59 protein-coding genes and 1 riboswitch (2 of these 60 running past the window's edge) are annotated in these 57,671 nt (G+C 48.2%); of the genes, 9 read left to right on the top strand and 50 right to left on the bottom strand.

Going from position 1 to position 57,671, the window contains the following annotated elements; genetic code table 11:
* The 5 genes from thiE to AM231_RS01220 form a co-directional block, all read right to left on the bottom strand.
* A protein-coding gene (gene thiE, locus AM231_RS01240; RefSeq protein ID WP_054400954.1) for a thiamine phosphate synthase crosses the window boundary here: on the bottom strand, window positions 1–233 show its 5' end (the start). 451 nt of this gene lie to the left of the window's left edge; the window shows 233 of its 684 coding nt (coding positions 1–233); its start codon is at window positions 231–233; its stop codon lies off the left edge, out of view.
* A complete protein-coding gene (gene thiD / locus AM231_RS01235; protein ID WP_054400953.1) occupies window positions 230–1,231 on the bottom strand; it encodes a bifunctional hydroxymethylpyrimidine kinase/phosphomethylpyrimidine kinase in 1,002 nt (333 codons plus the stop codon). Before thiD ends, thiE begins: the two co-directional genes overlap by 4 nt.
* On the bottom strand, window positions 1,228–2,070 hold the full coding sequence (thiM, locus tag AM231_RS01230) for a hydroxyethylthiazole kinase (RefSeq protein ID WP_054400952.1): 843 nt from the start codon (window positions 2,068–2,070) through the stop codon (window positions 1,228–1,230). The genes thiD and thiM overlap by 4 nt, the downstream gene beginning before the upstream one ends.
* A gap of 52 nt (window positions 2,071–2,122) precedes the next feature.
* Window positions 2,123–2,809 (bottom strand): thiaminase II, encoded by a 687-nt coding sequence (tenA, locus tag AM231_RS01225; RefSeq protein ID WP_054400951.1) that lies wholly within the window; start codon window positions 2,807–2,809, stop codon window positions 2,123–2,125.
* A gap of 145 nt (window positions 2,810–2,954) precedes the next feature.
* A riboswitch (TPP riboswitch) is annotated at window positions 2,955–3,058 on the bottom strand.
* 216 nt (window positions 3,059–3,274) lie between these two features.
* The gene (locus AM231_RS01220; RefSeq protein WP_054400950.1) at window positions 3,275–4,297 is read right to left on the bottom strand and encodes an ABC transporter substrate-binding protein; all 1,023 of its coding nucleotides are present in this window, start codon (window positions 4,295–4,297) and stop codon (window positions 3,275–3,277) included.
* A gap of 196 nt (window positions 4,298–4,493) precedes the next feature.
* Between AM231_RS01220 and AM231_RS01215 the strand changes: the two genes are divergently transcribed.
* Genes AM231_RS01215 through AM231_RS01205 form a run of 3 tightly spaced genes read left to right on the top strand, consistent with a single transcriptional unit; the run spans window position 4,494 to window position 7,412 of the window.
* The gene (locus tag AM231_RS01215) at window positions 4,494–5,477 is read left to right on the top strand and encodes a FecCD family ABC transporter permease (protein ID WP_054400949.1); all 984 of its coding nucleotides are present in this window, start codon (window positions 4,494–4,496) and stop codon (window positions 5,475–5,477) included.
* Window positions 5,474–6,520 (top strand): FecCD family ABC transporter permease, encoded by a 1,047-nt coding sequence (locus tag AM231_RS01210; protein ID WP_054400948.1) that lies wholly within the window; start codon window positions 5,474–5,476, stop codon window positions 6,518–6,520. The genes AM231_RS01215 and AM231_RS01210 overlap by 4 nt, the downstream gene beginning before the upstream one ends.
* Before the next feature lie 22 nt (window positions 6,521–6,542).
* Window positions 6,543–7,412, top strand: coding sequence for an ABC transporter ATP-binding protein (locus tag AM231_RS01205; protein WP_054400947.1), 870 nt, complete (start codon window positions 6,543–6,545; stop codon window positions 7,410–7,412).
* A gap of 324 nt (window positions 7,413–7,736) precedes the next feature.
* Here the strand turns inward: AM231_RS01205 and AM231_RS01200 are convergent, their stop codons facing one another.
* The 14 genes from AM231_RS01200 to AM231_RS01135 form a co-directional block, all read right to left on the bottom strand.
* A complete protein-coding gene (locus tag AM231_RS01200) occupies window positions 7,737–7,919 on the bottom strand; it encodes a hypothetical protein (RefSeq protein ID WP_054400946.1) in 183 nt (60 codons plus the stop codon).
* Window positions 7,920–8,239: 320 nt separating this feature from the next.
* Window positions 8,240–8,818 (bottom strand): YecA family protein, encoded by a 579-nt coding sequence (locus tag AM231_RS01195; protein WP_053489739.1) that lies wholly within the window; start codon window positions 8,816–8,818, stop codon window positions 8,240–8,242.
* Between the two features lie 419 nt (window positions 8,819–9,237).
* Window positions 9,238–12,525 carry an RCC1 domain-containing protein gene (locus tag AM231_RS01190; protein WP_242615040.1) on the bottom strand — a complete coding sequence of 1,096 codons (3,288 nt, stop codon included), beginning with the start codon at window positions 12,523–12,525 and terminating at the stop codon, window positions 9,238–9,240.
* A 250-nt stretch (window positions 12,526–12,775) separates the two neighbouring features.
* Complete coding sequence (locus AM231_RS01185; RefSeq protein WP_054400945.1) at window positions 12,776–15,373, bottom strand: winged helix-turn-helix domain-containing protein; 2,598 nt, start codon at window positions 15,371–15,373, stop codon at window positions 12,776–12,778.
* Between the two features lie 156 nt (window positions 15,374–15,529).
* Complete coding sequence (locus AM231_RS01180) at window positions 15,530–15,889, bottom strand: carbohydrate binding domain-containing protein (RefSeq protein ID WP_082341524.1); 360 nt, start codon at window positions 15,887–15,889, stop codon at window positions 15,530–15,532.
* Window positions 15,890–16,371: 482 nt separating this feature from the next.
* Window positions 16,372–17,502 carry an SGNH/GDSL hydrolase family protein gene (locus tag AM231_RS01175; protein ID WP_054400943.1) on the bottom strand — a complete coding sequence of 377 codons (1,131 nt, stop codon included), beginning with the start codon at window positions 17,500–17,502 and terminating at the stop codon, window positions 16,372–16,374.
* Window positions 17,503–17,624: 122 nt separating this feature from the next.
* A complete protein-coding gene (locus tag AM231_RS01170) occupies window positions 17,625–19,040 on the bottom strand; it encodes a radical SAM protein (RefSeq protein ID WP_054400942.1) in 1,416 nt (471 codons plus the stop codon).
* Window positions 19,041–19,057: 17 nt separating this feature from the next.
* Window positions 19,058–19,846 (bottom strand): prolipoprotein diacylglyceryl transferase, encoded by a 789-nt coding sequence (locus AM231_RS01165; protein WP_054400941.1) that lies wholly within the window; start codon window positions 19,844–19,846, stop codon window positions 19,058–19,060.
* Window positions 19,847–19,906: 60 nt separating this feature from the next.
* On the bottom strand, window positions 19,907–20,155 hold the full coding sequence (locus AM231_RS01160) for a hypothetical protein (protein ID WP_242615039.1): 249 nt from the start codon (window positions 20,153–20,155) through the stop codon (window positions 19,907–19,909).
* Window positions 20,156–20,385: 230 nt separating this feature from the next.
* Window positions 20,386–21,075, bottom strand: coding sequence for a DUF2087 domain-containing protein (locus AM231_RS01155; protein WP_082341523.1), 690 nt, complete (start codon window positions 21,073–21,075; stop codon window positions 20,386–20,388).
* A gap of 237 nt (window positions 21,076–21,312) precedes the next feature.
* On the bottom strand, window positions 21,313–21,501 hold the full coding sequence (locus tag AM231_RS01150) for a hypothetical protein (RefSeq protein ID WP_053489748.1): 189 nt from the start codon (window positions 21,499–21,501) through the stop codon (window positions 21,313–21,315).
* A gap of 264 nt (window positions 21,502–21,765) precedes the next feature.
* Window positions 21,766–22,212 (bottom strand): NUDIX hydrolase, encoded by a 447-nt coding sequence (locus tag AM231_RS01145; RefSeq protein ID WP_054400939.1) that lies wholly within the window; start codon window positions 22,210–22,212, stop codon window positions 21,766–21,768.
* A gap of 43 nt (window positions 22,213–22,255) precedes the next feature.
* Window positions 22,256–22,687, bottom strand: a complete 432-nt coding sequence (locus AM231_RS01140) for an NUDIX hydrolase (RefSeq protein ID WP_054400938.1) — start codon at window positions 22,685–22,687, stop codon at window positions 22,256–22,258.
* A gap of 152 nt (window positions 22,688–22,839) precedes the next feature.
* On the bottom strand, window positions 22,840–23,085 hold the full coding sequence (locus AM231_RS01135; protein WP_053489752.1) for a PepSY domain-containing protein: 246 nt from the start codon (window positions 23,083–23,085) through the stop codon (window positions 22,840–22,842).
* Between the two features lie 217 nt (window positions 23,086–23,302).
* Here AM231_RS01135 and AM231_RS01130 point away from each other — a divergent pair, with 217 nt between their 5' ends.
* On the top strand, window positions 23,303–24,034 hold the full coding sequence (locus AM231_RS01130; RefSeq protein ID WP_054400937.1) for a class I SAM-dependent DNA methyltransferase: 732 nt from the start codon (window positions 23,303–23,305) through the stop codon (window positions 24,032–24,034).
* A gap of 145 nt (window positions 24,035–24,179) precedes the next feature.
* On the opposite strand, the gene AM231_RS01125 is transcribed toward AM231_RS01130, so the two are convergent.
* From AM231_RS01125 to AM231_RS01100, 6 genes are all read right to left on the bottom strand, one after another.
* Window positions 24,180–25,151: an NAD-dependent epimerase/dehydratase family protein gene (locus AM231_RS01125; protein WP_054400936.1), complete on the bottom strand. Its 972-nt coding sequence runs from the start codon at window positions 25,149–25,151 to the stop codon at window positions 24,180–24,182.
* Window positions 25,152–25,365: 214 nt separating this feature from the next.
* Complete coding sequence (locus tag AM231_RS01120; RefSeq protein WP_054400935.1) at window positions 25,366–26,724, bottom strand: DEAD/DEAH box helicase; 1,359 nt, start codon at window positions 26,722–26,724, stop codon at window positions 25,366–25,368.
* Window positions 26,725–26,914: 190 nt separating this feature from the next.
* Window positions 26,915–27,901 carry a hypothetical protein gene (locus tag AM231_RS01115; RefSeq protein WP_054400934.1) on the bottom strand — a complete coding sequence of 329 codons (987 nt, stop codon included), beginning with the start codon at window positions 27,899–27,901 and terminating at the stop codon, window positions 26,915–26,917.
* 281 nt (window positions 27,902–28,182) lie between these two features.
* Complete coding sequence (locus AM231_RS01110) at window positions 28,183–29,058, bottom strand: radical SAM/SPASM domain-containing protein (protein WP_054400933.1); 876 nt, start codon at window positions 29,056–29,058, stop codon at window positions 28,183–28,185.
* Window positions 29,059–29,345: 287 nt separating this feature from the next.
* On the bottom strand, window positions 29,346–29,573 hold the full coding sequence (locus tag AM231_RS01105; RefSeq protein WP_054400932.1) for a hypothetical protein: 228 nt from the start codon (window positions 29,571–29,573) through the stop codon (window positions 29,346–29,348).
* Between the two features lie 107 nt (window positions 29,574–29,680).
* Entirely contained in the window at window positions 29,681–30,190 is a 510-nt protein-coding gene (locus AM231_RS01100; RefSeq protein WP_054400931.1) for a DUF4241 domain-containing protein, read from the bottom strand.
* Between the two features lie 221 nt (window positions 30,191–30,411).
* Here AM231_RS01100 and AM231_RS01095 point away from each other — a divergent pair, with 221 nt between their 5' ends.
* Both AM231_RS01095 and AM231_RS01090 read left to right on the top strand, forming a co-directional pair.
* Window positions 30,412–31,785, top strand: coding sequence for a helix-turn-helix domain-containing protein (locus AM231_RS01095; RefSeq protein ID WP_054400930.1), 1,374 nt, complete (start codon window positions 30,412–30,414; stop codon window positions 31,783–31,785).
* Between the two features lie 43 nt (window positions 31,786–31,828).
* Window positions 31,829–32,560: a hypothetical protein gene (locus tag AM231_RS01090; RefSeq protein ID WP_054400929.1), complete on the top strand. Its 732-nt coding sequence runs from the start codon at window positions 31,829–31,831 to the stop codon at window positions 32,558–32,560.
* A gap of 162 nt (window positions 32,561–32,722) precedes the next feature.
* On the opposite strand, the gene AM231_RS01085 is transcribed toward AM231_RS01090, so the two are convergent.
* The 23 genes from AM231_RS01085 to AM231_RS28510 form a co-directional block, all read right to left on the bottom strand.
* Window positions 32,723–33,382 carry a response regulator transcription factor gene (locus AM231_RS01085; protein ID WP_054400928.1) on the bottom strand — a complete coding sequence of 220 codons (660 nt, stop codon included), beginning with the start codon at window positions 33,380–33,382 and terminating at the stop codon, window positions 32,723–32,725.
* Complete coding sequence (locus AM231_RS01080) at window positions 33,357–35,738, bottom strand: sensor histidine kinase (protein ID WP_054400927.1); 2,382 nt, start codon at window positions 35,736–35,738, stop codon at window positions 33,357–33,359. The genes AM231_RS01085 and AM231_RS01080 overlap by 26 nt, the downstream gene beginning before the upstream one ends.
* Window positions 35,739–35,791: 53 nt before the next feature.
* Window positions 35,792–35,968 carry a competence pheromone ComX gene (gene comX / locus AM231_RS28940; RefSeq protein ID WP_165593362.1) on the bottom strand — a complete coding sequence of 59 codons (177 nt, stop codon included), beginning with the start codon at window positions 35,966–35,968 and terminating at the stop codon, window positions 35,792–35,794.
* A 179-nt stretch (window positions 35,969–36,147) separates the two neighbouring features.
* Window positions 36,148–37,068, bottom strand: a complete 921-nt coding sequence (locus AM231_RS01075; protein WP_165593361.1) for a polyprenyl synthetase family protein — start codon at window positions 37,066–37,068, stop codon at window positions 36,148–36,150.
* A 132-nt stretch (window positions 37,069–37,200) separates the two neighbouring features.
* The gene (locus tag AM231_RS01070; protein WP_082341522.1) at window positions 37,201–37,590 is read right to left on the bottom strand and encodes a GntR family transcriptional regulator; all 390 of its coding nucleotides are present in this window, start codon (window positions 37,588–37,590) and stop codon (window positions 37,201–37,203) included.
* 3 nt (window positions 37,591–37,593) lie between these two features.
* Window positions 37,594–37,788, bottom strand: a complete 195-nt coding sequence (locus tag AM231_RS01065) for a DUF4177 domain-containing protein (RefSeq protein WP_053489769.1) — start codon at window positions 37,786–37,788, stop codon at window positions 37,594–37,596.
* A complete protein-coding gene (locus AM231_RS01060) occupies window positions 37,767–38,534 on the bottom strand; it encodes a nitroreductase family protein (protein ID WP_054400925.1) in 768 nt (255 codons plus the stop codon). Before AM231_RS01060 ends, AM231_RS01065 begins: the two co-directional genes overlap by 22 nt.
* Window positions 38,535–38,574: 40 nt before the next feature.
* Window positions 38,575–39,987, bottom strand: coding sequence for a YcaO-like family protein (locus AM231_RS01055; RefSeq protein WP_165593360.1), 1,413 nt, complete (start codon window positions 39,985–39,987; stop codon window positions 38,575–38,577).
* A complete protein-coding gene (locus AM231_RS01050; RefSeq protein ID WP_054400923.1) occupies window positions 39,954–40,556 on the bottom strand; it encodes a TOMM precursor leader peptide-binding protein in 603 nt (200 codons plus the stop codon). The genes AM231_RS01055 and AM231_RS01050 overlap by 34 nt, the downstream gene beginning before the upstream one ends.
* Window positions 40,553–41,377, bottom strand: coding sequence for a daptide-type RiPP biosynthesis methyltransferase (gene mpaM, locus AM231_RS01045; protein ID WP_054400922.1), 825 nt, complete (start codon window positions 41,375–41,377; stop codon window positions 40,553–40,555). Before mpaM ends, AM231_RS01050 begins: the two co-directional genes overlap by 4 nt.
* 18 nt (window positions 41,378–41,395) lie before the next feature.
* Entirely contained in the window at window positions 41,396–42,238 is an 843-nt protein-coding gene (locus AM231_RS01040) for an SDR family NAD(P)-dependent oxidoreductase (RefSeq protein ID WP_054400921.1), read from the bottom strand.
* 16 nt (window positions 42,239–42,254) lie between these two features.
* Complete coding sequence (locus AM231_RS01035; RefSeq protein WP_054400920.1) at window positions 42,255–43,493, bottom strand: ABC transporter permease; 1,239 nt, start codon at window positions 43,491–43,493, stop codon at window positions 42,255–42,257.
* On the bottom strand, window positions 43,490–44,389 hold the full coding sequence (locus tag AM231_RS01030; protein ID WP_054400919.1) for an ABC transporter ATP-binding protein: 900 nt from the start codon (window positions 44,387–44,389) through the stop codon (window positions 43,490–43,492). Before AM231_RS01030 ends, AM231_RS01035 begins: the two co-directional genes overlap by 4 nt.
* A gap of 3 nt (window positions 44,390–44,392) precedes the next feature.
* Window positions 44,393–45,550, bottom strand: a complete 1,158-nt coding sequence (mpaP, locus tag AM231_RS01025) for a daptide biosynthesis intramembrane metalloprotease (protein WP_054400918.1) — start codon at window positions 45,548–45,550, stop codon at window positions 44,393–44,395.
* Between the two features lie 96 nt (window positions 45,551–45,646).
* A complete protein-coding gene (locus tag AM231_RS28745) occupies window positions 45,647–45,784 on the bottom strand; it encodes a daptide-type RiPP (RefSeq protein ID WP_165593355.1) in 138 nt (45 codons plus the stop codon).
* An 81-nt stretch (window positions 45,785–45,865) separates the two neighbouring features.
* Window positions 45,866–46,000 (bottom strand): daptide-type RiPP, encoded by a 135-nt coding sequence (locus tag AM231_RS30155; protein WP_278044598.1) that lies wholly within the window; start codon window positions 45,998–46,000, stop codon window positions 45,866–45,868.
* Window positions 46,001–46,073: 73 nt separating this feature from the next.
* On the bottom strand, window positions 46,074–46,190 hold the full coding sequence (locus tag AM231_RS30325) for a daptide-type RiPP (RefSeq protein WP_321178258.1): 117 nt from the start codon (window positions 46,188–46,190) through the stop codon (window positions 46,074–46,076).
* A gap of 214 nt (window positions 46,191–46,404) precedes the next feature.
* On the bottom strand, window positions 46,405–46,521 hold the full coding sequence (locus AM231_RS30320) for a daptide-type RiPP (protein WP_321178258.1): 117 nt from the start codon (window positions 46,519–46,521) through the stop codon (window positions 46,405–46,407).
* Between the two features lie 213 nt (window positions 46,522–46,734).
* Window positions 46,735–46,851, bottom strand: a complete 117-nt coding sequence (locus AM231_RS30315) for a daptide-type RiPP (RefSeq protein WP_321178258.1) — start codon at window positions 46,849–46,851, stop codon at window positions 46,735–46,737.
* A 715-nt stretch (window positions 46,852–47,566) separates the two neighbouring features.
* The gene (gene mpaD, locus AM231_RS01020; RefSeq protein WP_054400917.1) at window positions 47,567–48,898 is read right to left on the bottom strand and encodes a daptide-type RiPP biosynthesis aminotransferase; all 1,332 of its coding nucleotides are present in this window, start codon (window positions 48,896–48,898) and stop codon (window positions 47,567–47,569) included.
* A 17-nt stretch (window positions 48,899–48,915) separates the two neighbouring features.
* Window positions 48,916–51,375: a hypothetical protein gene (locus AM231_RS01015; RefSeq protein ID WP_054400916.1), complete on the bottom strand. Its 2,460-nt coding sequence runs from the start codon at window positions 51,373–51,375 to the stop codon at window positions 48,916–48,918.
* A gap of 301 nt (window positions 51,376–51,676) precedes the next feature.
* Window positions 51,677–52,021, bottom strand: coding sequence for a cell wall hydrolase (locus AM231_RS01010; RefSeq protein ID WP_207383522.1), 345 nt, complete (start codon window positions 52,019–52,021; stop codon window positions 51,677–51,679).
* A gap of 222 nt (window positions 52,022–52,243) precedes the next feature.
* Window positions 52,244–52,483, bottom strand: coding sequence for a hypothetical protein (locus AM231_RS28510; protein WP_207383521.1), 240 nt, complete (start codon window positions 52,481–52,483; stop codon window positions 52,244–52,246).
* 285 nt (window positions 52,484–52,768) lie between these two features.
* Here AM231_RS28510 and AM231_RS01000 point away from each other — a divergent pair, with 285 nt between their 5' ends.
* The 3 genes from AM231_RS01000 to AM231_RS00990 all read left to right on the top strand — a co-directional run bounded on the left by AM231_RS01000 (window position 52,769) and on the right by AM231_RS00990 (window position 56,753).
* The gene (locus tag AM231_RS01000) at window positions 52,769–53,785 is read left to right on the top strand and encodes an LCP family protein (RefSeq protein ID WP_054400913.1); all 1,017 of its coding nucleotides are present in this window, start codon (window positions 52,769–52,771) and stop codon (window positions 53,783–53,785) included.
* 210 nt (window positions 53,786–53,995) lie between these two features.
* Complete coding sequence (gene guaD / locus AM231_RS00995; RefSeq protein ID WP_054400912.1) at window positions 53,996–55,360, top strand: guanine deaminase; 1,365 nt, start codon at window positions 53,996–53,998, stop codon at window positions 55,358–55,360.
* 40 nt (window positions 55,361–55,400) lie between these two features.
* A complete protein-coding gene (locus tag AM231_RS00990) occupies window positions 55,401–56,753 on the top strand; it encodes a uracil-xanthine permease family protein (protein ID WP_054400911.1) in 1,353 nt (450 codons plus the stop codon).
* 346 nt (window positions 56,754–57,099) lie between these two features.
* On the opposite strand, the gene AM231_RS00985 is transcribed toward AM231_RS00990, so the two are convergent.
* Together AM231_RS00985 and AM231_RS00980 are read right to left on the bottom strand one after the other, a co-directional pair.
* Window positions 57,100–57,645, bottom strand: coding sequence for a GerMN domain-containing protein (locus AM231_RS00985; protein WP_054400910.1), 546 nt, complete (start codon window positions 57,643–57,645; stop codon window positions 57,100–57,102).
* 19 nt (window positions 57,646–57,664) lie between these two features.
* Window positions 57,665–57,671, bottom strand: the 3' end of a protein-coding gene (locus tag AM231_RS00980) for an N-acetylmuramoyl-L-alanine amidase family protein (RefSeq protein WP_054400909.1). Its footprint extends 1,397 nt past the window's final position; only the last 7 of its 1,404 coding nucleotides appear in the window; its start codon lies off the right edge, out of view — the gene reads right to left on this strand; it ends in the stop codon at window positions 57,665–57,667.

Here is a 57,671-nt window from a genome sequence, read left to right as displayed (position 1 = left end):
ATGTAGGGCACGCCCGCTTGGTGGCATTGATGCTGGATCCGGCGAGCCAGATGAATCATCGGCTCGCCAACAAGGGCATCATCCCCTTTCTCGCGGAACTGAATCATGGTTGCTCCGCCAGCCAGTGCTTCCTGCACGACATGAGTGGGATCGACGGGGCAGTCAATACTGCCGAGCACGAGGTACATTCGGAGATGCTGCCTCATCATCGAGGGTTCCACTCTCCCCGTCATAGCCCTACCTCCTGACGGCAGCGATACGCCCAATGATTCGTTGGGCCATGACCCAGCCCCAGGTTCAATCCATCCTCAATGGCAGCCTGGATAAAGGAACGACCGTTTCGGATCGCTTCCATAGCGTCCAAGCCTTTGGCCAAGCCTGCGGTAATGGCAGCGGAAAAAGTGCACCCTGTACCGTGAGTATGTACGGTATAAATCCTTGTTCCGCGTATTTCCGTAAAGGTAGTACCATCATATATAAGGTCAATAACAGAGGGGTTGCCTGGATAGCTGTCCTGCTGCGCAATGGCGGAACTCGTCCCATCAGCCCCCTCGGCATAACGGTAAATTCTCGTTTGATCATGGGTACATTGGGACTGCAGTTGGTCTTCCTGCTGAATCTCTATCCCTAAGCGACTTCCCCTGTCGCTCTCGTTCTCCTCTACTTCCTGTTTAATCATTCCGTCGTCATGCCCGCCTTTGATCACAACGATCCGAGGACCCAGATTCTGAATACGTCTTGCCGCTTCCTTCCGGTCTTCCATCGTGCGGATACGCATCCCCGCCAGTACTTCAGCCTCAGGAATGTTAGGCGTGATGATCAACGCCAGCGGCAACAAATCTTCTATTAGAGCCTGCACCGCTTCATTCCGCAGCAATGCCGCTCCGCCCTTGGCAATCATTACGGGATCAACTACAACCTTCTCCCAGCCAAATGCCCGAATCTGTTCAGCAACGAGGCGAATGATCTCCGCACTGAACAACATACCTGTCTTCAATGCATCTACTCCAAGATCTGAGCCTACCGCTTGAATCTGCTCTGCGGCTGCTTCGGAGGGTAGCGGATATACGCCATGGACTCCCAGGGTATTCTGCACGGTGATGGCTGTAATCGCCGACATGCCGTATGCACCGAGCTCCTGGAACGTCTTCAGATCAGCCTGAATGCCGGCGCCTCCGCCGCTGTCAGACCCGGCAATCGTGAGTGCCCGAGGTATGTGTGTCTTATTCATCTTGTGCCGCCTGCAGCAGCCGCTTCTGCTTCGCGGATTGCGGCATATCCCTCCAGCGAGCCAGGGTGAAGCTTCGCCAACTCATCCAGGAAAGCGATCTGGAAGCTCCCGGGTCCCAGGTCCGCTGTGCGCTCAGCGGCCCTCGAAGCAGCAGCTCCATAGAAGGCCAGCCCTGCCGAACCTGCAATCAGCAGGTTCGCTTCGAGTGCGGCAAAAGCACCCAGCACCGAGGTGAGCAGGCACCCTGCGCCGGTGACCTTCGTGAGCAGAGCATCTCCGCCGCTAATGATGCGCCCGTTCGTTCCATCGGTAATCACATCCTCTTCACCAGTTATGGCCACGATCGTACCTAACCCTCTTGCGGCCCGCACGGCCAGTTCAGCGTCATCGCTGCCTTCACTCTTCCCAGCATCTACGCCTTTAATCTCGCGGCTCTCTCCGACAAGATGAGCAACTTCGGCCGCATTCCCCCGCACGAGCGATACCTTCACCTCACTTAAAATACGCAGCGCCGACTCGGTCCGAAAACGGGTCGCGCCCGCACCAACCGGGTCCAACAGTACCGGAACGCCATGCGCATTCGCCGACTGACCAGCGATAATCATCGCATCCACCAGCTCGCGGTTCAGCGTGCCGATATTCAATACAAGCGCGCCCGCAATGGCCGCCATATCGGCCACTTCCTCGGTCGCGTAAGCCATGACCGGCGACGCGCCAAGCGCGTATAGACCGTTAGCCGTAAAATTCGTAACCACCACGTTCGTCATATTATGAACGAGGGGGCTCGTCTGCTGTACCTTTGTTAAAAGCGCCGAAACTTCTTTTTCCCATGAATGCATATGAATCAGCCTCTCTTATCTATATTGGAATTTATTGTATTAGTCATAAACCTTATCCCACTACAGCCTGCAGCGGCACTGGCCATTCCTCCTGCTTATAAGCCATGTCCCAGAACATATACTCCAGCTGGCAGCTCAGCATAAAATGCGCCCTCATCCGTTCCCGCTCCGCAGCGGTTACAAGCTTAGCCCACTCATCGACTTGCTCGCAGAACGCAGCGGCCGCATCGTCAGCACGGTTACCGTAGAAATAAATCCAATCATAGAATGGGTGAGATTCATCCGGCTTTACCTCTTCCAGCAGCTTGCGGCCAATCTCCAAATACGTCCACGGACACGGCAGCAGTACGGCCATAATCTCACCCAGACTGCCCTCATGTGCCACTGTCAGCATGTGATGGATATAATGATGCGCGGACGGAGCAAGCGGATACCCTTGAAGCTCCTCATATGTCATACCGGCTACTGTACAAAAATTCTGATGCGGATGCACCTCGCTGTTCAGAATAAATGAAATCTGTTCGTTGAAGACCGCGATCTCTTCACGGCTGGTCGATTTGGAAATCGCGATGCCGTATATCCGCATATAAGCATTCAAATACTCAAAATCCTGCTTCACATAGTGAATCAGCTGTTCTCGCCCAAGCTTCCCCTCGGCGATGCCTCTTACAAAGGGATGATTAAAGATTGCCTCAAAAATGCCGTCCGCCTGCTGACGGAGCTCTTGCGTGAAACTCATGGTTTATCCCACCTCCAACATATTGAAGAGCAGGAAGTCCGTAAGACACGACTTTTCCAAACGACGCAAAAAAGCCGCCCCCCGAAAACTGGAGCGGCTTCGACAACAAGCACCGGCACGCTTAACCAAGCATACCGAGACTGTATATCCGAAGGCTCCACTTTCCTACGCTAGTACGAACTAGATCAGGTTCAAAGGGTCCAAGATACGCTCTTGTCTCAGCCGCTAACGGCTCCCCTAGTGGACTTCCTATTCTTATGTCTATTACTGTACATAGGTTTGCAGCAGGTGTCAAACATTAACGACGGAACCAAAGAATAGGAGAGATATGCGCCACCAACGTGACTAACGCACAAAATAGGAGACCCCTCAAGATCTCAGATCTTGCGGAGCCTCCTATATCCTGTTCACCTGTTATTATCCAGGTTATGACAGATCGTCTGCCTGCGCATCCGTCTTTATAAATTACTGAATGCCGTAAAACTCCTGAAGCTGGTCGATCATCAGATTCGCTGCTAGGATGCCGCCTGCTGTGTTCCAGATCGCATCATCCACTTTGTGGGCTTGACCGTTCTTGACGACATTCAGGTTTTTCCATAGCGGATCGTTGATCCACTCCTGCTCGGTTTGGTTGGCGCCGCCATCCCCGGTTTCATATGTGAAGTAGAACAGTCTGTCGGCGTCCGCCTCAGGCAGACGTTCCTTGGTGATCTCATCCACAAAATTATCCTTGGCGTTCTTGGTCATGTCGTTGCGAGCAATGCCGATTTTATCGAAAATGACGCCTGAGAACGTATTAGTATGATACACGCGTGTCTTGCCGGCCATGAAACGGACCACAGAGACAGTCTCGTCTAGCTTGCTTCCGGCCTTCTCTTTGAAATCCTGGATCCGCTTGTCGTAAGCAGCCAGAAGCTCTTCACCTTCAGCCGTTTTGTTCAGTGCCTTCGCATACAATTCAAAATTGTTCTGCCACTCGCCGCGAAGATCCTCGGCAAATACGGTCGGCGCGATCGCCTTCAATTGCTCGTATACCTTCTCCTGACGCATCTTGTTGCCGATAATCAGGTCCGGCTGCAGGCCAGCGATCAGCTCGATGTTCGGCTGGCTTTCTTCCCCGACAACAGTAACGCCTTCCATCTGGTCTTTAATATGCGGATACCATGGGTCGCCTGTCCAGGATCTAACAGCACCTACAGGCTTTACACCCAAAGCGAGAAGCGCTTCAGTTCCTTCGTTCGTGAGGACCACTACTTTTTTAGGCGTTCCCTTGATCGTTTCCGTGCCCATGGCATGTGTAACTTCATATGATTCGTCAGCTGCGCTGCCGTTATTACTCTCTGCGGTATTCGTCGTGTCGCCACTCGCGTTGTTTGTGTCCTCTTTCGCTGGGCTTGCACCACACCCGGCAAGAATCACGATCATGATGAGTGCCAGCAAGCTAAACTTGAGGCCTCTCGCTGATTTATTTGCTATTCTTTTTCCCATTTTTGTCTAAATCCCCCTTGTGTTGTATCCCTCTACTTGAAAATCATTATCAATCACTGATTCAAAACTATAAAGGGTATCCTGAAAAATATCAAGATATTTATGAGAATGATTATCAAGATCATTGACAGATAGAATCCCTTCACCTAAAATTCATATGAAATTAATTATTCATGGACTTGGAAAGTGAGCATATATGCGCGTACTCGGACTATTGATATCTCTACTGGCGCTAACCGCTGCCGTCATCGGCAGCATCACACTTGGAGTAACGAACATACCTCTTCATCAGGTATGGGAATCGTTCACTCACTTTAACGGAAGTAATGAGCATTTAATCATTCTCACGGCAAGACTGCCCCGTGCACTCATTGCGCTGGCCGCAGGAGCTAGCCTGGCTGTCTCGGGAGCGCTCATGCAGGTCATCACTCGCAATCCGATTGCATCCCCCAGCACACTGGGCGTGAACTCGGGTGCAGCCTTCTTCATCATTATATCGGCGGGGTGGCTAGGCATAAGCGGATTCCAATCCCTTACCTGGGTTGCGATGATCGGAGCCGCTGTGAGCGGTGGTATCGTATTTTTCCTGGGGAGCATTGGCAGAGATGGCATGACGCCGGTAAAAATCACCCTTGCAGGGGCCTCCATGGCTGCCTTCTTCCATTCCTTAACGCAAGGATTGATGCTCTCCGATGGCAAAATGTTCGATCAGGTACTAATATGGCTGGTCGGCTCGGTAGCCGGACGCGACTTGAACCAACTTGCAGCCGTATGGCCGTACATGGCTGTTGGCATGCTGGCTGCACTCCTGCTGGGCCGTCATCTGAACGCGCTCTCCATGGGTGACGATATCGCCCAGAGCCTGGGGCAAAAAACAGCCGTCATTAAACTATTAGCGGCAGCGGCCGTTATTTTGCTGGCTGGAGGTTCCGTTGCCGTTGCGGGACCCATCGCATTCGTCGGAATCATCATCCCGCATATCGTTCGGTATTTAATTGGAAATGATTATCGCTGGATTCTGCCTTACAGCGCGGTGCTGGGTGCACTTCTGCTGGTGACGGCCGATCTCGGTTCCCGATATATTGCCATGCCGAAGGAAGTACCGGTCGGCGTGATGACCGCAATCATCGGGGTGCCGTTCTTCGTGTACATAGCCAGGAAAGGAAGACGAGCACAATGAGCAAACACCGCATATTCCGCTCCAGAAACGCGAAAGTATCGTTTATGCTGGAGCACCGAACACTATGGGTATGTCTGATCCTGGCCGTGCTTTGTTTCGCCGTCATGGTGATTAGCACAGGAACGGGAAGCCAGTTTATTTCACCGCTTCATGTCATGAAGGCATTGTTCGGCGATGCTCCGCCTATGGAGCAGGTCATCGTCATGCAGCTACGACTGCCCCGTATTATCATCGCTGTCCTGATCGGCGCTTCTCTTGCAGTCGCTGGTGCGATTTTGCAGGGCGTCATCCGCAACCCCCTTGCTTCACCTGATGTCATCGGTATTACAGAGGGAGCATCGCTTGGAGCGGTTCTCTTCATCTTCATATTCACAGGCACCGTATCCATCCATTGGATGCCGCTGTTTGCCATTCTTGGCGCTTTTTTCATTACCGGACTGCTGTATGTGCTCGCCTGGAAAAATGGCGTATCGCCGCTGCGGCTCGTCTTGATCGGTATCGGGGTATCGGCCGCGATCAAATCTATCTCCTATATGCTAATCATATCCGGTCCACTGCAGCTGGCCGATCGTTCGCTCACCTTCATGGCGGGCAGCATTTACGGGATGTCCTGGGATAAGGATGTATTGACCCTGCTGCCTTGGGTAGCCGTTCTTCTTCCGCTTACCTGGCTGCAAGCCCGGAATGTGAACATTCAGGCGTTGGGGGACGATGTTGCCAGCAGCACGGGCGCACAAGTCCAGAAGCAGCGACTGATTCTGATCGGACTTAGCGTAGCCCTGGCAGGAGCTGCGATCTCAATCGGCGGCGCCATTGCCTTCATCGGACTAATGGCACCGCATATGGCCCGCAGGCTTGTAGGTCCAAGCTTCGGGAGCGTACTGCCGGTCAGCGCACTGATCGGCGCAATTCTGCTGCTTGTCGCAGATTTGGTAGCACGGACGGCATTCCTGCCGCGTGACGTGCCGGCAGGCGTATTCACCGCCGCGATCGGTGCGCCGTTCTTCCTCTACTTGCTGTATCGTAACCGCAATCGATTCTAGAACCCGAAAGGAGCTAAGCGTCATGAATACGCTGGAAGCAAAGGGATTGGGGCTGTCCTATGGGGGAGACTTCATCTTCGAAAATCTGGACTTAACCGTGCCTATAGGTAAAATCACCGTGTTTATCGGCAGCAACGGCTGCGGTAAATCCACTTTGCTGCGCTCCATGGCCAGACTGCTGAAGCCGCAGCGCGGCTCGGTCGTGCTGAACGGGGCCGACATTGCAAGCATGTCCACCAAGGACGTGGCGCGAAAGCTCGCCATTTTGCCTCAAGGACCTACTGCGCCGGAAGGATTAACGGTGATGCAGCTCGTGAAGCAAGGACGCTATCCTTACCAGAGTTGGCTGCGTCAGTGGTCACGTGAAGATGAGGAGGCTGTCATGGCGGCTCTTAAGTCGACAAGGCTGACTGACCTGGCTGATCGTACGGTTGACTCGCTCTCCGGCGGCCAGCGCCAACGTGCCTGGATCGCGATGACGCTGGCGCAGGAGACGCCGCTCATTCTGCTTGATGAACCGACCACCTATCTGGATTTGACACACCAGATCGAAGTCCTGGACCTGCTGTATGATTTGAATGCTCAGGAACAGCGGACCATCGTGATGGTGCTGCATGATATTAATCTGGCCTGCCGTTATGCCGATCATATCGTTGCCATTCGCGATGGGAGCATCAAGGCTGAAGGAAAGCCGGAAGATATCATTAATTCCGAGTTGATGCAGACTGTGTTCCAGCTGCCGTGCGAAATTATTCCCGACCCGCTGTACGGAACTCCGATGTGCGTTCCGCACGGAAAGGGCATGCGGCGGCCTTCGACCGTCAAGCCGGACGCAGCGGACCCGAAACAACCAACAACTTCAACACCCGCCCCTGATCTGGCAACGGTGTAGCATACATGCAATAAAGCCGGCTCTCTTCCGCATTCAAGCGGTAGGTGCCGGCTTTTTATGTAGGCTATCTTGCAGATGGGTTATCATCTAAAACAGTCCTGGTTTTCGCAAACCAAGATATGGGACAGCAGAACGGCAGGGACATCGAAAAGGCGCAACGGCTTTAACACGTCCATCACTATCGAATATACTAGCCGTCGTTACGAGTCGACAGAGACATAAAAACATACAAAAAACCGCCCCCATAGTTGAATGCGGTCCTTGTTACTCTATCGATATTGGCCTTCTGCTTCAGTTGAATACGACTGCTCTGTTAATGATATATCAAGACCATTTACCTGCACGGAGGTCTTTTTTTCTATGGCGATGCTGGATTGCTTTAAGCAGCTTAGACTTTTCACGTTTCCGCTGCTCCAGCAGATTCTTTACCCCTCTCATCAACATCCGGTACCTCATATCATCCTTATGGCCAAGCTTGCGCATTTCGTCAAAATACTCTTCTGTCATTCTATCACTCCAGCTGTATAAGTCTATAGAACTAGAATACAGGACTAAACTATACAATTTCTACACAAAACTCGATTGCACGCTGAGTCGATAGTCCCCGTATGACAGAGCTGCCTGTCGGCCATCTGTTATACGACACACTTGGGCATGCTGCTGGCGGGCCTCGCAAAGCTTTTTCTTAGATTGGGTAAACCCGGGGACGGCCCCGTTTATGATCAAACAAAAAACAACCGCTCCCCTTGAATGGGAGCGGTCATGCTATGGGGCCGAATGCACACCATTCGCATTCATGCCGTAGATTATTTACGCTGGGCAATTCCTTAACGGCCCAGGGACATATCCTTGTTCTCTTCGTCCTTGGATTCCTCGTCCTCGACGTTTACGTCGTCACCGGATGCTGCTACGCCATCCATAAAGTCTTGAATCTGACCGCTATTGCGGGTCAGTGTAGCTACGGAAACCTCGTGCTTCTTCGCAATATCGGACTTCGTTGCTGAAATGTTAAGCGATGAAGTTACTATATATTCTAGCGCACTAGCATACCCGCCCTGCTTGCGGTACTTTGGATCGGCTTCTCTGGAGAAGCTGTTCCAAACCATCAGGAGGCTGAACACTTGAAACAGCTGCTGTTCATCCTGCAGCTCATAATCCTTGCAGATCTGCGGAAACACAGCCTCTGCAAGCTCACGATGCTCATCGGCGTTCCATTCCATCCACACCAGCTTATCGTTAATCATTTGCCGAAGTTGATCGACTTGTAGCTTAGGCTCTGCTGCTCTCACACCAGGGAACTGGATGACCTTACCGTATACCGTGCGTTCATCTTTTTCCAGACAACATCTTTTGTACTTTTTTCCGCTTCCGCAGTGACATAGATCGTTTCTTCCTAGCTTTTTCATTTCCTAGCTCCTATTTGAATGATTTCTTCTATTATACATGGAAAATATAAAAATGCGCACCTTTGACTATATAAGCCTTCAATACTTGCGATCTTCCACTAATAGAACGACCTTCCCTAGGGGGGGCTTCCGATAAGAAGGACTACTAGCAGGATAGATAGCAAAAAAACGCGGGCTCCTCTATGAAAGCCGCGCTCTTTCATATTATTCTATATTATCTATATTACGCAAGTAGGATGTAACAAATTTGTTAGAACCTATAATAGACTTGTGGCATTTTTGGTAAAGTTTCCATAGTAAGAATCTGATCTACAATAACCTGCTTCCGATATAGATACCCCCTGTTAGCGATAATGAAATAACCGCCTCCCTATACGTTATAGAGAGGCGGTGGCTTACCCATACTCAGTGAAATCTGTTTATTTCCCTTGCTCTAATAACGCTTCCAGGCGAGTGAGCAGGACAACCGTCTCGGCCCGTGTTGCCGGGTTCCCTGGCCTCAGATTAGAGTGGCTGTCTCCTTGGATCAATCCACCAGCAGCTAGCTCCGTCATTGCTTCCCTTGCCCAGGCTGGCACCAGGGCATGGTCGTTGTAAGCAGACAGGCTGCTGTTTCCTTCCACAGGGAGCGAGGCTCCTGCAAGCTTCATGGCACGCTGCAGCATCACGGCAAGCTCTCCTCTGGTGACCGATTGATTCGGACGAATGCTGCCATCCTTATAGCCCTTCAAGATGCCTGCTTGCATGGCATCCGAGATGGCATCTTTAGACCAATCAGGCCAAGACTCGCTTGTGACCGAGCTGCCGGCCCCCGAAGAAGCGAACGGTCCAAACCAACGATTCAGCAGAACGACAAACTCGGCGCGCGTAATATAGCCGTTCGGCCGGAAGGTTCTATCGGGGTACCCGCTAATCTTAGCTGCTTTAACTGCTTTCATGATAGCATGCTCAGCCCAATGTCCTTTCACGTCAGAGAACTCTAAAGTCTCTATTCTTTCTCCGTCTTCCCCTCTCCCAGGCACCGGATCTTGATCTTCGATTACCGGAGGCACCGCTGGTTTGTCCCCTGTTCCTGACCCAGATTCCGGTTTCTTATCGGTTCCAGGATTCGGTTTGGGATAGGAGCCAGAGCCCGAATTTGACTCCGGTTCAGTGACCGTACCCGGATTCGGTTGCGGATTCGATCCTGATCCAGGATCGGGATTCGGGTTCGGCTGTGGATTTGGATTTGGATTTGGGTTTGGTTCAGGATTCGGATCAGGACCCGGATCTATATCAGTATCCGTAACCTTGATTACGGCACTAGTGGAATGCGTGCCATAAACGGCGTTTACAACGGTCTGTCCTTTCCCTTTCCCTGTAATCAGCCCCTCAGGACTGATTGTCGCAATCGTCTCGTCCTCTACCGTTAACTGGCTATTCGAAGTAATGTTCCTCGAATTGCCATGTTCATCCGCTGCGATTAGACTGGCTTGCAGCGAGCTGCCTCTCTCCAGTTCGTATTGCTGCTTGTTGAAGGAGATGTCTTTGATGAATAGCTCGAATTCAACCGTAATGGGATCCGCGAGCAGCAGACCTTCAAGTGACGACGCACTGATCGTGGCGATCCCCGGTTGAATAGATACCAAGGTGCTTTCATAGACGCCATAGGTCGACTCTGTCACCGTCGTCATCTGCCCCAAAGAAGAAGTTAACTCAATAGGGCCAAGATATTCATCCAGATCGTTGCCATGAGCATCCTTGATGTGAAGCTTGATCTCTGTGGATTGTTTACCATCTGCCACCACGATTTCCGGGTTCGCCGTTAATGTGGAATAAGCTCTGTTTGGAGCCCCGGCTCTAAACGATACTTTGGCCGACACGTCAAAAGGCTTGCCATCCAAAGTCACACCAATATTAGCTATACCTGCTGTATCGGATCGAAGCTCGGCTTCATACACGCCATAAGAGATTTCTACCGGTTCACTGACCGTTCCAAGCGAGCTGGTGAATACTGCCTTACCGCCGCTTCGGATCAGCTCATTTCCATCAGCATCCCTTAACTGCAACCTCAATACGACCGGATCGGCACTTCCAACGATGGACATGGAAGGCGTTGCTGTCAGCTCCGAATGGGCAGGGTGGGGCACTAAGGAGAGTACGACAATTTGTGCTGCTGGAACCTCCAGTCCATTGATCTGGGCCGTTACCTGAACAGGCCCTGGAGAATCTGCCAGCATATCAGCCGCATAACGCCCCTGTCCTACGTAACTTACAGGCCCTATAATTGTCGCCCCTACAGCTTGCATATCCACGATGTCCGTACCAAAGCTGACTGGCTGTCCTTCATGGCCGGCCAACTGAAGAGTCAACCGGTATGGCTGCCCCATAACCGGCCCGATGCCTTGTTTAGGCCAGTAAGCCTTGTCATAATGGCTGAGTGACAGTTGGATAGGTTCTAGGGCGCTGTCCATTGTATAGCCGCCCCCCAGCTGTCCCATTGAATTGTCCCCCATACTCCAGAGCGTGCCGTTATCCAGCAGGATCACCGTATGATGGCCGGCAGTCTCAGCTTGCAGCACTTTAGCCTTACCCTGCAGCGCCCCGGTGACTTGCCCTGGCCGCTCCTCCCACTGGTCGTCTCCGCGACCAAGCTGTCCTGTAATGTCCGTTGAACCCCAGATGGTATTGCCGCCCCAGGTCCACACGCTGCCGTCTTCGCGAATCGCTGCAACGTGTGCAATCCCTGCCGATATATCAACAACATGGCTGAAAGCATCTCCAGATGCTTTGTCCAATACAGGCTTGGGATAACTTGAATAAGTCCCCTGGAGTGTGTCTGAGCCTAGCTGCCCATAACCGTTGACTCCCCAGCTCAATAAGGTTCCGTCTTCTTTTAAAGCCAGGCTATAATCATTACCTGTAGCTACCTTCTTGATTCCATTCAGAGGATTCTTGTTCTTATCCAGCGCATGGACGGGATACGAACGACTAGTTAATGTGAGGTCCCCCAGCTGATAAGTTCCGTTATCCCCCCAGCCCAGCAACTCTCCGTTCTCCGTTACGGCCATGGTAAACCTATTTCCTGCATGGATTTGTTTAATTCCTATCAGGAATTCGGAAGCGTTCTTCTTCACCTGAACCGGTCTTTCGACATACTCCATCGGACCAGCGTTCCCGTTACCCACCGCACCCGACTGATTATCCCCCCAAGCCCACACGGTTCCGTCTTTCGCCAATGCGGCAGCATGCGTAACTCCAGCAGAAATCTGTTCAATCGGAGGCAGGCCTGCAATAGGAATGGCCTCGGGATAATAATAGGTTCCCTCGTACGGCCGCCCCAATTCATTACTTGCATTTAACCCCCAGCCGTACACGGTTCCGTCAGCAGATAAGGCAAGCGAGTATTGCTGAGATGCCTCAACCGCTATAATGTTCGTAAGAACTTTAAGCTCACCGTTCACATCTTCATAAACAGGCTGCGCAAAGCTGGTGCTGAAATTCATGCCTTGTTTCCCATTCCCCAGCTGTCCCACCACATTCGATCCCCAGGACAAAACCGTTCCATTATCCAGCAAGGCTAACGTATGGTACCCTTTTGAGGATATCGAAACGATGTTAGTCTCTCCGGATGAAACTGCCTTTACCGTATCCGCATGCCCTGTGGTACCCATTTGGCTCGCCAGCAAGAGTACGATGAGACATATGTGCCATATTTTACGTTGCACTACGACGACTCCTTTCTATCTATTTCATATGAATGCGACAAAAGTATACAAAATCCCGGGACTATTGCCTATTATCCAAAGTTAACAAAGGGGGACAAACGAAAAAAAACCGCGGCGTTTCCTCTGCACCACGGCTATGGTATATAAACATAATGAAGTAATGCATATGGTCGACAGCCATCCAAGCATGCCCCCACCCACGCATCGTCCGCACAAGGAGAAGTGCGTACGATGTACAATAGATGCTCCTCTATCTCGAACGTTCTATTTCAGATCCTGGGAAGGTCTTCAGCACCGCCTGTACTCTTGAGCTGACACCTAGCTTACTGTATATCCGGTTCAAATACACCTTCACGGTCCCCACCGTGAGTCCTAGCTCATCGGCGATGGACTGGTTGGTATCCCCCCGGTGAAGCAGTATCAGCACTTGCGTTTCTTGAGGAGTTAACCCATATGTACCGAAAGGGTCCAGAAGATCTAGGCCTACCAGCTTCTCCTGTCTTATCTCGTCCATCAGTTCAGTCATATATTCCTTCAATGGGGCTGTCTTCACAGAATCACCGATAGTATTCAGCTCCTGCAGCAGTTGATACAGCCAATTCCCCTCATCCATAAATGTGCGCTTATACCGATACGGCATGACAAGCGAGAGCGCCTCTTGAAGAAACAGCGCTGCTGCCTTAACGTTTCCGCGTGTGTATTCCGCCTGAGCCTGCAGGACGATGACAGAAGCGGTAATATTAATGCTTCCAGCTTCTTCGGCTTGAATCCTAAGAGCCGCAAGCATAGCTTGCGCTTGCTCGTTTCTCTGCTGATGAATGAGCAGGCGCGCCCATGTCATGATTTCCAAGGAATACTCAAGGCTTATCCGCTGCATCGATGATAGGTTTAACTCCTGAAAACCTACCTCTGCCTTGGACAGCTCTCCGTCTCTAAGATCGAGCTCCACCAAAAAAGCCCGCAAGGCACTGCACCATAATATATCTTCTCTTGCCTGCATGGCATTCAATGCATCCTGCACGATAGCCCTTGCCGAATGGCGGTTTCTTTCCTTCCGTTTGAGCCGTGCCATTGTCAGCCGGATCGGAATGAATAAGCCTGGCACGTCCCTGTAGCGCCTTCCTTCCAAAAGCCGATCCAACCAGAATACACATGCATTCACCTCATTCTTCTCATAAAAGCCTTCTGCCATGGCTTGCATTACATATTGACACATCAAGGAATCCTCCCAGCCATGGCTTTCCAGAATCGAGACGATTCGTGTGCCAACCTGTGCCGTGGTATCCGTAAGGACGCCTTGAAGCCCGAACGGTGTATTACGCACAAAGGGCTCCCGGTTATTGTAATTGAAATTAAAGAATATGGGATCCTCCGGCAGGCGATGTTCAATGGTTTGTGCAAACTGAAACCATTCATCAAATTGTCTGGAATTGAAAGCAAGATTGGCTTTTACAAAAAAAAGCCCGCTCAACCATTCTAGCTGCCGCTCGACTATCGGCCGTCCATACAGGCCTGCTTCCAATTGTTCAAGCAAATTCCGTGCTAGGTCATGCTTACCTCGGAGAGAATATACAAAGATCTTCACCAACAGCAATCTGTCCGGCAAACGGATTCCCTCGGGAAACCTGTTAAGCCACAGCTGAAGAAGGTCGAATTCTCCCTTCTTGATCAGCTCCATCATATGCTGATCCACCAGTGCGGCTGCCATCTCGTAATCCTCCGCCAACAAGGCATAATCGATCGCTTCCTCATGCCAACCTTCGCGCGCGTATACCTGGCTTGCTCTCCGGTTAAGCTCAATCCATCGTTCAGGGTCCTGCTGTTTTAATAAGCTGCTCAGGAAATCGCCAAACACATGATGGTAACGATGCCACAGCTCCTGGTGATCCAAGGGAATCAGGAATAGCCCTTTGGCTTTTAGCACCTCCAGCATGTCATCACATTCAGGCATCTCTGTGACGGCAGCGCAAATGTCCGCGTGAAATCGCCTCATAACCGAGGTTTCCAGCAAAAACTGTCGTAAAGGCTTGTCCAGCCCGCGCATGACTTCATGACTTAAATAATCACTCATATGCCTGTTACTTTGGCTAAAAGCATCGTAATCCGGCATGCCAGCAGCTTCGTTCTGCCGCAGCGCAATGAGTGCTAATTGCAGTCCGGCTGCCCACCCTTCTGTACGTTGCACCAATGTATTCAGCTTCTCGGGGGATAGCGAGCGCCCCAGTGTATGCTGACACAGAGAATTCGCATCTTCTTCGTTGAATGCCAGCTCCTGCGCCCCTATCCGCAGCAATCTTCCGCTTAACAGCCATCTCCCCATCCCCTTGAGGGGAAGCTCCGCGCGCGAAGCGATGAACAACCTGATAGAATCCGGCAAATGTTCGATCCAATAATTCAGACTTTCATGAATCTCCTGATGGGTAATCGAATGATAGTCGTCCAATACGACGTTTATAGACATAGAGATGCCATGCATCTCCATAATGAATGAATCCAAAAAAGAATAAATCATTTGATCTGAATAAGGAACCAGAAAGGGCAGCAGCCGATTTTCGATCCCGGGAGGTAAGTAGGGCAAGAGTGAATGGATCATATAGCGCCAAAATCTCCGCAAATCGTTATCCTGCTCATCTAAAGTTAACCAAGATGCCGGTCCCTGCGTCCCTTCGTGGAGCATATGCTGGACCAGTGCAATGGTCTTTCCGCTGCCAGCAGGGGCTACAACCGTGATGATCCGATAACCACTGCCCTGATTCTCCCTCTCATCCCATACAGAACGGCTGATCCATGCATCCCGTAATGCTGGCGGCTGCAATTTAGTTCTTAGAATGACAGTCCCTTCTCCCATGTGAGTCACCTCCAAGTCTTACTGTTACTATAAAATACTCTCGAGTATCTTTCCAGGTTAATCCCCTAAAATCTGCATTTGCTCAGATAGACAAGAAAAAAAGCAGGCACTATAGGCTTTACCTGGTTGGCCTGCTATTGTTTGCATTAAATAAACTTAGTTTCTAGTAACCGTCAAATCATCACCGTAGGCTTTTGCACCGCCCGAAGGTTTATAAACGTAGATGGTTGCTGTTGTATTGCTTGAACCCGTTGTAAACGTAATACTGCCTTGAGAATAGCTGGTGGTGTTAATAACGGAGTATTGCTCTGCACCGCCATAATTCTTCACCCCGATCCGGACGGGCTGACTGCTGTCAGCCGTCTTCCCATAGCCTGTAAGCGTGTAGGTTGTATTCGGCTCCAAATTTACGATTTGTTCAGCCGATGCTGGTCCCCCCGATAATTGAACTGCATAGGTCCCACTCCTCGAATTGCTGCTGACTACGCTAGCGGTATTCCAATTGGACCATGGCATATCTGTCAATACACAGCCGGTGCATGACAGCGAAGAGCGTCACACGCGACTTGCTACTTTTCTTTATAGCACATCTTACCTTACAACACCGATATATCTATAACAATGTCGATATTTTGAATGGATGTTAGCTGCATCTTGACATGACTAACCCGTAGATCCTCGGGATTAGTAGCCCAGTGCTGGTTTTGGCATCCTTCCACTTCGCATTCAGCTTATCGAATGCAGCCTGCAGATCGTCAGCCACGATTTACTCCCGAACATAATCGCCGGTACCGACGCCAATCTGATGATCGGCATGAAGCCGGAATCTTCCACGTACCCGGATACCTTCACGAAGAAATCGACCCAACCAGGGGCGTCGTCACAAGAAAAAGCCCGCTCCCACCGGGAACGGACTCTTTCAGGATTCATCTTATGAACAATTCATTGCGCTGACGTACTTCATGTGTACGCTAACATTCAACCTGTTAACGGCTCTATCACCTTGCTGATGCAGTCATGTCACCAATCACTTGCCTCAGCACAGGCTCAAGGCCGTCCGCCATCAGCTTGAAGCCGAGGTCCGTCGGATGAACCCCGTCAACGGTAGTTTCCCCCGGATCCGGACCTAACAAATCCGATCCATCCAAAAACGTTAGGCGATGATCTCCCGCCTCGGTCAGCTGCCGGATGAGTTCCATCTGAAACTTCTTCCGCTCGAGCCGCCCTTCCAGAATCTCCGGCTTAAATGATTCAGCCCCATGGGAAACGCGAGATATCAAGAGGATCGGAACGTCCGGATGAACCTGACGGTAGGTTTCGATAAATTGGGGCAGGGTCTGCCGGTAAGATTCGGTGCCCCCGCTGTTTCCCTCGTAATCAATCACTAGACAGGCAGGATCCGAAATCCGTGCCGCAAGTACGGCAAGCTCCGGTTCCCCCTTTCCGTTGCCCGAGAACCCTAGATTGATAAACTCCAGATGAAGCCTGCGGCTCAAAATATTCGTATATGACATGCCAGGACGCGACGCGCATCCTCCTTGCGTAATAGAGGTTCCATATACTACCACTCTCGCGCTGGAATCATAGGGCTCCGGTGCACTGACCTCGGCTCCCGGATCCAGTCCGATCCATATCTCCTCGACGCCCTGGTATAAGGGCATGTTGAGCAGGAACGAGCGGACTTTGCGGTCCTCGACATTGAAAAGGCTGCTCTCATACTCAACCTGGCCGGCCTGAAGGCGAGCGGTTCCCGCATACAGCCATTCGCCGGGGCCGCCGATATACGCATCCACTCCGCACTCCCCGGTTGGAGGCATATGGTACATGCCGGATCCTGCCGTCAGGCGCACGCGAACAGATACTTTCCGTGAATTCGTGCGGAAGCAGATTTGACCGCCCGATGTGCAGTTCGCTAACGCATCCACCTCCGGCCGGATGGGTACATCAGGTACGGCAGGAAGCCTGCGGAATTTCCGCTCGGTGTCGAACCAGGCAAAACCGGATACTCGGAAGGGCTTTTCCAATGGGGAATACCATGTCAGTTCATGTCCCCCCTTAAGATCTAACTTCATATTGTGATCCAACTGATAAGGGGATACCGCTCCAGGTTCAGGGGTGCTGTTCTGCATATTTCTCGCCTCCATATGTAAATTCGGAATGGAATAAAAAATCTTTTTATCTTACTCACAGATACTTTGCAGCGGAGCCCGTTTCAGCTTCACAGCCTTCGATCTCAATGCCTTAGAATGGCTTATCTGTCCCATGCCGTGGAAACCTCTTCCTTCAGCTCCTTCAACAGCTCCTCTTTATCGTCCCGATAGAACATATTATAGGTGTCAAACGGAATCATCCGCCCATCGGGATGCACGATATGAACGCAGGATTTCTTGACAGAGCGGACATCGAAATTATGGGCATCCAGAAACTGCATGATGATGACCCGGAAGACGTTGTCATACGCAATCTGCTCCGGCACGGCGGCCAGGGGCAGACAGCAGAGCAAGCTCTTCAGGGAAAGTGCAGAGGATTGCGGCGAGTGACCTGTGGATAACAGCTCGAACATCTTGCCCCGGATCACCGGGTCCTGCTCGAACACAATCGTGTTGCTGTCTCCTTCGAGTAATATTTCCGGATCGATCATCCGCGTGAGCGGCAGCACTTCCCCGCCCAGCTTGAGGGCATAGCCCATAGCCAGGCAGTCCGGGTGACAAGGCACCGGAAGAATATCCGCATCCGTAAATACCTCGGACTGGTCGATAATCATCCGCCGTACTTCGCTGACGGTGAGGCGGTCCGTCGCCGGATCATACCCCTCCAGCCGGCCCGCCGCCTGGATTGGCTGGATCGTGACGCCGCGTACCGCTTTTTGCTGCAGCCCGTACTGAATAATGTCGCCGATTTCGCTGTCATTAAGCCCTTTCTTGAGCGTGACGACCAGCGTCGTGGATATGTTGAATTCATTCAAATGCTCGATGGCCTGCTGACGGATGCGCCGCAGATCGGCGCCTCTCAGCTCCTTCAACACATGCGCTTCAAAGCTGTCGAATTGCAGGTATATCTCAAACCCCGGCATATATTCCGCTAGTCTGCGAGCAAATTCCCGGTCCTGGGCAATCCGGATGCCGTTCGTGTTCACCATGATATGCTTGATGGGACGGCTCTTGCACATGTCCAGAATATCGAAGAAATCCGGATGCGTCGTCGGCTCGCCTCCACTGATCTGCACGATGTCCGGCTCGCCCTCGTTCTCCACGATCCGGTCCAGCATGAATTCGATCTGCGCCAGTGACCGGTACGAGGTGCGATGCGGCGACGATTCTGCGAAGCAGATCGGGCACTGCAGATTACAGTGATCCGTAATCTCTAGGAGCGTGAGACAGCTGTGCTGCTCATGGTCCGGGCAGAGCCCGCAGTCGTAAGGACAGCCGTAACGAATCGGCGTATTCCAGACGAGCGGCATTTCAGAAGGCTTGATGAACTTCCGCGTCTGGTGGTAGTAGTCCGCCTCCGTAGCGATTAACACTTTTTCCGGTCCATGAATAAGGCACCGTTTGAGCATATAAATCTTGCCGTTCTCCTCGATGATCTTGGCTTCCACTTTACGATAACAGGTCGTGCATATGCTATTCGTCAATTCATGATATAGATAAGGTCGGTTTTTTGGCATATTTAACGCTCCTTTGGTTAGCTTGGAAGTTGGGAACCCGGCTTGAAGCGGCGAAGCCTGTCTCTGCCGCCGATCAGCCATGCATAATAGATCAGTCCAATGATGCACGCCAGCTGGATATTATTCATGCCCAGATAAGGATGCGGCGTCGGCTTGATCCAGTCGATTGCCAGACGGAACAGCAGATACCCGGCCATAAACCATTGAAACATCCGCCCGGACACATACTCTGTGCGAATGGATCTGCCGCGGCTCTGGCGATACAGCGGAATCAGCAGCACAGCCAGCACGATCAGGAACAGAATCTCGTACAGCTGGGTCGGATGGCGATAAATACCGTCCCCGAAATCCACGCCCGTGAACCAGGTCGTCGGTGTGCCGTAAGTATGGTCATCAAGACCGGTCAGAAAACAGCCGATCCGTCCGAGTCCCAAACCCAGCATCAGCGGATAAACAAAATCATCGCCGGTGGAATGCTTCCAGCCCACCCAGCGCTTCGTCAGCTCGACGCCGATCAATCCGCCCAGAAGGCCTCCGACAATCGTCTTGCCTCCCCACAGCAGATGAAATTGGCGAAGCTGCTCCCAAGTGGCAGCCGGATCTTCGAGCCAATACAACAGCTTGGAGCCAATAGCCGCACCGGCGATGATTCCAGCTAGAATCTGCAAGCTCATCAGCTTTGTCATGCCGCTCGGCCTGCGGGTCCATAGATACACGCGGAAGCCGATAAAGTAGGCCAGCGATTCAAACAGCACATGCGGATGAATCCGCCAGGAACCCAGATGCAAATAAACAGGAAACTCCATCGGTCCACTCCTTGAATACAGAAATTAAATAGGGTCCTAATTTTTTTAAGCCTGAGATCATTAATTAGAGAAAAGTATAGTTCCGCAAATCGCGAGCAGCAGCACAAGAAGTCCTCCCAATATGGCAAGAATGGACACAATCACGTTCATGACCACGTTCTTATGCGGCGGCGCTCCCGCCGAACCAGGAGCCGTCATTTCCCCGCAGCGAATGCGGCAGCGCCCGGTCTCCGGGTTATAACATTCGTCACATACGGGCTTCCCGCACCGCGTACACTGGGCAACGGCCATTTTTTCCGGATGATTCATACAGCGGTAACTTTCCATCCAATCACCTCTCTTGGAATATTAATCCTTACCCCCTATTGTAAACGCTGCCGGGAAAATAGACTACCTTTTAGGATACGAGGGCTGGTCGTGCAACAATTCAAATAATGAACACCGCCACCTTCAACCGGATCGGGAATACGGAAACAAAAAAGGCAAGCCCTCTGCCTCCTTCTCAAGCCAGCGCTTGCCTTGCTTATCTATTTCAGCTTTCATTGGTTAGCAGGTAGGTGCATCCTGCCAAACATTAAACTTGTTGCCGTCCCTATCCTTGAACTTGAACTGCAATCCGCAGGAGCCATGATCCACTCCCACCGCACCCACATTTCTTGCGGATTAAGCTCATACACTCCATTATCCCTGAACATGAAATGATGCATGATAAACTCTCGGCGGATGGTCGCAAAGTCCTCGTGATACCCTTTGATGAATTCGTTGATTTCCTTCTCGCTGTACTTTCGCCCCACCTCCAGCTGAGACACCATATGTGTGAGTACAATGAGTTTCTTCTTCAATTGAGCAGGAATGCTCTTTAATTTACCGTCCTTCGTGAAGAAATTGTTAAGAACCGATGTTTTCAACTTAAGATTGTTGTCCTGCATATGCTCTGAATCCTCCCCTTGCCTTACTCTGTGATAGATCAGCTTCTCTGTCGCCGCAGCGCTATGCTTGATGAAATAGTCATTCAACGAAAAATAAATCGTGTTCTTGTCCCTGCGTTCTTGAATGAGGCTCGCCTCCCGCAGCTTGGCGGCATGATGTGTAATCGTTGCCGGGGTGACACCGACCTTCTCAGCCAGCTCCTGCCCGCTCAGCTCCCCTTCGGCGAGCAGGATTAGCAGTTTGATCCGTGTCGGATCCGCGAGCGCTTTATGATAACTGACCACCTTATCCAATTGCATAAGTGTATGTTCAGCTCCTTTCTAATTTAACGATTATCTAATTTGATGTTTGTTAAATTAGATAATAAGCTATCAGGGATTATTTATAAACCCTAATATGAACACACTTATCTTTATCAACGCCAAGAAGCCTGTCCCTTCTTTATGAAGGAACAGGCTTCTTGAATTCAACGACTCTAGATTTACATACGGCACCTGTGCCGCTGCACCCAAGTCAATTGCCGGCGCAACTGCCGTTTACACTATCGCTGCGTCAACCCGGGACTGATCAGCATTCTGGCATCGCTTGCATACCTTCAGTGCCGTGCCGTCCGACTTGTTGGCAATATAGAGGAGCTTAATGCGAGTGGTGCTGCATACCGGGCATGTCCCCCGGCCACGAGATGGCATGCTCCACAGGATGCGTCCCCGTTTGGTTTTAGCCATGATTCATATCTCCTTCATTCATATTCTCTCTTATGTTGTAGCGAACCCCGCACAGCAGCTTTTGTTATCCGCGATTATTCTCTGTTATACGAACCCCAAATCTTTAGATTAACAATCAAGCTGGATGACCTGTGCAGCTCCATTATAGAGGAGGTCTGCCGCCGAATATAGGGAATGAATGACTATGAATTCTTTTTTACCTAAACATCTTCCTGTTTCGCAGGCTCCTCATGGGCTCCACATCCGCTGAATCTCTGGAACCCCCTATAATCCAATCTGGCTCTTAAGCCCTTGGTAGCTGCCTGCCTCCGGAAATCCATTCAGCACGATGGTCATGAATTTCTCCGAGAAGCCGTAAGCCGTCAGATCCCGAATTGGGATCATAGCTACATCACCGATCGGGTTGAGGTCATATTCATTCGATGGAAGGCGTAGCTCTCCGGCTAAACGTTCCAACAGGAACGTAATATGTAAAAGGGACTGCGAAGAATCCGGTTTGTCGCATAGATACAGAAGCTTTGTCACTTCTATGATAAGTCCGGTCTCCTCCTGAATTTCTCTAATCATTGCCTCTTCCAACGTTTCTCCCTGCTCCACTCTTCCTCCTGGAAGGGACCAGCCACGTTCTGCGGAAACACTCTGTTTGACAAGCAAAATCCGTTCGTCTTCGATCAGAATCCCGGTTACTCTCACCTGCAACAGGCTGTTCATATACACATCACCTTTTCTTAAGATTTTTCTACCAGGAACATACTTACTTGAGCTTGCTTTGCGTCTCCTCCGCACGCTGTGCGCTCTCCCTCGTCCACGGCGGCGTTAGCGGATGGTTCATGATCTCGGCCAGTGTCAGCCACTGCACCGAATCCACCTCATCGGAACTTTTACAATACGGCGTACCTTGATCATATTCGCACAAAAACACCATATTAATGACGGGACGGCCATCGTCCGTAACAAAAGAAGAGCTGTAGACATACGTAACATTTTCCTTTACCGTGACTCCAACTTCTTCGTATATTTCCCGCTTCACCGTGCGCTCCAGAATTTCCAGCGTGTCGCCTTCCTTGTCGACTTTGCCTCCCACAAACGAAAGCGTTCCACCGGCGTTCTCCTCCTTTAAGCTGCGCGTTATCATCAGCCACTGCCCATCCTTATGCACGGCACCTTCCACATTGACGATAAACATATACTCCCCCCTCTTGGAAGCCTATTTTTACTTAATATGAGTATACCGTTGTCTCTCACCTTACAGTAGACTGCAAAATAAGTTCATGAAAAAACCGAGCGAAACGGTGATTCTCGTCTCACTCGGTTTATTCCATTTAGCCGGAAGACGCCTCAATCCACGTCGTCTTCTTCCTCAACACTTAAGATTCTTCCGGATCTCGCGAGGATCTCTACTTCAAATAATCTGTTGTCAGCGGTCTGAATAAATATTTCGTAGACCATAACACCATGCTCCAAATCCATATCCACATGTACAATTTGACCCGGTACCCGGGCGAGTGCAATTTCTTGAGCTTGCTGCATGGTAATTCTCTGCTGGGTCACCGCCCTTGGCACCTGATAATAATTGCTATACATCAAAATAACATCCTCCTCATTAAAAAGTCAGCCCATGTACCATATGAAAGGGACCCAGAGTTGGTGCAACTTTATCTGTCAACATTCGAATTGTCGGAGGGCGATGACATGATGCATGATGAGGTGATATTTTTCTGACTTATTCGTTCATACCTTATCACCAATATGGTAAAGTACAACATGGTGCATTTTAGGTTGTTATTCAAAGGAGGTACCTATGAACTTTCACGGATCTGATTTTTATGACGATAACTCGAACTTCGAGAAGTATATGCAGCGGCGGCAGTGGCAGGAGAATGCCAATGATACGCTGGAGAAGCCCGTCATATGGCAGCTGCTAGGGGAAGTCTTGGATCGGCATGTACTCGACCTGGGGTCCGGGGATGCCGGGTTTGGCGTGGAATTACTGGAAAAAGGCTGCGCCGCATACGTTGGGATCGAAGGCTCCCGCAATATGGTGAAGGCCGCCACAAACCAGCTTATGGATTACAATCATGGGTCCGTTCTGCACATGAGGATGGAGGACTATACATACCCAAGTGACGCCTACGATGTGGTAATCTCCCGGCTCGCCCTTCATTATCTGGAGGATATCGAGACCGTCTTTCACAGCATTCATCAGACCTTGAAGCCAAACGGAAGGTTTGTGTTCTCAGTGGAGCATCCCGTCATCACCTCTACGCTTCAGCCCTCTGGCACAAGAACGAATTGGGTCGTAGACAATTATTTCATCGAAGGCTACCGGGAGCAGCAATGGCTGGGCGGCACCGTTCATAAATATCACCGGACCATCGAGGATTATTTTAACGCGATGCAAGAAGCCGGGTTTATCGTGGAACGGCTCAGGGAATCGAAGCCTGTGCGGGAGCATTTTGCAAGCGACGAAACCTATGAGCGCAGACGCAGAATTCCGCTGTTCCTGTTTCTGGCGGGGAGAAAGCAAGATTAGTATGTCTATGAAAAAAAGCCCCTTTCCACTTAACAGGAAAGGACGCTTTATGGTTAAGAAGCAATCACTCGCACACAGTTACTGTGTTCGCTTCGTCGAAGAGAAGCCGCCTCTGCGGCTGCATAGGTGCAGAGACTGACTCGGTCTACTCTTCGACGCATTTGCGGAGTGTCTCCACAATCGCTGCGTACACATCATCCTCTTGGTATTGCAGAATCGGCATTGTATCCGCCGGATCCAGATAGGCATCTCGGTCTTGAATCAATGCAGTTACACTCATATGGATGCCGTGCTCCTTACCGGCTGCGGCTGTGGCCGCATCCAGCTGTTCCATCGCAGGTTGCATCTGTTCCAGCGGCAGCACAACGACCTTGCTGTCTTTCTGTCCCAGTGCGTCAAGCACCATCTGGTGGAATTCGCTGTGCTTCATGTTGATGCCACTGATCGCATATTTGCCGCGGTGTTGGCCATGCTCAATCGCGCCGATTGTAGCTTCCGCCACTTGTTGTGCCGTCACGGCTGCCGTTCCGCCCGCCAGAACCGGTACCGTATCTTTTCCTTTGACACGATCAACGAACATGGTCCAGAGCGGCATGCGTCCGGGCATGATCCCGAAGATGAACGGCAAACGCAGAGTCATTACATCCATGCTGTCTTCACCCTCCATGCAAGCTACTTCTTCTTGCAGCAGGCGGGTACGTGGATACGCATTGTCTATAAGCGGCAGATCTGTCCACTTCTCGGCAAAGTGGGCGAAATACGAGCCGTACAGCACGAACTTCTTCACTCCGGCCTGCTTGGCCAATCGAGCCAGACGCTGTGTGGGAAGAACATTCGCCTCATAGAAGAATTTCATGGCTGGCGCCTCAGGTACCATACGCTCATCCGCACCCGCCGCATATACAAAACTGTCCATGCCTTTCAGCATATCCAGAATCTCTTCATCACTCATATCATTAATATTGCCTAATCTGCATTCAACCTCACGCGGCAGCAGATCTTCTGTTGGCAGCGGAGGCAGCGATACCGTGGATACTTTATATCCTCTTTTCAGCATTTCCTTAATCGTAAAATAACCTAAGAATCCGGTTCCACCCAAAACGAATACATTTCTCATGAAGTCCATCCTCCATATCCGGCTAGTTTTGATGTAAGACGATTACTGATCTCTCATATCTATCTTAACTCATAGTGAAGGAAAGAATCGGCATTCATATGATAAGTTTGTGAAAATTTTAACAAAGTATTAATGAGCTGCTTAATGATCCGATTACATAAAACACACGACAACCCTCTTTCACTCAGGAAAAAGGGTTGTCCGTTTGCTATATTTACTTTTTCACTATTTTCGGCGCTCGGTTAGATCTGGTGGAACCGGATCTGGTATGAGCAGCCTTGGACGGAGTAGACTTGGTTGAAGTAGACTTGGTTGAAGTAGTCTTGCTCGAAGCAGACTTGGACGAAGCGGTCTTGGCTGCAGCAGTCTTCGCTCTGGCAGGTCTTGCCGAAGCCGGCTTTGGCGACCGGTCTACCTTGGAGGCTCTTAATGAGCTAGACATCGGATAGGCATGATCCTTGACTTCTGGAATGGACTTTCCGATTAACTTCTCAATATCCCGCAGAAAAGGCACCTCGTCCACTTCGCAGAACGAAATCGCTGTTCCGCTCAGCCCCGCTCGCCCTGTCCGGCCAATCCGGTGAACATACGTTTCGGGAATATTCGGGAGGTTGAAGTTAATGACATGTGACAGCTCGTCAATGTCAATGCCTCTTGCGGCGATATCCGTCGCTACCAATACTCGTGTCTCGCCACTTTTGAAGTTTTTAAGTGCGTTCTGACGGCTGGTTTGCGATTTATCACCATGAATGGCCTGAGCTGTAATATTCACCTTGTTCAGACCGCGTGCGACCCGGTCAGCTCCGCGCTTCGTACGGGTAAAAACCAAGGCAGATGCAATCGATGGATCCTTGAGCAGCTCATTCAATTGCTTCTGCTTACTCCCCGTTTCCAGCAGGTACACGGATTGCTTGATCCGCTCGGCCGTAGAGGAAACCGGGGTAATCTCCACTTTTACGGGATTGTGCAGTAGTGTTTTGACCAGCTGGTTGATTTCTGCAGGCATCGTGGCTGAGAAGAAGAGCGTTTGTTTCTTGCTCGGCATTTTGGCGATGATCCGCTTCACATCATGAATAAAGCCCATATCCAGCATACGGTCAGCTTCATCCAACACCAGGATCTCTACATGCTGCAGATCGACTTGCTTCTGATTCATGAGATCGATAAGCCTGCCTGGGGTGGCAATCAGGATGTCTGCTCCTTGCTGAAGCGCCCGCTCCTGCGTTTTCTGCGAAACGCCGCCAACAATTGCGGTCGAACGCAGCTTCGTGAACTGGCTGTAAGCTTTGACATTATCCGAGATTTGCAGGGCAAGTTCGCGGGTCGGCGACAATACCAGCGCGCGAATGCGGCGCCCCATGCCCGGTTTAGGAGGCTGTTCGTTTAACAATTGGATCATCGGTACCGAAAAAGCGGCTGTCTTCCCTGTTCCGGTTTGGGCACAGCCCAGCAAATCTCTGCCGGCTAACACAGCCGGAATGGCCTGAGCCTGAATAGGCGTCGGCGTCTTGTAATTCTCCTTGGCCAGCGCCTTGAGAATGATTGGGGATATATTTAAATCTTGAAATGTCATAGGGTCTCCTTTAAGGTGAATATCTTTATTGTGCATCACGTAACATAGGGCATCTCATCATTGAGTCTCCACAAGCCGTTCGTTTACGTCATAACACATAACGATACCACATATCGGCATCAAAAAAGAAGCGGAATTTTTCTCCGCCTCTTGGTTGGGATCTCGTATCGTCTTCGTTATGATAAAACTTTTAATCAATAGACATGATCTTCCACTTTCCCTCTTCTTCATTCAAAGCAATATAATACCAAAATTTAAGGTCTTCATTTAACGAATTATCTTCATGTGGTTTGATGGTTAATATCATCGATACGAGACCTTGATTACCCTCCATTTCATGGAAATCCTCTATCTCCAAGCCTAGAACTTCAAAAGAAGGTAAGCCGTAGTCTTGGTAATTAAATAACTCTTTGAATCTTTCTTCGTCTTGTTCATTCACATATTGTGCATGAAGATTAATGAGTTTGACCATTTCTTTTTGAATGCCTTCATATTTACTTTCGTCCAGCGGTGTAAAACTTGGTACAGCATTTTCTTGCTTAGGAACCTCTCCATATAGAGAATCGATGACATCCTTTTTTAATTCTGCGTACTGACTATTCTCAGATAATAGTGACATCTCTGCTTTATCCAGATTGTCTACACTGAATTTCCCTTGTTCTAGAGCATTAATCCAGTAACCCTGTCTCTCCTCATTCCATACTAAGAAAACAGCATATTTCAAACGAGACTCCATTTTCTTGTAGTCTTCATAATTAAATCTGATGAGTCCTTCTTCACTCTCAGCAAAATAGGTAGGTTCGAGTACGTTAATCGTCTGCCCTATTTCTGCACCAATTTTATTTTCAAATACTTTATTTACTTGAACTTCAGTGAGTGTATATCCTCTAGATGGGCCTTTCCCTTCAATAATCACATTTTCCGACTTCTCGGTAACAGTTACTTCTGCCACTACCTGTGAAGCGGAAAGAGCCTCTTCATAATTTGCAAATATAGCATGATCAGCAGAGATTTTATCTTCTTTGACCAACTTTGGTTCGGTTGCATTAAGTTCCGTTTCAATAACTGGTGAGGCAACTTGTTGGTTTTCCTCTGTATGATGATTTACATATGAATATCCACCGATGCCCAATAGCAAAGCTGAAGCTGCTGCGATCAAAAAGAGCCTTTTGTTCATATTTACCACCCCTGGTGAATCGTGTTAACTATAAGACGTCTCTTTTATAGATCTAGTTGCATAAAAAGACAAAATGAAAATGAAAAACAGCCTCTGCGCAAACGTTGCGAACAGAGGCTGTGTTTTTGTTGAACTGCAGTATTTCATAAATCGCCGCTCACGACAGATTTCCACCAAAAATGAGGAATGATAATTCTGGACTGGATTAGGCGCGATTCTCTGCAGATGGTTGCATCAAACCATTTAAATCACTTTTGCAGTTGTGCTTGGTCAATCCTTGGTTAAGCTCCGAACCGCTGCCGATACCCGCATTTCCGGCATAACTCCTCGACAGCTTCCCGGCGTGAGAAGCCTTCCACCAGGTTATTTGCCCGCTCACCGTCAACGATATCCGAGAACGACTTCTGATGGATGTTGCCTAAATTGATAACCCCTTCCCCGTCCAGACAGCACGGTACGACCGTTCCGTCGACCAGGATGGCTGCCTGGCTGCGAAGCGCATGGCAGAAGCCCTTGCCGTCATCTTCCGGTGCCGAAAGACTCGGCCATTGGAATTCGTAATCCTGGTTCAGGTAGATGCGCTCGGCAACCTTCACGCCGCCACCCGGCTCAACCTTCTCCTCGATCCGGTAGTCCAGATTAAATTCCTGCTCCAGAATTTCAAGCGTCTGACGGTTGCGGCTCTTCTCCAGGTTCGTTTGGTTATCCTGGGTCAGGTTCCACAAACGGAAGGAGAAGATCACCTTATGCTCCTCGGCCGCGCGGACAAAAGATAGAATATCCCTTAGATATCCCTCACGGTTCGTAGAACCCTCGTGTCCATCGAAGCTGTGGAGCGAGAAGTTCATCTGTCTCAAGGCTGGCTTGCCCAGCAGCTTGTGCCGGTTCTTCGCGATCAACGTGCCGTTGGTCGTGATGTTGACCTTGAACCCTTTTTCATGGCTAATGTCCAGCAGCTCGTCGATCTTCGGATGGAGCAAAGGCTCCCCCTTCACGTGCAAGTAGATATAGCTGGTGTGCGGCTTGATCTCATCCAATCTTCTCGCAAAATCCTCTACCTTAATAAAGTTAGCCTTGCGCTCCGTCGGCGGGCAGAAGTGACAGGCCAAATTGCAAATACTCGTAATCTCTATGTAAACTTTCTTAAATGTCTTCAAGTTGTTACTCCCCTATCCCATGTCTATGATCCCATGATGATCTGCCAGCTTAATCGCTTCGCGATCCTTCATATCGTACCATAGGCGGGCTGTTACAGCTACAATTATAGATGCTATCTGATACCACTCTATTAAGCATATTAAGAGGGGAAACAGAAGCTGTTCGTAAAATTCAAGAACCGCGCGGATGCGCGGTTCTTTACCTAATATGAGCCAACATGATGGAGGTCACCGGACCCCGGGTTCCTCTTATGCTGACTCGCATAGAAGGTCTTGCTAAGGTCTTTTTATTTTGATTCTTTGTCGTCATTTTCTGCAGCATCGCCAGCTTTGTTACCCAATACTGCCCCTGCGACACCACCTGCAATGGTACCAATTGGACCTAGAACGGAGCCTACAGCAGCACCCGCAACGCCACCACCTGCAGTTCCCAAAGCTTCTCCAGCGTTGACACCCTTGTCGTTATTGTCGCGCTCAGAATCAGTTCTTTGATTGCGTTCGTTATTGTTAGCCATCCATCTCACTCCCTCGGAATTGTGATAGGAACAACCCCTTCTGGCTTGCCAGACGCGGTTCCAAACCATATCTTGCCCCAACCCCTGGGAAAGAATTCTTTAAACAACTAACGCTTAATAAACACAATCTTGACGGCAACCACTTGTTCCTGCTGATTTACTGCCTTATATACGCCGTATGCGCCGTCGCCCATGCCAGTACGAGACACAACGCCGCCATCGAGAACACCTGCTTCTTCCCCGCTCTCGGTAATATCGCTGCAGGCATAATACCATGCGGTATCTGTACTGTCCGACGACGCGTCTGTGTCAGGAATTCGGAACTTTGGCTTATCAAAAATACCTGCTTGTCCGCTGTCCACCCCTGCCACAAAAGGACATTTGATCCACTCCAGAAACTCTCCCTGTTCGGCAGCAGATAGATGGTAAGCGGTTAGCTTGGCATTGGCTTCGCCCCAGTCCGGGATCTCCACCTTCTCGACTTCAGAGACCCATGTCCCATCCATAACAGACTCCAGCAGGCCCATAATGACCGTGTTTGCATCCAATTCATAACAAGGATCCGCGACAACCAATTGTCCGGAACTCACTTCGAAATTGCCCAGTTGAATGATCAATGAAGATACCTCCAATATGTGCTTATAATATGTTATTTTACCACGTAAAAAAGGAACGTTCCCATTAACCTCTTCAGATTCATCCATACTTTGTTCATTTTATATTGGCATTTCCAGCAAAATTAACAGTTAAGTATTGACCCATCACGTATAAATGCATTAGATTACTTATATACGTCATTTTCCTGAATATGGAATATATGGGCTAGGGGGTGAGGTCATTGATATCTGTAGATAGAACGATTAGTACGGATGTGTTACGGTACTTGAAGAAGGAGAAGCTCAGCCTCTCCTCGTTTGCCATGAAATCGGGTATCAATTCGGGAACGCTCAGCCGCTTCATTAATGGCAACCAGCCCCTTTCCGTATCAAGCCTGGATCGGATTACGGAAGCGATGAACATGGAAGAGGGAATCTTTTATTCTTTATATGTACATGAATCGACACCAAATTGGAGAAGGCTTGGGCCCTTCATCATGCGATGTGCCGAGCTGGGGAAACTCAGCTGTATCGATCAGGCCGTTGATCGAATTATAGATAATCCGGCATATTCATCGCTGCTCTTTGATAGCGCAGAAACGCTATATCATAACGGGAAACGGGAAGCCGCCTTAATTCTGTACAAAAAAGTGGCAGAGAGCGAAAAGCACCAGCATGCCGAGCGATTGGCCTTGTGCCAATATCGGATTTTTCTATGTTCTCTAAATTCGGACCAGGAGCATAATCTGAACTGCACGATACAATTTGAAGCTTATATTAAACGGCTCCCGGAAGGGGTGCAATTAGATGCGTTAAAAGATCTAGCCGATACATGGTTATCCTTACGCAAATGGTATAAAGCAAAGTACTATACCCAGGAAATGGGACGCATCTCCCGCATGTTGTATGCCAGGAAACATGATACTTCCAGACCTCATAGAAAACGGACCGAACCAGCCAAGCAGTTATTTGGATATATTTTGTACTCTGATTTACTGTTAGGCACCATAGCCGAATATAACGATGATTATGATCAAGCAATTTATCACTTATCCTGTTACGAGGATCAGAGCTGGATTATCGAGTCAGACGAAACGGCCGAGCGGATCAAAGCGAAGTTCCGGGTTTGGGCTAGAGGCAACCGTTATCTGTATGAGCTCATGAAGGGTAATATTGACGTACTGGAGCCCTATATCGAGTTTATCTCTTCAAGGGAGAATGAAGTTTTGAAGGGGTTATTTAGAATCATCAAAGCAGCGAATCTATACCATTTTGAAATCGATAAATATCTTGATAGATTTGAACACCTGATCAGGGCTCATCTCAAGCGGCAAGAACCCATTGGCGGTTACACCGAGCATCTAATGAATGACCGTTTTGCCAGCTTCCTAGCAGATGTCGGTATGTATTATATACGGAAGAACAACAAACGAAAGGGTCTGCAATATATGCTGGATAGTTTAGAATTCTCTTATACCAACAATAATGCAATCAACATCGTAAGGTGCTGCACAAGTATGGAGCATATACAATCTGATCTGAATCCAGACGATCTCGAGAGATATGCTGCGATCCGCAATAAGATCAAGGACAGCGGCACGCTTGTTCTTCTTTAACTTCATTTCTTCATTAATAAAAATAGAATAGGGTGAACACGAAATGAAAAGCTTAGGTATCGCATTCATCATCATAGCTTGCCTCCTCGCCGGCTGCAGTCAGGCAACGGATGTTCCCACCCAGGATTCAGCCATTCAAGTTCCTGATTCGGACGATTCTGGCATAGAGGAACAACAACCTGAGGCATACTCTCTCCATTTCAAGGAGGTGGAGCTTGAGGAACCTCTAAAGAGTATAAGTACAACCGATTTGACTAACGTCATAAACAAGCAAAAGATTGATGAATATACGATATATTTTTATGAAGAAAAAGGGTTAGATGAGGAAAATGTGCGTGCGGCTATTCAGATAGATACGAAGCTCTTAGAAATTGGACAAGTTGGTTACGCTGCGCTTGATCCTGAACAATATACAGTCAGCCAGGTTCAGGCACTGGATCAAACTTATATAAAAGTTAGCGGAGCATGTGGAGCTAATTGCCCCATAAGTTACTACATCCACCCGGATATAAGCTCCCCCATATCACTGCGAATCGAAGCGCATACGGTGGAAGCAGATATTGACCAAAACGGGATTAACTACATTGTTGCGTCGGTTGGCACTGCTGCCGATACCTCCATTTACAAGCTTAGAGATGGTCATATCGTTGCAGCCAATCTTAACGAAACGCTGGCTGCACAGGCAGTCATATATGACAAAGAATCCAATATGTTCGGAGATGGAACGAGAAATTGGAGGGTCAAGGAAGAAGAGTTGGTGCTGTTTAAGGAATAGCTTTATTGATTGAACCAGCATGATATGAATCGGTGAGACTCCAATAAAATTGATGTAGTCCTACCGCCTAATTGCGGGGTTAGAGGGTTATAAAATAAAACCGGTCAATGATGTCGGTATGTCACCGTAACCATCATTGACCGGTTGCTCTGTTCCTCGATCTTATACAAACTCGCTAGAACGAATCAGGCCCAATCTTCTAGCCTCGACGATCGCTTCCGATCGGGAGCGTACGCCCAGCTTCTCAAAAATTCGCGTTAAGTTATATTCAACTGTTCGCTGGCTCATCAGCAGCTTGGATGCAATATCCCGGTTACTGCTGCCGCTGGCCACTTCCTGCAGTATCTCCTGTTCGCGTTCATTGATGGACACTTCCTCCATCACCTTCTCATTTGTTCCTTGATTCAGACGCACCTCTCTGCGCCGAAGCTGACGTAACAGCGAGACCGGAATCACCGCTTCATCCCGCATCACGCATCGGATTGCATTTAGCAGCTGCTCCCGGCTTGCCGTCTTGCTGACAACCCCGCTGACCCCGGATTCAATTAACATATTGAAATTCGGGCTGATCTCATACCCTGTATAAATGAGGATTCGACTCTCAGGATTTATTTTAATCATCCGCTTCGTAAGTTCAATTCCGCTAATGACAGGCATATTCAAATCAAACAACATCACATCATAGTTTTCTTCGGCAGCGAGGTCCAGAGCCTCCATCCCTGACATAAGTACAGTTACTTGCATTTCCGTATCCTGTTCAATCATATTCTTCGTTCCCTCACCAACAGAGGGATGATCATCCACCAGTAATATTCGAATCATCTTTATCCTCCTCACTTTCCATGTCTATACTCGGTGACTCCAACGGCAGCGTAATCTTCACTTCTAACCCCTGGCCCATTTCAGATTTGAAGCGGATGCTGCCCTCCAGGCTATGCACCCTTTCCTTAATGCCCGACAAGCCCATATGATGATAAGAATCCTTCAAATCCTCCAACTTAAGTCCGACACCGTCATCTTTATAAGACAGGCAAATTCCCTCGTCTTCCTCCAGCGTAATGAATATATTAGAAGCCTGTGCATGTTTGCCAGCGTTACGAAGAAGCTCTTGCACAATACGAAAAATAGCGAGCATTTGTTCATCGTTCAACTTAACCTTAAAGTTATCTGCCTGGAAATCCACGACATAATTGCTGCGAATCTGTGACTGCTCGAACAAGGTGTTCAGCGCCTCCACGATGCCCATCTCTTGCAGTAATGGAGGGCGTAATTCATTGCATGTTTCTCTGATCTGGTGAATTACATCGAGTAATCCCTCGCGGATATTCCATAGTTTGAGCTGCAAATCCTCCGACATTTCATAATCCGTCATAACGGACTCCAGTTGACGATACCAGAGCAGTTGATCCTGCAGGGCCGAATCATGAAGGTCGGATGCCAGCTTCCGCCGCTCCTTCTCAGATAATCGAAATATGAGTCTTAACACCCAAGGGGATGTGGAGGATCCCTTTTTCCTCTGAAACTCTTCCTCCAAATCTTCGATTAGGCTTTCTATTAAATATAGATTCTCGTATACGATGGCACTATAGTTGGCCAGTGTTTTCAGCCATGCACGTTCATCGGTATTGTACCTGGTCTGATTATCTTTATTATCCAGCCACAATATATGAAGGACACTGCCTTTAATGCCAATCACGATGCAGATCCCACGATCCACAGGGACAATCTTGCCGATAGATAACTGCTGAGAGGTTTTATGAAAAGATGCTATGATCGAATCCCGCAGATCCATCAGTGATTTCTCCAAACTTACATGCTTCAGTTGATCCATCTGAATGTCGAAGAAGGATACATCCCTCACCGGCAGCACCTGGCAAATTTCCTGCTCGAGCACTCGTTCCAGATCCGACCGGTTCATTACTCTCGATATTTGGGTCGAAAACCGATTAAGACTTCCTTGATAATTATGCAAATCCTTGTTAATACGCCCTCTTAATCGGCGATCTGCATATTCCTTCACGAATAGAAACAATATAAGGAGTAGATAGCTGGCCAGAAATAGCTGAACCCAATTTACCCAAGAGTAATTATTCTGACTAAGAATAATGGCCGCCATCACGGATAATAATAGCGTTGGTAAAAACGATAGGCTTGCATAATATTGAAAACGACTAATCAAAAAATCAATATCGAACAACTGCTTAGTTGTGAACATATACAAGTAAACAATTGGAATGGTCAACAGGAATATGGCTGCGATATGTGACGGTATAATATACTGGCCAAACAGCTCAGGGACAGCATACATAAAGATAAATGGAAAGAAGCCCGTAACATGCCCAACTAGCGTCAGCTTAAACAGGGAACGCAGAGGTCCATAGCGATGCTTGGTAAACTTCTCAATCAATTTATAAATGATAAGTATATTAATTGCGGAGAAATACACCAATTTGAGAATCGAAATGATCCCTCTAGGAATATTATGCAGTATAAGATTGCTGAGCTCCAAACTGATCGAAACCAGAATGATCCCGAATAGGATATTTAGCCATCGCCGATTAACAAATTTCTCATGATAACGATCAAGATATCGGTTCATAAATAAAATGAAAAATACCGGTACAAGAACAAAGGATACAGTTAGTGCAAGTCTCCCTACCGGGTCTGCTCTGCCTGAAGAAAAAGAACTTAAATAAGCGATACCAATAGACATAAAAAACAGGATGAGCTGTATTGCTGCTTTGTCGCCCTTCTTATGTCTATAGACAATAAGAGACAAGATGGATAATATAAGGACCGCAGTCAGCGGTAGAACTAGCTGCAATACCAGTTCATCGGATTTTAGGCCTTTATCCACTTCAAGATAAATGTCTAGTAATTCACTGCCGTTCCCTGGGCGGCTTAGAAGAATCGAAGAAGCTCCTTCAATTACATCGTACAACTTGACGGAATAGAAGTCCGCCGCAGGTTTCCCATCGATTTCGACGATAATATCTCCAACCATCAATTTGCCGTAACACCAATACCCTTCAGGGGTGTCCTTCACTATGTATTGGCCTTGACTATTTGTTGTCACGTCAGCTCCAATAATCGGAAACTTAAGGATCGAAATCGATAAATAACCTGCAAGGACACTAATGAGTATCATCAATGCTGTAATCTTATATTTATATGCCAATGGAGATCCCTCGCAATTGTTAGTCGTTCTAGCAACTTTTAGTACTTGGTAAATTAGCTCCAATACATTGCTTTCATCGGTTCCTTGCTTATATCACCCTTGACACGAAGCACATCCATCAAAGCCTTCTGTTCCACACCACTAATCCCCGCCAGCTGAATCTGACCCGATTGAACCTTCATCATCGATCCTGCGTCTTGCACCAATGCTTGAATGAATTCCTTTAACATTATAAATCCCTCCATATTGGTTTTATTATTGAATACGCTCTTCTTAAAACCAATATAACAGGGCACCCATATGTTGGAAACGATAACATCCTCCGTATTTCCCGCTAACAGAATTGCGGTATATTGCGTGGATTTGCGGTGGCAGGTTGCGGTGATGGATGATCTAATGTATTTTCAATCTATTCAGCGAAAGCAAGCATCTGTTCTTTCCAATGCGGCTCCACATTCAGCTGCTCGATCAGCTCTAAATAGCGGTAATAATGCGTTTTCATGCGAACTGACGTATACAACAGCGTTCCTGTCGACTCGATCAAACTCTCTATTTCGCTCTTGCGCTGCATAATATCCTCAAACAGCAGACGCCCTTCATAATAATCTACAATCCAACGATCTTTATCCGAGACGGATTGCAGCAAGTACAGGGTGGGCAGTGTTTTCTTGCGATTAACAAAATCATTTTTATGATCCCAATTGAGCAGATCGCGAATATCATTCTTGATTTGCGCAGCGATTCCCAGCTCTTCTGTATAAAGCTTCACCCCTTCGATCCATTCCCCGGTAGCCAGAACCGTGCCGAGCATGCTGGCTGCAACCAACAGGGCAGCGGATTTCTGAGATACCATGATCATGTAATCTTCTTCTGTATGTATGTCATTGAACAGATCCCTCATTTGTCCGTTGATCGCAATCAGGACCTCCTGACTTAACACCCGGGCTGCCTGCAGCTTACGTTCAGGAGGAAAGCTTGTTGAGAGGATCATTTCTACGGGGAGAGTAAGCAGCCCAATTCCGATATTCAGAGCAATTTCTGGGGGAAACTGATTCCAAACCATTTTCTCATTATCCTTGTCCTGAATATCGTCAATGATGTCCAGGCTGAGCATCATCATCTCGGCAGCAGCAGCTACGCGATAAATATCCTCATGATCCGTACCGCCGAACATCCGGTAATGAAGCACCGTCATTTTACCTAACAGCATGGATTCCTGAAGCTTATTTTCAAGACATAATATGGCATGCTCATACAGCTTCGTCATATGAAAATAGTTCTGCAAACTGCTACGCAGCTCCGCCTCTATCATTTCCCCACATCTCTCCAATTGAGAACCTCCCTGCACAGAAATTATATTTTCTTCCATTTACTTAATATATTCCATAACTATGAAGTTTCTCCTTTTTTTCGATGCATTTAACAACGATAAAAAACGCCATAAAGGCGTTTTATTCGCTGATCACCCCTCTTCAATTAGCAGCCGATCCAATATGTCCACCATCTGGTTCGAGTTGAAATGATACATTTTACCGATCTGTACAGCTTCCTGGAAAGCGCGGAGCACTTGCCGCTCGCCCCATGTTCGGATCTTACTGGGGTCATAGTTCACAAATGTACCGATCCCTTTCTTTACAAGAAGAAGTCCCTCTCCTTCAAGATCGCCATACACCCGGCGAACGGTAATCAGACTGCAATCAAGCTGCCCGGCAAGCTCCCGCAGAGAAGGGAGCAGGTCGCCATGGGACAGACTGCCGCTTATAATTAAGCCTTTCAGTTGATCCCGAATTTGCACATATAGCGGCTCGCTGGATTCTTCCCGAATCCGTATGGAAAGCAACTGCTGTTCCATCCGTTAGGACTGGACAGGCCGTTCAAATATTAAATCGAAATGATTAGCCGTACCAAAACCTTGCGTGCTCGGAGCAAAAATTTGAAACAGTCTCCAGCCCTGCCTAGCATGCTCATGGATAATCTCCTGATAATCCTTCAGTGGTTTATTCTCAAGAAAACCCTTCAGCTCAATTTTCACAAATTTATATTCGTACATATTAACTCCTCCTCCCGAAATGTAAGAACCGATAATACAACCTCATAGTAGCCGTCAATTCCAAGCAGTTCATGGACCGCCTTATCATAAAAAGTCATCAGCGGAGAAACTTTGCTGCCGCTTTCCTTCGTGCATTGCAGCAAGCGCTCAGTTAACCGCCCTCCTTCAAGCAAGCTCAGGCGATATCCGCGTTCACCAAACAATTTCATCGATCGGTGAAGATTGGCGGTAATAAACACTGCGCCATCGCCTTCTTGAACTCCCATGCCCGGATCGAATGCCGCCTCATGCCAGTTGGGGTCAATCGGGCCCTTAACGAACTCAATATATCCCTCGGCAGGGCTACAGTAGAATAACTCAAGCTCTTGGCTTATCCGGTTCTTAGACAGAAGGTAGATGTCCGGACTATCGAGCGAATGAGCCGCACCAAGCTCCCTCAAGCTCTCAAAGTCCTTGTACGGCTTCACATTCTCCTGCAATTCATCCAAGCGGTTTGCCAAGTTCGCAATGAAGGGATGTTCCTTTCGATCCAGCTTTTTCATACTATATCGCGGTGAGGCATAATACCGTTTGGCTGGTGTAACCGTCTGATTCATTTGTGAAAATAGCCTCTTCAGCATCTTCATCCGCGAGCGGGTTAACACATCAAACTGCGGGTACAGATTGGAGTTATGATGATAAGTCAGCGCAAGACGCTCCTCTTCGACCTCCTGATCAGACCGCCAATCCATATATTTGATCTGCATATATATCACGTCCTCATCGTTATAATATAGTCCTGCAGCATTAAGGAAACGGATGCGGACTGTTATTCAGATCCTCTGGCCTGATCGGTTCACTTCGCAACCCAAGCTCGACTGGTGTTTTGTAGATTCTGTCGCTCGTCACGAGACGCTCTTGCTCACTGCGAGGCAGCTGAACTGTGCCAGGAATGATCATTTTGACGACATGGAGTCCGAGCTGACGAACATCATCGGTCGTTACATCTACACACAACACCTCTAGTCCACGCTTGCTGAGACAATCGACAATGTACTGAAGCCGATCGGTTTCAGGGGCCAATGCGATAGAAGCATCCTCGTGAATTCCTCGAATTTCATCAGAAGCGACCGTGAATGCCAGCTCTTCATTGGCAAATGGCTGTTCATAATAAGGAAGCCTCAGGCCATAATCCGTGACTTGATGCGGCAGCAGAGAAGGCAGCGTCTTGGAATATATCTGCGCCTTGTTACCGATAAACAACTGGCTGATTTCCATCAATGTTTTTCGTACGGCGTCTTCCATCGACAGGCGGGCCGAACCGCCTACGGAAACTTTACCATCCCTGGTTGTCAGCAGACCGAAAGCGGATGGAATGCCAATATCACTTGTCGTATCAACAACGGAAAGGGTAAATTTTGATGGATCGAGTAACTCTTTGAACTGCTCGGATACTGGCGTTTCAAGAATATCCAGCCGTGGCAGGGAAAGCGAGTTGTACCACATGATCATAAACGAATCTCGCTCGATAATTTCCAGCAGCCCCGAAATCATGGCCTGCTCCTTCGTGCTGCCTGCAGCTGAGCCGGTCATTAAACCGAAACATATGGACTCCTCATCTCCGCTCTGAGGAATATATGAATCCCAGGCTATAGCCGCCGGCACCCATTTGGTGCGCCCGGTCGTGAGACTGTAGCTCTGTATCCATCTAATCCTGGACTGTTCGGTGAACGGTCGATACGGGAATTGCCACTGTTCATATTGCTCCTTAGTAAACAGGGGCAGTTCATCCGGATGCAGTGCGTCCCCTTCAAGCTCATTCCACGCGGCTAATACCGTGCGCTCCGGAATTACGTAAGCAGCGCAGTACCTCTCAACGGCTTCCGCCACTGCGGAGGTATTCGCTTCTTCTGGCGTAAACCCCATCCCGCTTGCAAAGAAATCGATCAAGCCATACTGCTCCTGCCCGAATAAACGGGGATTAGCCGGTGTCGCCAAGCTAAGGAAAAGACGAGGATCACCAGGGTCCGAACTCATATTCATCAGTCCTCTGACGATTCCTCCCTGCGGGCTGATCGCTAATCTCAAATGCTCCGGTAATGTTGACGTCAATCCCTTGTTAGCTGAATTACCTGTCTCGAATTGACTTCTACTCCATGCGCCCGACCTGCGAATTAGCGCCCGGCTCATGGTTCCAGCACCAGTTCTGCCTCTTGCCATGACTGCGCAGCCAGATGAGCTTGCTGTCTCGCTCCGCATGATGGACAAGTTGGCAGTTTATACGCAGGATTCACATCCCCCTGCAGGTGGAAGGGATCAAACTCAATGATATGACCCAGCGACAGCGGCGGAAAGCTGTTGGTCTGACGGGTAATCCATTTCACTGCTTCAATCGCAATGATGCCGCTCAGTACAGACCAGGACAAATCAAAAATGGTAGACTTCGATTCCAGAAGCGGAAGCCCGTGAGAGCGGGTCCGCAGCTGTACACATTCAAAGCATGCAGAGCAATTCGGTACAATGATGGGCCCGATCCTGCCGGCCGAATTCGAGAATTGAACCGGCAGCCAGGTGATTCCTTGCTCAAGAGCATAGGTATTAAAAGCTTCCCCCCGGACCTCCGCCTGGAGGACCAGCGTTAGCTCGGAGTCCGGATTCACATCCTCAAACCGGCTAACGACTTCGGTCACAACACCCAGATCCTTCAACAAGCCTTCTATCGTTTCCGCCGTGTTAGCTGCCTCAGGGTCACATACAATGGTTACAAGGTTCCGCTCGCTACTACTCATTGCAGACCGCCTTTCTCAAGAACAAGGCATTTCACATTGCCTTCACCCTCAAGGTTGTAGGTACGAGTCTCAACAAGTTGGAATGCGGATTCTCCGATCACGCGCAGCAGGTCCTCCTCCGGAAAAAACTTCTTGAATGTGGAGCCGAAGAAGCGCTTCGTTTCCCCTTGCTGAATGACTTCGGCATAAAAATTCATCACCGCGCTTTGCTTCTCCAGATTTTCTTCCTCGCCCATAAGTACGAATTGCTTGTTCTCCGGTCCAAGATTCAGCGTAATCCCGTTCACCCTTCCCCCACGCACGGCGGAGTTATGTTCCTGGTTGGACAGCACATAATCAAAAATGAACCGCCCGCCATCTTCTAAATGCCGCTCTACTGTTCCGAGCATCCGTCTGAAATCCTCCAGCTCACGCAGCAGGCTGATGCTGGTCGCAGACAGTATAATCAGCGGAAATTTCTCACCGAGTTCAAAATCGGTCATATCCCCCTGCCGTACATCGATCCGGCTTCTCAATCTCGCCGGTAATTGAGACTGCTTCTTGCGGCATATATTGAGCATATCCTCGGACAAGTCGAGCCCGACTACTTGTATTCCCCGGTTCGCCATATGCATCAGGATTCTGCCCGATCCACAAGCGAGTTCAAGAACTCTGCCCTGCCCGGCGTGGCCTCTGGCCTGTTCCAGCAGAAGAGGTATATCATAGTCTGTACGGCCCGCAACGGCTTCATAAAATTCGGAGTAGTAACCTTCATATAAATCAAAATCATAGCTATTCGGCATATTCAAATCTCTTAAATCCTTAAACATTCCAAAATACATTGTCTCACGCCTCCTTTTTTATTGAATCGTCCAGCCGCCATCCACGATCAAATTATGTCCGGTAATCATACCGGCTGCATCTGTGGCCAGAAATAGCACTGCATTCGCTACATCCTCGGGCTCCGCAAATTTGCGAAGCGGAATCTTCGGCAAGTTCGTCCGCTGGAATTGGGCATTCTGGATGATACTCTGATTCGCATCCGTAACGACAAATGTCGGAGACACCGCGTTGACTCTGATTCCATATTTCGCCCACTCCATGGCCAAAGATTTGGTTAAATGAATCAGGCCTGCCTTGCTTGCACAGTATGGTGCACGATTCTCGTTAGCAACGACCCCATGCTGCGAGGCAATCATCACGATCGAACCTTTCTTGTTCCGAACCATGATTTTGGCAACTTCCTGAGTGAGAAAGAAGGTTCCCTTCAGATTAATGTCCACCACGAAGTCCCATTCTTCCCGTGTTAAATTAAGTGCCGGCTGCAGCAGATTTACGCCTGCATTGTTGATTAGATAGCGCAGGTCAACGCCCTGCTCTTCAATGGAGCGAATGCATCGCTCGACGCCTTCATTATTCCGAAGATCCAGCTCTTCACAATAGGTACCGACTCCATACCGATCACGAATCCTACCGGCTACATCCTCTGCCTGCTCCATCAGCTCAGGGAGCTCTGTCAGCACCAGAGAGGCGCCCTTCCTCGCAAACTGCTCGGCAATTTCAGCTCCGATGCCGCGTCCGGCGCCCGTTACGAGCGCCCATTGACCGACCAGTTTATGTGCCTCTTGATCCAGAACCAATTCATCTCGAATCTTTGATGTCAAATCGGGTTGTTCCAGTACTCTCACATCAATCGCCATCATGATCCTCCTCCTTTCGTTATAAGGACCTCATTGCTTTGTAAATAAGCTTCGGCGTCGGCTTTTGTCCATAGAGCAAAACTCCGACTTGATATACCTTGGCAGACAACCAGCAGGCTCCGAGCGTGCACAGAAACAGCACCAGTGTCGGGAGCAAAATTTCAATCCATGTCGGGTCTGACATCCCGATCCGGATAAACATCATGAATGGAGTTATGAATGGAATGTAAGAACCGATAAGCGCTGCTGTGCTGTCCGCATCTGCCAGATTGAAGAATGCGTAGAACAGACCCAGCATCAGCAGTAAAGAAATCGGCATGATCACCTGGTTGAGCTCTTCACTGCGGCTGACAAGAGACCCTGCGGCCGCAAACAAAGACGCGTAGAAGAAGTAACCTAACATGAAGAAGACAACGAGCATGGCTACTGTTTTTCCATCAAAGACCGAGAAATCGATCTGGAAGCCAATGAACTCCAATTTGGAACCGGAACCAGAAAACATAAGCATCAGAGAAGCTGAGGCGATAATGATGGAGAACTGCAGCAGTCCTGCGAGCCCAACCCCAAGGATCTTTCCATAGAGTAGTTGGATAGGACTTACTTTGGTGATTAGAATTTCTTTCACTCGGGATCCTTTCTCGATCGATATCGAAGTTGCTACATTAGCACCGAAGAAGTAGATCAAGAAGTAGAGGAGAAACATAATCAAGTAAACGGGGAAGTACATGGTCATCATCGACTTGCTTCCAACCTTCAGTTCTTCAACCTCCACCTGAACGGAGGCCGTCAGTCTTTCTTTAGCCAATGGCTCAAGCTCCAGCTTATTCATCTCTGAAAATGTATATAAGTTTTGAACATATCTGTTGAGCTCTGTCAGGTAGCCTGAAGCATCATCCATTTTATTAACAGTCAGGTTTAATACAGGCTGATTGCCTTGTTCACGAATGGTCACAATCCCAAGCACATTGCCCTCTTTCTCCAATTCCGCCTTCTCCTTGGCCAGGTCGGCCTCCTGGATGAGCCGCCAATTATAAGAGTCGGACACTTGCTGCTTAAATCCTTCGGTATCCGTGACAATTCCCGTGGTATCCAGAACCGCGATATCTCCTTCGCTCATATGCTGTATTCCTCCAATAAATTTGGGAAGGAAGACCAAGGCTGCCATGATCAGAATCATAATCACTGTCATGATCTTGAACGCTTTGGAACGGACCCGTTCCATGAATGAATAGCCAAATACTAATCCGAATTGTCTCATGATACATCCCCCACTTTTTCGATAAATATTTCATGCAGCGTCGGTTCCTTGATCTCAAATTTCAACAGATCTATACCCTGACTTGCTAAGCGCTGCAGCAGTTCATTGCCTTGCTCCTCATGTTCAAGAGTAAGCTGCCATTCATGAGCGTTCTGGCTCTCGCCTTGATTGAAACCAAAGGCTGCCAAATGCGGATTCAGATCGTTCTCACTTCGCAGCACCAGATTCCGTCGTCCGTAAGATTTCTTAATATCCATCAAATTGCCGGATACCATCATTCTGCCTTTTTTCAAAATACAGATCTCCTCACAGAATTGTTCAACATGACCCATCTGATGACTGGAGAATATCATCGTTTTCCCTTTGCTCAGCTGTTCCTTCACTACAGAAGCCAGCATCTCCGAGTTGACCGGATCGAGGCCGCTGAATGGTTCATCCAGGATGACCAGCTCCGGATCGTGAATCAACGAGGAAATGATCTGAACCTTCTGCTGATTTCCTTTGGACAGTTGCTCTACCCGTTTATGCTCATGCTCTTCAATCCCGAGACGCTTCAGCCAATCTCGCATGGCCTTGATTGCACTCACCCGGTCCATCCCTTCTAATCTTGCGAAATAGACCAGCTGCTCACTCACCTTCTCTTTTGGATACAGGCCCCGTTCTTCCGGTAGATAGCCGATACTCGGGCGGTTCGCCAGAATCGGAATCCCGTTCCAATGCACATCTCCTGCATCATAATCAACCAGGCCGAGTATAGACCGGATGGTCGTTGTCTTTCCCGCACCGTTGCCGCCCAGCAGCCCAAAGGCCTTACCTGAATTAGCTGTCAGCGATATTCCGTGCAGTACCGTTGTTTCTCCATAATTTTTCACTAAATTTTTCACTTCGAGTGTCATAATTTACACCGCCTTGTTCATTTTGATCATAAATTTGGCTCCATGATAGAGCAGTACGCAGGCAATGCCTGCCGTGATGATAAAGCTAGTGGCGCCCAGAAAGGAATACATCCGCTGCTGAATACTGTATAGCCCCCATCCCCAGAAACAAGGGGTGAACAGCGCAGCCGCGCAGCCGTAGACCAGCAAAATACTTCTTTCCTTCAAGCTTTGCGCTCCTCGATTGCTTTTTCGCCATGGTGTGAGAAGTTTGAAGAAAGCCTGAAATGCTTTGGTGCGGAGATTGGTGATCCCAAGTCCATGACTCAGCATCCAATATCCGTCTAGCTTCACCAGCGGTAGCATATTGATCATGCTCAGCCCCAGATTTGCAATCCCATACAAGAAGAGCACCGGAATTGGCATTTGATAGCTGGCGAGTGTGTAATAGAGCACAAATGCGATCGAGGTCATGATCCACTGACTGAAGATCCCTGCGAACAATACGGACAGCTTATGCCTCTTCTTCTTAAACTTGTAGGTATCACTCACATCGCAATACATCGCCGGACTTAAGTAGAACAGCATCACTCCCATCTGCTTGACACGCCCTCCATAATATTTGCATGCCATTCCGTGAGCAAACTCGTGTACAACCGTTGTTAGCAGCAGCATAATATAGATCATGACGTAGCTTCCGAATCCAAACTGATCAAACGAAATACCGTTTATAATGGTTTCATCGCGGACAAGCAAAGTTCCTGCCGTCAATATGAGGAGGGTATAAAGAACAATTGCGACCGGATGCAATAAGGCACGAATTACAGGCATCATTGACGTTAACCACGAATCCGGATTGACTGACAAAAACTTAATGGCTGTGATATCATCGATTTTCCAGTTAAGCTTCCACTTTTTCTGTGAATCACCGTTGGCCTCGGCCGGAGTGCTATCAAGAAAGCCCCATTCCTTGAACTTGTCGTACAAAAACGATCTCTCTTCATCCGTCAGACTACCTGTATACTGACTTTCCGCAGATTTCAAATCCGCTTCCTGTGTTAGCAGGCGAAGGAATTCAAGCTCCCTCACACCTAACTTCACATATTTATGACTGGCTATATGTTGAACCAAGTATTGGCCATTATCGGTCTCATGAACTTCCAAATGACTTGCCAGTTCCATCAGATTTCACCTCATACTTTCATTAGAGTTATGTAATTCTCCTCTCCCGCCGGCTATCCACCTGACGAGAGAGGAGCCTTCAAACAAATTCGGGTATTAAGTCAATGCGATTACTGCAACGACTCCACCAGCGATGACCACACCTGCAGCCACACCTTCAACAAAGTCTCTTGCGTTACCTGGTGCAGAAACGTCCTCCAACAGCTCCATTTGCAAATTCAGCGTATTATTCATATTCATCTTCTCCTTATAAATTAGATTTGGTTTTGGATTCATTGCAGATAAATTAATAAGTTCCATTTCTTAATGTTAAGCCTAGGTCAGGACGACGATCGCCGCTCCTGCAATGATACCAACGCCTACAGCTACGCCAGCCAGATATGCTCCATCTCCAGGTGCTATTACGGATTCCATTTCCTCGAATTGCAGAGCCAGTGCTTGATTTGTCATTGTAAATTCCTCCATTTAATTAGTTTTTTGATAAAATTTTATAAAATGAATCGTGATATGTGTACTTATTGGATTATGTCAAAGCTACGCCGATTCCCACGCCTACAGCTACGCCGATCGCTACTTCATACCAGCTCGGAGCTGCTACGGCTTCCATTTCTTCGAATTGCAAGGACAGATTCTTTTGCATTTAGCTCACCTCCTTTGCATCAACTTGTATTGCAATATTGAAAATTGTAATTAGAACAGTTTAGTAATCGGATCAATAATCATAATCGGTGGGATCACCGGCAATAACGGTATTACTGGACCGATGATGATTGGCCATATACCCATCATTTCACTCACCTCCCAGACAGAGAATTTGGAATGTATTTATATAGATCACCTCAGTTGTCTGAGTATTATGTCAGTGCTACGCCGATTCCAACGCCTACAGCTACACCAATCGCTACTTCATACCAGCTCGGAGCTGCGACTGCTTCCATTTCTTCGAATTGCAAGGACAGATTCTTTTGCATTTAGCTCACCTCCTTTGCATCAACATTATTGCAGTTGAAGTTATTGGAATTAGAACAGTTTAGTAATCGGATCAATAATCGTAATCGGTGGGATCACCGGCAATAACGGTATTACTGGACCGATGATGATTGGCCATATACCCATCATTTCACTCACCTCCCAGACAGAAAATTTGGAATGTACTTGTATAGATCACCTCAGTTGTCTGAGTATTATGTCAGCGCTACGCCGATACCTACGCCTACAGCTACGCCGATCGCTACTTCATACCAGCTTGGAGCTGCTACGGCTTCCATTTCTTCGAATTGCAAGGACAGATTCTTTTGCATTTAGCTCACCTCCTTTGCATTAACTTGTATTGATTGCAGTTGTAGTTATTGAAAATTGGAATTAGAACAGTTTAATAATCGGATCAATAATCGGTGGAAACACCGGCAACAACGGAAGTATAGGACCAATGATTGGGAATATCCGCAGCATTACACTCACCTCCCAGATAAAGAATTTAGAAATGTATTTATATCGATCACCTCAGTTGTCTGAGAATTATGTCAGCGCTACAGCAGTTCCGAAGGCGGCTCCTGCAATAATTGCGACTTCCAGCCAACCCGGGGCCGCCACAGCTTCCATTTCTTCGAATTGCAAGGACAGTTTCTTTTGCATGTCAGTTCACCTCCTTTGCAGAGACTTTTTACTAACCGATTTATAGGGTGCTACTGGATGTATAAGTAATGGTTTATTACTATGAGAAGATAATTGGAATAAGTGGAATAAATGGGAGAATAGGAATTATGAACATGTTTTCTCACCTCCTTACAGCCAATTTTTATATATGTTTTATTACAGGAAGATAATCGGGATGATTGGAAGAATAGGGAACATAATTGGAAGAAGTTTCACCATGCTGCTCACCTCCTTACAGGAAATTTGTAAATCTGATTAATAATGTCTATCCTGTTTGTTTAACCAGGCCTTTAGCCACTGGGGAACCAGATAGCCTTGGAGTTCATTTATCTTGCTGGAGAGATTATGTTTCAACCATAATCACCTCCCTTCAAGCACCTTTTTGATCAACTGCACCATCTTCTCCACCTCATGCTCTTGAATGATGAAGGGTGGGAAGAGATGAAATCCGGTTGTTAAATTTGGGGTGTTAAACGGATATACGATGAGCCCCCGGCGTTTCAGCTTGCTCACAATTTCTGCGAGTCTTTCGGGCGGAAGGCATGCCCCTGTTTCCTTGTCTGCCGTCAGGGCTACCCCTACCATGAGGCCTCTACCCCGGACCTCCAGGAATAACGAATGGTTACCTAGGGCTTGCTCAAGAGACAGACGAAGCTGCATTCCCTTTCGTTCAATGGATTCCAGCATTCCCGGCTGCTGGAGCACTTTCACTGTTGCAATACCGGCAGCACAAGCAATCGGGTTACCGTTCTGTGTAGATAGATGCTCTATATGAGATCCGGCAGAAGCAAAAGCTTGCTGAATCGAATCGCTGAACAAGGTCGCTCCCAGCGGTAAATATCCGCTGTTAATCCCTTTGGACAGACATAGAATGTCGGGAACGACACCGCTATGCTCGAAGCCAAACATCTTACCTGTACGCCCCATCCCGGTCGCAACTTCATCAAATACCAGCAATGTATCGTGCTTCCGGCACAATTCCTGAACCTTGTGGAGATACCGGTCAGGCAAGGGTATAATTCCACCAGAACCAATGATAGGCTCTAACAGGATGCCGGCAATTTCAGACCCTTTCTGTTCGAAGAGCTGCTCCAGCTGCAGTATTTTCTGGTCGAGGCATTCATCCGATATATGACCTGGGGTGCAATGGCTGCACACCGGTACGGGATGGAAGTGGAACCCCGGCACTTTGGGTCCATAGCTCTCGGAAATTTCCTGATCGATTCCGCTCGCACTCATCGAGCCGTAATAGCTGCCGTGATAGGATTTATCCATGACAACAATCAAGGTTTTGCCTGGCTGGTTGCGAAGAGAATAATATTTGCGTATGAGTTTGATTGCCAGCTCCACGGATTCGGAACCCGTGCAGGTATACGCCACCTTTGACAGTTGTGGTGGGGTAATACTGAGCAGTGTTTCGGCGAACTCCAGCGTTGTCGGATTGCTCTGGTCTACCGGATTGACGTACGGAATCGCATCCAATTGGTCCACAATAGCTTGCCGAATGTCCGGGTGTTGGTACCCCAGCGATATATTCCATAGTCCGCTTATTCCATCCATATACGTTTTTCCATTCGTATCCTGCACATAGATTCCGTCTCCGACCGCGAGCGGTGTTATTTCCTCTCCCACTCGCACATCCTTTAAGGGATGAACCATTGGATACGAAGACACTGCGCTTGTGGTTAACATAGGGCAACTCCTTCCTTTCAACCGGCTTTAGCCGACATTTTCTTCAAACAGCCTTCCCGTGCAAACATCGCCTCGGCCTGTGATACAGCTGATGCTGCGTACTCGGTTTCAACCTGGTATTTCTCGGTAATGTACCGGATTAGCTCCACTTCATCCGCTCCGGCCATGAACCCCTCCAGAATGAGCGAGGTTAATTCGTTGAGCTTCAATATTTTTTGACTCACGGAGTGGAACAGCATCGGTTGATCCTGCATGTAGAACAGAAATACAGTATCTTGCACCAAAGAGTTGGCTGCTCCCTCCACCCCGCTATGGTTCGGCCACAGATGCGTTACAGTCGGTAATGACACCTTGATGTCCTGAATGCCGATTCCATGGAGGGCTTGTGTATATTTCCTTAAGACCTTGAATAATTGCACCATTTGCATATAGCGATGAAGCATGACATGTTTCCTGCGTAAATCGCAGTATTGCTGACGATTCATATAGCTTGGCAAGAAGCTGCACTTTGAGCACGTATCACGGATGTCACAGGTTTGGCAGCCCCTAAGCAGCTGTTCCTGGTCACTAACCACAGATACTTGTGTCAGCAAACTATCCAGCGAATCGTACATATCTCCGATTGACGGACAGCCTCGGCATGCCGAGATTTGGTCCTGACCATCCACGAACATCCTTGGCAGCTCCCTTGCCCGGCAATGATGTGCTCCTGACCAGCGGCAGCTGTCGACAATATAGGACTGGATCTCGAAACCGTGCTTAAATTTTCCCTGGCGGCTAAAATGATCCACATCGTTCAGAAACAGCTCCAAGTCTTCTTCTGAGGTTATTTCCAGGAACTGCAGCCCGACCTCGTCGCCATTCGGCTCTGATTGAGCGGCTTTCAAATAGTCCATTCGGCGAATGTGCATAGGCTCGATTTGAAGAAAATCATTCATCTGCAGCTCATATGTACATTCCTCAAGAGGTACAATCTGGTGTGCATTGGACAAGTAATATTGTTGTTGTTCTGTAGTCTGCACGAGCTCATCGAACAGCTCATTGTGCTGCTTCCACACCCCGTCTTGGTCAGCGTAGACTATATCATTCTTTTCTTCCCTATTTACTTGGTTATTTTCAAATAAGAGTGCACTATTTACTCCGGAATACTCCCCCAAGCGATGAACCGAGGATGGATTCCAAGATCCCTCTGTATACCCGATATGCTTCACGCATCCGCCTGTCGATGAACCAGGATAATGTCCTGTCATAAACGCTATATATCCATTCATCAGCGCCGGTTGCGGCTCATCAGCAGCATACTTCAGTAAATAAGATCGTATTGGTTCGGGTAAAATCACTCGTTCTTGCTCCCGGCCTGGCTGATCCGGCTCGATCCGGACATGATTAGCATCGATAAACTTGTTCGCTGTCCAGGCTGACAACAGCCTCGCAGTATACTGGGAATCAGCGGTAAGGTCATGAGATGCAGCATAGTCAGTCAGTGTCACCGTTACGTTTAGTCTCTGATCTGGCACTTGGGAATCTTGAAGCGTATCCGCCAGTGAAATTCCTTCCTGGGCCTGCTGCTCAGTCAAGAGCAGCGGGATTCGGATAGCGATCTCTGTAATTCCGGCTTGCAAGAGCTGCTGCCATATCCCTTCCTTCACTACCCATTCATATTCCACCTCGATCTGATAGCCGGTACTCCCCTTCATCCGCTCCATAGCTTCAAGAATTTCGCTCCTTATGGTTCGGTCATGAAGCAGATGGAACCCTGCAATCTGAAGCGTCACTTCGGATCCTGCGGTTCGAGTAGCTGCCTGGATGGCCAGTTCCAGATCCTGCTGGAATCTGCCAGGCGAATGAATTCGCAGCCCGCCTCTTGCATTGTCCCGCTCCAGAGTGTCCGCACACTTGACGGTATAGATCGGGGTCTGCCTTGCTTGAGCCGCTTCTTCCCAAATGCCCTCGTATTGATCGAGTTCGTATACGGAAGGTGAATGATATGTTTCCACCGTGTCTGGATGACCAACGGCCTCGTTCCTGCCTAGAAATCCTGCGATATCGCTCCACTCTTCCGGCTCCGTTTCGGATAATGCATATATGACTTGCTCAGGCTCCTGTTGGATGATGCCGTCTGCTTGTATCCGATCTAACAGCTTTTTTCCCTGGACCGAGACATATCCCCCAAACCATACGATGTGAGTGCTGTCATCCAGCTCCTTTAGCACCGTGGTTAGTCTGTCGCATAACCGAAAGTTCGCTGCGGTGATGTAAAGTGCGATCCGGTCATTTCCGAGTGCAATCAAGTCCTCCGCGGCATCATATATATTCGAAAGGTTCGATTCCACATATTGTGCAGCCGTTGCCCCTTGCTGCTTGAAGTAAGCTCTGACATACCGGCAGTCCAGTTGGTCGCTTGCAGTAAATAATCGTGTAGGATGATGTTCAAAGTAAGCCAGGGTAACTCCATTTCCGAATGACAGCTTCAACACTTTCTCATCTCCTTTCAGGCAGTTCAGCCTGCTCGACTTGTTCTTGTTTATTTTCTTGTTGCCTTATTTAAATGTTCTCGTTTCTTGTTCTCGTCTGTTGCCGTTTGTCTCTCGTTGTTTTCCTTGATCTAATCTTAAGCTATTTTTTCCAGTTTTACACCGAAAACCCATATACGTAATCCCACAATCATATTGCGTTATTTCACCGCAACAACTCCGCAAACCAGGTGTCCGCAATACCGCAATCCCACCTTGCGGTGCTCGAGCTTTCCCGCAGGCAGGTCTTCATCTGTCTTCATAACTAAATCAGATCTTTCGCAAACACATGCCGGCCTATCTTCATTCTAGGCTTTAGTTTACGAATCCAGAGGGAGGTTGACTTATCCGGATTAAAAAAGTACAGACATCCCCCCGTTGGATCTTTACCGCGGAGCGCCTCCCTTGCCGTCTTATAGGCGCTTGCATTTGGACGAAGCCAGAAGGTGCCCGTATCTATAACTGAAAAAGCTAACGGCTGCGTAATCACCCTCCTTAACGAGTTTGGAAATTGACCGGAATTCAATCGATTGAGTACGACCGCTCCAACGGCAACTTGTCCTCGATACGGCTCTGTTCTTGATTCACTATAAATAACCCTTGCCAGCATCTCTATTGTAGGAGAGCGATCCGTTAGTTCCCTTAATCTCCTGAAAGACTGGGCTGTACTCCCTTTAACATTAAAATCCTTTCTAAATAACAGTAATGCCTGGGAAAGTGAATGGTTCCTGTACCCCAATAGACGCAATCTTGCCCGAATATCCATACCACCCTCTCCTTCCTTAAGCAAAATGGATGAACGAAATCCTATCCGCAGCTCGCTGTCTGCATTTCATTTGCCGAGTGGGCTTCTCATCATCTGAGGAAGAGTTACCAGCTGGTAGCCCCGGTCCCTGATCGTATCAATCAGCCGCGGGAGAGCTTGAACCGTTCCATTAAGTTCGGAGCCTCTACCGCCGCCTGCATGCATCAACACAATAGCCCCAGGACCGATTTGACTAAGAACATTTCGGCTGACCTCCTCCTTGCCAAGCCCCTTCCAATCGAGCGAATCTACATTCCAGTTGATCACTTTATAATGGTTGTCGCGGACCCAACGAAGCTGTTTTTCATTAATAAAACCGTATGGAGGGCGAATAAGATATGGCTTTAGTAAATAGGTGGATAGGTCGTCAAATGTTAAAGCTTGTTGATTTTTTTGGTAATTCCACTAAAATAGGGATAGAACCAAGAGAGCAGGCTCCTAATATATCGAATAATGTAAATAGAGAGGATTCCTATGGGGAGTAACTAGTCCTCGTAATACACGCTGTCCGTTTCTTGTGTACCATTATTTTTTTGAGGAGTTGTAGGTTTCATGGAGGCAAGGAGACTTAGAAGAAGCAAGAAAAACAATAGTAAGAATAGTAAAAAGAAATGGATTAGCATATCGCTCATCATTCTTTTCCTAGCTGGTGCCGGGTTTCTCTTCAGAAAAGAACTATCGTTGTTTGCATTTAATACACTACTTAAAAAGGATGTTAAAACCACATTAGACAGGTCTTACAAACCAATTGGTGATGAGAAGGAAGATACACCCGTTTTAGAGGGCCAGCCTTTTTCCATCCTTCTGCTTGGGATTGATCAGCGTGATCAAGAGCCTAGCAGATCCGATACGATCATATATTCTGTCATCCGGCCCAAGGATAACAAAGCATTACTGGTATCCATTCCCCGAGACACGTATACCGACATTATTGGGAGGGATGTCACATCAAAGATCAACTCTGCCTATGCTCATGGGGGAGAAAAAATGAGTATAGATACAGTGGAGAATCTACTAAATAATAGAGTGGATTTTTACGGGACGGTAAACTTTAATGGAGTTATCGACGTCGTTGACGCCGTGGGAGGAGTAAAGCTTCCGATAACCAAATTAATAGAGAATAAAAATCCACAGCATGAAAAATTAAGGATCGAACCTAATAAACCGATATATTCGGGCCACGAAGCCTTAAGCTACGTCCGTTACCGTGAAGATTCCGATTTTAAACGTACGGAGCGTCAACGTATTTTTATAAAAGCCTTTATGGAGAAGATTCTGGAATTAAAAAATATCACCAAAGTTCCTGAATTAATCGAAATTGTTGGTTCCAACTTCTCCACAAACATGAACCCTGATCATATATTAGAATTGGCTGAAACCATGTATTTAAATGATACACTGCCTGATTTTGAGAGTTATATGTTACAAGGTAATGGGAAAATGAGGGGCTCCACCTGGTACTACGACATTGATTCAGAGGATTTAGAATACACACAAAACCTGATTTCTAATTGGTTAAACGGGGATATTAATAAACAAGATCTTATTCATCCTAAAGATATGAACTAGGACCGCATATTAAAGAGATTCGATTTGTATAGAACTTTAAAACTAGCAGGAGCTGTTATGCTTCTGCTAGTTTTTTTATATCTTCATTGTGAATAATGGATGTTTCTGACTTAGCGAATGTTTCTATTCGCCTTTAGGGTATGGACTTATCTTTTTTGACGGTCTATAATTACAACTACACTTCAAAAAACGAACATTAAGGCGGTAACCATGAGTAAATATATGTTATTATTTCAAGGGACTTCTTTTTCAAGTAAATCTTCTACAGAAATTCAAGTATTGAAAGACTATCTATACTGCATCAATGCAGATGGCATCATTGAGCGAATTGTGGCCCCAGAAGAGGCTGACTATCAACCCCTGCTGGATGCGTATCAAGGCAGCGACAGTTTTCAACGATTAGCAGAAGGGCAGTATTTCTTGCCTGGCTTTGTTGACTTGCATGTTCATGCCCCGCAATGGGCTCAATCCGGAACGGCATTGGACATTCCACTCTATGATTGGTTAAATACCTACACCTTCCCGTTGGAGTCGAAGTTCTCGGATCTTGAATTCGCGCAAAAGGTCTACGAGGATGTAGTAAGCACCCTGCTTGCAAATGGAACAACGACAGCCCTTTATTTTGCCACGGTCCATAAGGAAGCCAGCTTGTTGTTAGCTCAAATCTGCGCAAGCAAAGGCCAGCGAGGACTTGTTGGGAAAGTGGTCATGGATGATCCCAAGCAGAATCCGGAATATTACCGCGATGCGGATACGTCCACGGCACTGGCAGATACAGAAGAATTTATTATTGCTGTCCAGGAATTGGCCAAGACTACGAAGCAAGGCGTGTTTCCTGTCGTTACCCCACGATTCATTCCTAGCTGTACCGATGAGGGGCTGAAAGGTTTAGGCGAGCTGGCAGCTAAATACGATACGTATGTGCAGTCCCACTGCAGCGAAAGCGATTGGGCACATGGTTATGTACAGGATCGATTCCAGAAAAACGATGCGTTTGCTCTGCATGATTTTGGCCTGCTGCGTGATAAATCGGTTATGGCTCATTGTAATTTTCTCGATGATCAGGATGCCGAATTATTCGCTGACACTGGGACCGCGATCGCGCATTGTCCGATATCCAACGCCTATTTTGCCAATAGCGTCATTCCGGTTGCCCGCTTCCATGACAAAAATGTCGAGATCGGCTTAGGCTCCGATATATCCGGGGGCTTCTCGCCTAGTCTCTTCGATAATATAAGACAAGCCGTGATCTCTTCGAGAATGCTGGAAGACGGTGTGAACACCTCCCTTCCTGCAAAAGATCGAGGCGTGCCAGAGTCACGCATTACGATTAATCAGGCATTCTATCTGGCTACAGCCGGAGGTGGTGAAAGTCTGAGCTTGCCGATCGGTCGCATTCAAGCAGGTTATGTGTGGGATGTCCAGGTGATCGATACGAAACTGCCGTCCGCCAAGCTGCCGATTTTTGATGAGAATGAAGATGTACAAGATATTTTTCAGAAAATCATGTATTTGGCAAGACCTGAACATATTCGCGAGGTTTGGGTACAAGGAGTACAGGTTCACACACGTTAACATATAGCAAACAATCCAAACATTCGAGGTGTACATCGGAGTGAAAACACAAGCAGATAGCCAAGACCAAGCGCAAACCAAATCACCACATCTAACGGTTCAACCCGACGACAAGCTATCTTTCGGGAAATCCGCCATTCTGGGCTTACAGCATGTTATAGCGATGGACGTGTATGTCGTTCCTTTTCTGATTGCCATGTTAATTGGCTTGGCGCCCAATCAGTCCAGTGCATTAATTCAATCTACATTTATAGCGGCCGGACTTGCCACGATCGTACAAACGTATTTCTGTATGAAGCTGCCGATGGCGCAGGGTCCTTCCTATGTTCCGCTCGGCGCGATTGTCGCGATTTATGCCGCCAGCGGCGGCGGGGAACTCGGATGGAGCTCCGTGCTGGGCGCGAGCTTGATTGGCGCGGTTCTCGTGGTTATTTTGGGATATACGGGCATTTTCAATAAAATTGTTACCTCCTTCATCCCACCTATTGTAGGGGGCACGATCATCTTCATTGTCGGCCTGTCGCTATTGCCTGTCGCCATTCGGGACAATATCTACGGCGCGACGGATGCGACCATCAACCAGAATGTACTGTTAGCTCTAATCTCCGCAGCTGCACTGATCCTGTTCGTCATCTTGGGTTCTTTGTTCGGTACGCGAGGAGCAATATTCCGAATTACGTCCGTTATGATCGCATTGATCATCGGATGTATCTCGGCCAACTTTATGGGCGTGCTGGATTTCAGCACTGTTGCAAACGCCAAGTGGTTTAGCATGCCGCATATTCCTTTTAAGGATTTTGGCTTTTCGTTCGACTTCTCGGCGATCATCACCATGGTCATTATCTATCTTGTGCTGCTGGCTGAGACAACGGGAACATGGTTTGCTATCAGCAATGTTATTGATAAGCCACTGACGGATAAGAATATTAATCGGGGTGTCATTGGAGAAGGGATTAGCTGCCTGATTGCTTCTGTACTCGGTTCAACACCAGTCACCGGCTATTCCACCAATGCAGGGATTATCTCCATCACGGGGATTGCGAGTCGTAGGGTCTTTCTTGCCGTAGGCGGATGGTTTGTCCTCTTCGGCTGTTCAGGCAAATTGGCTGCACTAATCTCCTCGATCCCAACAGCCGTCATCGGCGGCGTATTCGCCATCGTCTGCGGTATCATCTCGATTAACGGGATCCAGGTCATGAAGAACGTACAAATCACTGAAAAAGAAATGTACATCATCGCCATCCCGATGATCCTGACGTTAGCATTAGTGCTCATTCCGAAAGACTTCCTATACACCCTGCCTACATTTGTACAGTATTTACTCGGCTCGCCGATTCTGGCTGCTTCGCTTGCAGCGATTCTGTTGAATAAATTGCTGCCTAGTAGGAAGTAAGCTGTAGGGAGAGATATTGGAGTTATATGAGAGTTAAACAGGGCTGCCCCCAAAGAAACTACGTTTAGCGTAGGCTTTGGGGGTTGTTTTTTTGTGGAGAGAGACCTGCAATTCGTGCCCAAGTAAATACTGAACAGGGAGAACTCCAAGTCATATCCATCGGCAAAGAAGAAATTGGCCACATTGTTGGGTCGCCTATCTAAAAGGAAAATTATTACGAGGTGGGTTGGATCCACCATTACCTTTTCAGTGCCATCATGCACAACAGTTGACTATTTTTTAGAACAAAAATAAATCTTGAAGAAAAAACAGCCGATTCTATTAGATTCAGCTGTTTTTCTGAGATCTATTCCCGGGTTAGTGGATGTTCTAATTCCACATGGCCCATTAAACTTTCAGTTGCATTTCCGTCAACAAGCAGATCAATACTGGTTACTTCATCAAATTGAAAAAATGTTCCTCTCAGGGCATCGAGGGCTAAAGTCTCTCCTCCAGATCCTAATCTTGCTTCATCCGGAATATGCACATCTAGTGTCAATTTTCCTTGATCAAAACTAGCTGAAAGTAAATCAATGTTATTCCACAAAGGAATCAGTTCCGGTTGATCACTGTTTTGAAGGGCTGCGTACGTCTTACTGTATTTGTCAGGGTCATCTTCGAATGTAATTTCCTTCATACTTTGTTCTAGTTGTAATAACTGATCGTCCGCGTAAAAAACCTCAATTTCTTGAGACTCCTCATTCTCCTCGTTCGGGTTAGCTATTGGCGCTGGTGTAGTAGTTGCAGGATCAGAACCCTGCACTGGACCAGAAGAAGTAGGTTTGCTACCACAACCCACCACTAGTATGCTTATGGCACAAATTGCGATAGCCAGATAGATTCCTTTTTTCATAAAAGCACATCCTCTTAAATTATTCA

Source organism: Paenibacillus solani (assembly GCF_001277345.1).
GTDB lineage: Bacteria > Bacillota > Bacilli > Paenibacillales > Paenibacillaceae > Paenibacillus_AQ > Paenibacillus_AQ solani.
The sequence above is the reverse complement of the archived record's forward strand: the minus strand, read 5'-3'. Positions and strand labels throughout refer to the sequence as shown.

What these genes read in the sequence shown, in the direction of transcription:
- AM231_RS30325 (WP_321178258.1), bottom strand. Translation starts at nt 46,190, where the DNA reads ATGCAAAAGAATCTGTCCTTGCAATTCGAAGAAATGGAAGCCGTAGCA.
- AM231_RS30155 (WP_278044598.1), bottom strand. Translation starts at nt 46,000, where the DNA reads ATGACAAATCAAGCACTGGCTCTGCAATTCGAGGAAATGGAATCCGTA.
- AM231_RS01220 (WP_054400950.1), bottom strand. Translation starts at nt 4,297, where the DNA reads ATGGGAAAAAGAATAGCAAATAAATCAGCGAGAGGCCTCAAGTTTAGC.
- guaD (WP_054400912.1), top strand. Translation starts at nt 53,996, where the DNA reads ATGAGTAAATATATGTTATTATTTCAAGGGACTTCTTTTTCAAGTAAA.
- AM231_RS01200 (WP_054400946.1), bottom strand. Translation starts at nt 7,919, where the DNA reads ATGACAGAAGAGTATTTTGACGAAATGCGCAAGCTTGGCCATAAGGAT.
- AM231_RS01150 (WP_053489748.1), bottom strand. Translation starts at nt 21,501, where the DNA reads ATGGCTAAAACCAAACGGGGACGCATCCTGTGGAGCATGCCATCTCGT.
- AM231_RS01030 (WP_054400919.1), bottom strand. Translation starts at nt 44,389, where the DNA reads ATGACACTCGAAGTGAAAAATTTAGTGAAAAATTATGGAGAAACAACG.
- AM231_RS01125 (WP_054400936.1), bottom strand. Translation starts at nt 25,151, where the DNA reads ATGAGAAATGTATTCGTTTTGGGTGGAACCGGATTCTTAGGTTATTTT.
- AM231_RS01210 (WP_054400948.1), top strand. Translation starts at nt 5,474, where the DNA reads ATGAGCAAACACCGCATATTCCGCTCCAGAAACGCGAAAGTATCGTTT.
- AM231_RS01105 (WP_054400932.1), bottom strand. Translation starts at nt 29,573, where the DNA reads ATGGCTAACAATAACGAACGCAATCAAAGAACTGATTCTGAGCGCGAC.
- AM231_RS01115 (WP_054400934.1), bottom strand. Translation starts at nt 27,901, where the DNA reads ATGAACAAAAGGCTCTTTTTGATCGCAGCAGCTTCAGCTTTGCTATTG.
- AM231_RS01090 (WP_054400929.1), top strand. Translation starts at nt 31,829, where the DNA reads ATGAAAAGCTTAGGTATCGCATTCATCATCATAGCTTGCCTCCTCGCC.
- AM231_RS01180 (WP_082341524.1), bottom strand. Translation starts at nt 15,889, where the DNA reads ATGCCATGGTCCAATTGGAATACCGCTAGCGTAGTCAGCAGCAATTCG.
- AM231_RS01065 (WP_053489769.1), bottom strand. Translation starts at nt 37,788, where the DNA reads ATGTACGAATATAAATTTGTGAAAATTGAGCTGAAGGGTTTTCTTGAG.
- tenA (WP_054400951.1), bottom strand. Translation starts at nt 2,809, where the DNA reads ATGAGTTTCACGCAAGAGCTCCGTCAGCAGGCGGACGGCATTTTTGAG.
- AM231_RS01120 (WP_054400935.1), bottom strand. Translation starts at nt 26,724, where the DNA reads ATGACATTTCAAGATTTAAATATATCCCCAATCATTCTCAAGGCGCTG.
- AM231_RS01155 (WP_082341523.1), bottom strand. Translation starts at nt 21,075, where the DNA reads ATGCAATTGGATAAGGTGGTCAGTTATCATAAAGCGCTCGCGGATCCG.
- AM231_RS01175 (WP_054400943.1), bottom strand. Translation starts at nt 17,502, where the DNA reads ATGCAGAACAGCACCCCTGAACCTGGAGCGGTATCCCCTTATCAGTTG.
- AM231_RS01060 (WP_054400925.1), bottom strand. Translation starts at nt 38,534, where the DNA reads ATGCAGATCAAATATATGGATTGGCGGTCTGATCAGGAGGTCGAAGAG.
- AM231_RS01050 (WP_054400923.1), bottom strand. Translation starts at nt 40,556, where the DNA reads ATGAGTAGTAGCGAGCGGAACCTTGTAACCATTGTATGTGACCCTGAG.
- AM231_RS01035 (WP_054400920.1), bottom strand. Translation starts at nt 43,493, where the DNA reads ATGAGACAATTCGGATTAGTATTTGGCTATTCATTCATGGAACGGGTC.
- AM231_RS30320 (WP_321178258.1), bottom strand. Translation starts at nt 46,521, where the DNA reads ATGCAAAAGAATCTGTCCTTGCAATTCGAAGAAATGGAAGCAGTCGCA.
- mpaM (WP_054400922.1), bottom strand. Translation starts at nt 41,377, where the DNA reads ATGTATTTTGGAATGTTTAAGGATTTAAGAGATTTGAATATGCCGAAT.
- AM231_RS01170 (WP_054400942.1), bottom strand. Translation starts at nt 19,040, where the DNA reads ATGCCAAAAAACCGACCTTATCTATATCATGAATTGACGAATAGCATA.
- AM231_RS01160 (WP_242615039.1), bottom strand. Translation starts at nt 20,155, where the DNA reads ATGAATCATCCGGAAAAAATGGCCGTTGCCCAGTGTACGCGGTGCGGG.
- AM231_RS01195 (WP_053489739.1), bottom strand. Translation starts at nt 8,818, where the DNA reads ATGAAAAAGCTAGGAAGAAACGATCTATGTCACTGCGGAAGCGGAAAA.
- AM231_RS01070 (WP_082341522.1), bottom strand. Translation starts at nt 37,590, where the DNA reads ATGGAACAGCAGTTGCTTTCCATACGGATTCGGGAAGAATCCAGCGAG.
- AM231_RS01130 (WP_054400937.1), top strand. Translation starts at nt 23,303, where the DNA reads ATGAACTTTCACGGATCTGATTTTTATGACGATAACTCGAACTTCGAG.
- AM231_RS01215 (WP_054400949.1), top strand. Translation starts at nt 4,494, where the DNA reads ATGCGCGTACTCGGACTATTGATATCTCTACTGGCGCTAACCGCTGCC.
- AM231_RS01185 (WP_054400945.1), bottom strand. Translation starts at nt 15,373, where the DNA reads ATGGGAGAAGGGACTGTCATTCTAAGAACTAAATTGCAGCCGCCAGCA.
- AM231_RS01140 (WP_054400938.1), bottom strand. Translation starts at nt 22,687, where the DNA reads ATGTTTATCGTCAATGTGGAAGGTGCCGTGCATAAGGATGGGCAGTGG.
- mpaP (WP_054400918.1), bottom strand. Translation starts at nt 45,550, where the DNA reads ATGGAACTGGCAAGTCATTTGGAAGTTCATGAGACCGATAATGGCCAA.
- AM231_RS01135 (WP_053489752.1), bottom strand. Translation starts at nt 23,085, where the DNA reads ATGTATAGCAATTATTATCAGGTGCCAAGGGCGGTGACCCAGCAGAGA.
- AM231_RS01010 (WP_207383522.1), bottom strand. Translation starts at nt 52,021, where the DNA reads ATGCTGGCAAGGGTTATTTATAGTGAATCAAGAACAGAGCCGTATCGA.
- thiM (WP_054400952.1), bottom strand. Translation starts at nt 2,070, where the DNA reads ATGCATTCATGGGAAAAAGAAGTTTCGGCGCTTTTAACAAAGGTACAG.
- AM231_RS01165 (WP_054400941.1), bottom strand. Translation starts at nt 19,846, where the DNA reads ATGGAGTTTCCTGTTTATTTGCATCTGGGTTCCTGGCGGATTCATCCG.
- AM231_RS00985 (WP_054400910.1), bottom strand. Translation starts at nt 57,645, where the DNA reads ATGAAAAAAGGAATCTATCTGGCTATCGCAATTTGTGCCATAAGCATA.
- AM231_RS30315 (WP_321178258.1), bottom strand. Translation starts at nt 46,851, where the DNA reads ATGCAAAAGAATCTGTCCTTGCAATTCGAAGAAATGGAAGCCGTAGCA.
- AM231_RS01205 (WP_054400947.1), top strand. Translation starts at nt 6,543, where the DNA reads ATGAATACGCTGGAAGCAAAGGGATTGGGGCTGTCCTATGGGGGAGAC.
- AM231_RS01040 (WP_054400921.1), bottom strand. Translation starts at nt 42,238, where the DNA reads ATGATGGCGATTGATGTGAGAGTACTGGAACAACCCGATTTGACATCA.
- AM231_RS01000 (WP_054400913.1), top strand. Translation starts at nt 52,769, where the DNA reads ATGGAGGCAAGGAGACTTAGAAGAAGCAAGAAAAACAATAGTAAGAAT.
- mpaD (WP_054400917.1), bottom strand. Translation starts at nt 48,898, where the DNA reads ATGTTAACCACAAGCGCAGTGTCTTCGTATCCAATGGTTCATCCCTTA.
- AM231_RS01085 (WP_054400928.1), bottom strand. Translation starts at nt 33,382, where the DNA reads ATGATTCGAATATTACTGGTGGATGATCATCCCTCTGTTGGTGAGGGA.
- comX (WP_165593362.1), bottom strand. Translation starts at nt 35,968, where the DNA reads ATGTTAAAGGAATTCATTCAAGCATTGGTGCAAGACGCAGGATCGATG.
- AM231_RS01145 (WP_054400939.1), bottom strand. Translation starts at nt 22,212, where the DNA reads ATGAACAGCCTGTTGCAGGTGAGAGTAACCGGGATTCTGATCGAAGAC.
- thiD (WP_054400953.1), bottom strand. Translation starts at nt 1,231, where the DNA reads ATGAATAAGACACACATACCTCGGGCACTCACGATTGCCGGGTCTGAC.
- AM231_RS01055 (WP_165593360.1), bottom strand. Translation starts at nt 39,987, where the DNA reads ATGGCAAGAGGCAGAACTGGTGCTGGAACCATGAGCCGGGCGCTAATT.
- AM231_RS28745 (WP_165593355.1), bottom strand. Translation starts at nt 45,784, where the DNA reads ATGAATAATACGCTGAATTTGCAAATGGAGCTGTTGGAGGACGTTTCT.